The organism is Laceyella sediminis (assembly GCF_003003125.1).
Classification (GTDB): domain Bacteria; phylum Bacillota; class Bacilli; order Thermoactinomycetales; family Thermoactinomycetaceae; genus Laceyella; species Laceyella tengchongensis.
The window spans coordinates 1-57,671 of the sequence record NZ_PVTZ01000006.1; the positions used below are offsets into that span (position 1 = coordinate 1).

At 44.4% G+C, this 57,671-nt stretch carries 52 protein-coding genes; 10 read left to right on the forward strand and 42 right to left on the reverse strand.

Features of this window, described 5'->3' with window-relative positions; translation table 11 throughout:
- The 11 genes from CLV36_RS08385 to CLV36_RS08435 form a co-directional block, all read right to left on the reverse strand.
- Positions 1–591 (reverse strand): hypothetical protein (locus tag CLV36_RS08385; RefSeq protein ID WP_146130614.1); only part of this gene is annotated, 591 nt, incomplete at its 3' end.
- 1,090 nt (positions 592–1,681) lie between these two features.
- A complete protein-coding gene (cas6, locus tag CLV36_RS08390; protein WP_106342367.1) occupies positions 1,682–2,446 on the reverse strand; it encodes a CRISPR system precrRNA processing endoribonuclease RAMP protein Cas6 in 765 nt (254 codons plus the stop codon).
- Between the two features lie 11 nt (positions 2,447–2,457).
- On the reverse strand, positions 2,458–2,736 hold the full coding sequence (gene cas2, locus CLV36_RS08395) for a CRISPR-associated endonuclease Cas2 (protein ID WP_106342368.1): 279 nt from the start codon (positions 2,734–2,736) through the stop codon (positions 2,458–2,460).
- 10 nt (positions 2,737–2,746) lie between these two features.
- Positions 2,747–3,739, reverse strand: a complete 993-nt coding sequence (gene cas1, locus CLV36_RS08400) for a CRISPR-associated endonuclease Cas1 (RefSeq protein ID WP_181352921.1) — start codon at positions 3,737–3,739, stop codon at positions 2,747–2,749.
- A complete protein-coding gene (cas4, locus tag CLV36_RS08405; protein WP_181352923.1) occupies positions 3,721–4,323 on the reverse strand; it encodes a CRISPR-associated protein Cas4 in 603 nt (200 codons plus the stop codon). The genes cas1 and cas4 overlap by 19 nt, the downstream gene beginning before the upstream one ends.
- The gene (cas3, locus tag CLV36_RS08410) at positions 4,323–6,437 is read right to left on the reverse strand and encodes a type I-D CRISPR-associated helicase Cas3' (protein ID WP_106342371.1); all 2,115 of its coding nucleotides are present in this window, start codon (positions 6,435–6,437) and stop codon (positions 4,323–4,325) included. Before cas3 ends, cas4 begins: the two co-directional genes overlap by 1 nt.
- Entirely contained in the window at positions 6,434–7,165 is a 732-nt protein-coding gene (cas5d, locus tag CLV36_RS08415) for a type I-D CRISPR-associated protein Cas5/Csc1 (RefSeq protein WP_106342372.1), read from the reverse strand. The genes cas3 and cas5d overlap by 4 nt, the downstream gene beginning before the upstream one ends.
- Positions 7,108–8,091 (reverse strand): type I-D CRISPR-associated protein Cas7/Csc2, encoded by a 984-nt coding sequence (cas7d, locus tag CLV36_RS08420; protein ID WP_022738936.1) that lies wholly within the window; start codon positions 8,089–8,091, stop codon positions 7,108–7,110. Before cas7d ends, cas5d begins: the two co-directional genes overlap by 58 nt.
- Before the next feature lie 15 nt (positions 8,092–8,106).
- The gene (gene cas10d / locus CLV36_RS08425; protein ID WP_181352925.1) at positions 8,107–11,070 is read right to left on the reverse strand and encodes a type I-D CRISPR-associated protein Cas10d/Csc3; all 2,964 of its coding nucleotides are present in this window, start codon (positions 11,068–11,070) and stop codon (positions 8,107–8,109) included.
- 155 nt (positions 11,071–11,225) lie between these two features.
- Positions 11,226–12,293, reverse strand: a complete 1,068-nt coding sequence (locus CLV36_RS08430) for a helix-turn-helix transcriptional regulator (protein WP_106342375.1) — start codon at positions 12,291–12,293, stop codon at positions 11,226–11,228.
- A 1,557-nt stretch (positions 12,294–13,850) separates the two neighbouring features.
- Positions 13,851–14,156: a hypothetical protein gene (locus CLV36_RS08435; RefSeq protein WP_102992366.1), complete on the reverse strand. Its 306-nt coding sequence runs from the start codon at positions 14,154–14,156 to the stop codon at positions 13,851–13,853.
- A 170-nt stretch (positions 14,157–14,326) separates the two neighbouring features.
- Between CLV36_RS08435 and CLV36_RS08440 the strand changes: the two genes are divergently transcribed.
- Both CLV36_RS08440 and CLV36_RS08445 read left to right on the forward strand, forming a co-directional pair.
- Positions 14,327–15,172 carry a helix-turn-helix domain-containing protein gene (locus tag CLV36_RS08440; protein WP_106342376.1) on the forward strand — a complete coding sequence of 282 codons (846 nt, stop codon included), beginning with the start codon at positions 14,327–14,329 and terminating at the stop codon, positions 15,170–15,172.
- A 3-nt stretch (positions 15,173–15,175) separates the two neighbouring features.
- Positions 15,176–15,724, forward strand: coding sequence for an NUDIX hydrolase (locus CLV36_RS08445; protein WP_022738929.1), 549 nt, complete (start codon positions 15,176–15,178; stop codon positions 15,722–15,724).
- 202 nt (positions 15,725–15,926) lie between these two features.
- Here CLV36_RS08445 and CLV36_RS08450 read toward each other — a convergent pair whose 3' ends face one another.
- The 3 genes from CLV36_RS08450 to CLV36_RS08460 form a co-directional block, all read right to left on the reverse strand.
- Complete coding sequence (locus tag CLV36_RS08450) at positions 15,927–16,721, reverse strand: SDR family NAD(P)-dependent oxidoreductase (RefSeq protein ID WP_106342377.1); 795 nt, start codon at positions 16,719–16,721, stop codon at positions 15,927–15,929.
- A gap of 161 nt (positions 16,722–16,882) precedes the next feature.
- A complete protein-coding gene (locus tag CLV36_RS08455; RefSeq protein ID WP_106342378.1) occupies positions 16,883–17,728 on the reverse strand; it encodes an aldo/keto reductase in 846 nt (281 codons plus the stop codon).
- A gap of 108 nt (positions 17,729–17,836) precedes the next feature.
- Positions 17,837–19,048: an MFS transporter gene (locus tag CLV36_RS08460; protein ID WP_106342379.1), complete on the reverse strand. Its 1,212-nt coding sequence runs from the start codon at positions 19,046–19,048 to the stop codon at positions 17,837–17,839.
- Between the two features lie 199 nt (positions 19,049–19,247).
- Here CLV36_RS08460 and CLV36_RS08465 point away from each other — a divergent pair, with 199 nt between their 5' ends.
- Positions 19,248–19,619 carry a winged helix-turn-helix transcriptional regulator gene (locus CLV36_RS08465; RefSeq protein ID WP_022738045.1) on the forward strand — a complete coding sequence of 124 codons (372 nt, stop codon included), beginning with the start codon at positions 19,248–19,250 and terminating at the stop codon, positions 19,617–19,619.
- Positions 19,620–19,985: 366 nt separating this feature from the next.
- On the opposite strand, the gene CLV36_RS08470 is transcribed toward CLV36_RS08465, so the two are convergent.
- From CLV36_RS08470 to CLV36_RS08540, 15 genes are all read right to left on the reverse strand, one after another.
- Positions 19,986–20,252, reverse strand: coding sequence for a metal-sensitive transcriptional regulator (locus CLV36_RS08470; protein WP_029072062.1), 267 nt, complete (start codon positions 20,250–20,252; stop codon positions 19,986–19,988).
- Positions 20,253–20,492: 240 nt separating this feature from the next.
- Positions 20,493–21,269, reverse strand: coding sequence for a sulfite exporter TauE/SafE family protein (locus tag CLV36_RS08475; RefSeq protein WP_106342380.1), 777 nt, complete (start codon positions 21,267–21,269; stop codon positions 20,493–20,495).
- A gap of 17 nt (positions 21,270–21,286) precedes the next feature.
- Positions 21,287–21,763, reverse strand: a complete 477-nt coding sequence (locus tag CLV36_RS08480) for a DsrE/DsrF/DrsH-like family protein (RefSeq protein WP_022738049.1) — start codon at positions 21,761–21,763, stop codon at positions 21,287–21,289.
- 94 nt (positions 21,764–21,857) lie between these two features.
- Positions 21,858–22,085, reverse strand: coding sequence for a sulfurtransferase TusA family protein (locus CLV36_RS08485; protein WP_022738050.1), 228 nt, complete (start codon positions 22,083–22,085; stop codon positions 21,858–21,860).
- A 22-nt stretch (positions 22,086–22,107) separates the two neighbouring features.
- A complete protein-coding gene (locus CLV36_RS08490; RefSeq protein WP_022738051.1) occupies positions 22,108–23,238 on the reverse strand; it encodes an MBL fold metallo-hydrolase in 1,131 nt (376 codons plus the stop codon).
- Positions 23,239–23,329: 91 nt separating this feature from the next.
- The gene (locus CLV36_RS08495; protein WP_054096569.1) at positions 23,330–23,902 is read right to left on the reverse strand and encodes a sulfurtransferase TusA family protein; all 573 of its coding nucleotides are present in this window, start codon (positions 23,900–23,902) and stop codon (positions 23,330–23,332) included.
- Positions 23,903–24,223: 321 nt separating this feature from the next.
- Entirely contained in the window at positions 24,224–25,753 is a 1,530-nt protein-coding gene (gene ahpF / locus CLV36_RS08500; protein ID WP_022738054.1) for an alkyl hydroperoxide reductase subunit F, read from the reverse strand.
- Between the two features lie 12 nt (positions 25,754–25,765).
- On the reverse strand, positions 25,766–26,335 hold the full coding sequence (gene ahpC, locus CLV36_RS08505) for an alkyl hydroperoxide reductase subunit C (protein ID WP_106342381.1): 570 nt from the start codon (positions 26,333–26,335) through the stop codon (positions 25,766–25,768).
- A 247-nt stretch (positions 26,336–26,582) separates the two neighbouring features.
- Entirely contained in the window at positions 26,583–28,271 is a 1,689-nt protein-coding gene (locus tag CLV36_RS08510; protein WP_106342382.1) for a glycoside hydrolase family 13 protein, read from the reverse strand.
- 298 nt (positions 28,272–28,569) lie between these two features.
- The gene (gene gnd, locus CLV36_RS08515; protein ID WP_106342383.1) at positions 28,570–29,976 is read right to left on the reverse strand and encodes a decarboxylating NADP(+)-dependent phosphogluconate dehydrogenase; all 1,407 of its coding nucleotides are present in this window, start codon (positions 29,974–29,976) and stop codon (positions 28,570–28,572) included.
- Between the two features lie 70 nt (positions 29,977–30,046).
- Positions 30,047–31,393, reverse strand: a complete 1,347-nt coding sequence (locus CLV36_RS08520) for a GntP family permease (protein ID WP_106342384.1) — start codon at positions 31,391–31,393, stop codon at positions 30,047–30,049.
- A gap of 13 nt (positions 31,394–31,406) precedes the next feature.
- Entirely contained in the window at positions 31,407–32,948 is a 1,542-nt protein-coding gene (gene gntK / locus CLV36_RS08525; protein ID WP_106342385.1) for a gluconokinase, read from the reverse strand.
- The gene (locus tag CLV36_RS08530) at positions 32,941–33,672 is read right to left on the reverse strand and encodes a GntR family transcriptional regulator (RefSeq protein WP_106342386.1); all 732 of its coding nucleotides are present in this window, start codon (positions 33,670–33,672) and stop codon (positions 32,941–32,943) included. The genes gntK and CLV36_RS08530 overlap by 8 nt, the downstream gene beginning before the upstream one ends.
- 851 nt (positions 33,673–34,523) lie before the next feature.
- Positions 34,524–35,768 (reverse strand): multidrug effflux MFS transporter, encoded by a 1,245-nt coding sequence (locus CLV36_RS08535; protein ID WP_219904897.1) that lies wholly within the window; start codon positions 35,766–35,768, stop codon positions 34,524–34,526.
- Between the two features lie 87 nt (positions 35,769–35,855).
- On the reverse strand, positions 35,856–36,302 hold the full coding sequence (locus tag CLV36_RS08540; protein WP_106342387.1) for a MarR family winged helix-turn-helix transcriptional regulator: 447 nt from the start codon (positions 36,300–36,302) through the stop codon (positions 35,856–35,858).
- 181 nt (positions 36,303–36,483) lie between these two features.
- Here CLV36_RS08540 and CLV36_RS08545 point away from each other — a divergent pair, with 181 nt between their 5' ends.
- On the forward strand, positions 36,484–37,173 hold the full coding sequence (locus tag CLV36_RS08545; protein WP_106342388.1) for an aspartate/glutamate racemase family protein: 690 nt from the start codon (positions 36,484–36,486) through the stop codon (positions 37,171–37,173).
- Between the two features lie 102 nt (positions 37,174–37,275).
- Here CLV36_RS08545 and CLV36_RS08550 read toward each other — a convergent pair whose 3' ends face one another.
- Entirely contained in the window at positions 37,276–38,595 is a 1,320-nt protein-coding gene (locus tag CLV36_RS08550) for a hemolysin family protein (RefSeq protein WP_245888327.1), read from the reverse strand.
- A 363-nt stretch (positions 38,596–38,958) separates the two neighbouring features.
- Between CLV36_RS08550 and CLV36_RS08555 the strand changes: the two genes are divergently transcribed.
- Positions 38,959–39,888, forward strand: coding sequence for a sporulation protein (locus CLV36_RS08555; RefSeq protein WP_106342389.1), 930 nt, complete (start codon positions 38,959–38,961; stop codon positions 39,886–39,888).
- Positions 39,889–39,982: 94 nt separating this feature from the next.
- Here the strand turns inward: CLV36_RS08555 and CLV36_RS08560 are convergent, their stop codons facing one another.
- The gene (locus tag CLV36_RS08560) at positions 39,983–41,275 is read right to left on the reverse strand and encodes an erythromycin esterase family protein (RefSeq protein WP_181352927.1); all 1,293 of its coding nucleotides are present in this window, start codon (positions 41,273–41,275) and stop codon (positions 39,983–39,985) included.
- Positions 41,276–41,471: 196 nt separating this feature from the next.
- Between CLV36_RS08560 and CLV36_RS17855 the strand changes: the two genes are divergently transcribed.
- On the forward strand, positions 41,472–41,594 hold the full coding sequence (locus CLV36_RS17855; RefSeq protein WP_281257247.1) for a hypothetical protein: 123 nt from the start codon (positions 41,472–41,474) through the stop codon (positions 41,592–41,594).
- A gap of 341 nt (positions 41,595–41,935) precedes the next feature.
- On the opposite strand, the gene CLV36_RS08565 is transcribed toward CLV36_RS17855, so the two are convergent.
- The 5 genes from CLV36_RS08565 to CLV36_RS08585 form a co-directional block, all read right to left on the reverse strand.
- A complete protein-coding gene (locus tag CLV36_RS08565; RefSeq protein ID WP_102992349.1) occupies positions 41,936–42,115 on the reverse strand; it encodes a YggL 50S ribosome-binding family protein in 180 nt (59 codons plus the stop codon).
- A gap of 235 nt (positions 42,116–42,350) precedes the next feature.
- The gene (locus CLV36_RS08570) at positions 42,351–43,253 is read right to left on the reverse strand and encodes a macrolide 2'-phosphotransferase (protein WP_106342391.1); all 903 of its coding nucleotides are present in this window, start codon (positions 43,251–43,253) and stop codon (positions 42,351–42,353) included.
- 475 nt (positions 43,254–43,728) lie between these two features.
- A complete protein-coding gene (locus CLV36_RS08575; protein ID WP_106342392.1) occupies positions 43,729–44,742 on the reverse strand; it encodes a S66 family peptidase in 1,014 nt (337 codons plus the stop codon).
- Between the two features lie 149 nt (positions 44,743–44,891).
- A complete protein-coding gene (locus CLV36_RS08580; protein ID WP_106342393.1) occupies positions 44,892–45,860 on the reverse strand; it encodes a phosphotransferase in 969 nt (322 codons plus the stop codon).
- Positions 45,841–46,452, reverse strand: a complete 612-nt coding sequence (locus tag CLV36_RS08585) for a helix-turn-helix transcriptional regulator (protein WP_106342394.1) — start codon at positions 46,450–46,452, stop codon at positions 45,841–45,843. The genes CLV36_RS08580 and CLV36_RS08585 overlap by 20 nt, the downstream gene beginning before the upstream one ends.
- 139 nt (positions 46,453–46,591) lie before the next feature.
- On the opposite strand from CLV36_RS08585, the gene CLV36_RS08590 reads away from it, so the two are divergent.
- Positions 46,592–47,014 carry a VOC family protein gene (locus tag CLV36_RS08590; protein ID WP_106342395.1) on the forward strand — a complete coding sequence of 141 codons (423 nt, stop codon included), beginning with the start codon at positions 46,592–46,594 and terminating at the stop codon, positions 47,012–47,014.
- Positions 47,015–47,143: 129 nt separating this feature from the next.
- Here CLV36_RS08590 and CLV36_RS08595 read toward each other — a convergent pair whose 3' ends face one another.
- Positions 47,144–47,689: a DUF6022 family protein gene (locus CLV36_RS08595; protein WP_106342396.1), complete on the reverse strand. Its 546-nt coding sequence runs from the start codon at positions 47,687–47,689 to the stop codon at positions 47,144–47,146.
- Between the two features lie 167 nt (positions 47,690–47,856).
- On the reverse strand, positions 47,857–48,264 hold the full coding sequence (locus CLV36_RS08600) for a VOC family protein (protein ID WP_102993818.1): 408 nt from the start codon (positions 48,262–48,264) through the stop codon (positions 47,857–47,859).
- A gap of 355 nt (positions 48,265–48,619) precedes the next feature.
- On the opposite strand from CLV36_RS08600, the gene CLV36_RS08605 reads away from it, so the two are divergent.
- On the forward strand, positions 48,620–49,030 hold the full coding sequence (locus tag CLV36_RS08605) for a hypothetical protein (protein WP_106342397.1): 411 nt from the start codon (positions 48,620–48,622) through the stop codon (positions 49,028–49,030).
- A gap of 211 nt (positions 49,031–49,241) precedes the next feature.
- On the opposite strand, the gene CLV36_RS08610 is transcribed toward CLV36_RS08605, so the two are convergent.
- A complete protein-coding gene (locus tag CLV36_RS08610) occupies positions 49,242–49,643 on the reverse strand; it encodes a DUF2606 family protein (RefSeq protein WP_106342398.1) in 402 nt (133 codons plus the stop codon).
- A 101-nt stretch (positions 49,644–49,744) separates the two neighbouring features.
- Between CLV36_RS08610 and CLV36_RS08615 the strand changes: the two genes are divergently transcribed.
- Entirely contained in the window at positions 49,745–50,998 is a 1,254-nt protein-coding gene (locus CLV36_RS08615; RefSeq protein ID WP_181352931.1) for a GNAT family N-acetyltransferase, read from the forward strand.
- An 88-nt stretch (positions 50,999–51,086) separates the two neighbouring features.
- On the opposite strand, the gene CLV36_RS08620 is transcribed toward CLV36_RS08615, so the two are convergent.
- Positions 51,087–51,380, reverse strand: coding sequence for an MTH1187 family thiamine-binding protein (locus tag CLV36_RS08620; protein WP_106342400.1), 294 nt, complete (start codon positions 51,378–51,380; stop codon positions 51,087–51,089).
- Positions 51,381–51,584: 204 nt separating this feature from the next.
- On the opposite strand from CLV36_RS08620, the gene CLV36_RS08625 reads away from it, so the two are divergent.
- Positions 51,585–54,257 (forward strand): phosphoenolpyruvate synthase, encoded by a 2,673-nt coding sequence (locus CLV36_RS08625; protein ID WP_106342401.1) that lies wholly within the window; start codon positions 51,585–51,587, stop codon positions 54,255–54,257.
- Between the two features lie 76 nt (positions 54,258–54,333).
- Here the strand turns inward: CLV36_RS08625 and CLV36_RS08630 are convergent, their stop codons facing one another.
- Together CLV36_RS08630 and CLV36_RS08635 are read right to left on the reverse strand one after the other, a co-directional pair.
- Positions 54,334–54,912, reverse strand: a complete 579-nt coding sequence (locus CLV36_RS08630; RefSeq protein WP_022738091.1) for a thermonuclease family protein — start codon at positions 54,910–54,912, stop codon at positions 54,334–54,336.
- Positions 54,913–55,196: 284 nt separating this feature from the next.
- The gene (locus CLV36_RS08635; RefSeq protein ID WP_106342403.1) at positions 55,197–57,176 is read right to left on the reverse strand and encodes an acetate--CoA ligase; all 1,980 of its coding nucleotides are present in this window, start codon (positions 57,174–57,176) and stop codon (positions 55,197–55,199) included.
- Positions 57,177–57,671 lie beyond the last annotated feature (495 nt).

The following is a 57,671-nucleotide window of genomic DNA, read 5'->3' on the forward strand; positions in this document are numbered from 1 at the left end:
CCATTTTCCTAGCCACGGAGGAGCCAGTGTTGCAATTCTCCCCCCGATCAATCGAAATGCGAGCGCTCCGGCCCCCAATCCGACCAAACCAGCTATTGCACCAATCAACGCCTCTTGCGCAATACCGGAAACATCCTTATCAGCCATCCAAGCTCCAAATCCACCAACCGCCATTCCCATCACGATCGAAATACCCACAAGGGGGTTGGAACTTAGAAAAAACAGACCCAGCCCCAGACACAGCAGCGCCAAAATCAAGGATAACTGCTGTTGCAACCATTTTAGCAGTTGATCAATAAAGCCGGTCGATTCTTGCACCGGGGCTTTAGGAATCTCCGCCTTCGGTACCTCAATCTTATTTTCCGGTATCTTCACTTTCGGTATTTCAATCGGGTCACTCGGTATCTCCACTTTCGGTATCTCAATCGGGTCATTACTCGGAATGCTTGGTATTTCAATGCCTTCTGCAAGCAATATCTTCTCTGATTTTGTGCCCAACCATGTATGAGTCTGTGCTAATGCTAAATGGGGGATATTCAAATGCATGATTAATAATATTAATAGAATAGTAGGTATCTTCCACTTTCCCATAAACAATAATATTCCTCCTTCATCTTAAACTACCTTCACTTCTGGAAAAATCATTATCTGGTTTAACAAGATGACAAGACCCAATCCACAGGCAAATACAATGATATATACCCTCATTGCTAAACCTTAACTACTTACTGATGCGTAACACTAAATCGTGCATACAAATCAATATTTACAACATTATGAGAGTTAGATGCTCGCTATCCTACCTAAATAAATTTTAAAAGGGCTTATAGTCTGATACCAAGAGCCCTTTTTTGTGTTGATGCCCTATTTTCGAATCCTTTCTCAGCTAATTGATCATGTTGACCACTTAACTTTTTCCTCTCCCTTTGTATGGTTTGCTTCAAAACATCAATTATTTACCCTTCAGCCGTCGCCACAGATAGCGCCATTGCACTTGTGGAAGATGAGATGTATTTCTTTGATTCTATTATTTGCGGATGTCCATTTTGCCGGGTCAAACGTTTCAATTCTCTCGATGAGATGTATTTCTTTGATTCCAACTATTCGGAGGATGAATGGAACGCTTTCTATGAATCGTTTCAATTCTCTCGATGAGATGTATTTCTTTGATTCCAACTATTCGGAGGATGAATGGAACGCTTTCTATGAATCGTTTCAATTCTCTCGATGAGATGTATTTCTTTGATTCCAACTATTCGGAGGATGAATGGAACGCTTTCTATGAATCGTTTCAATTCTCTCGATGAGATGTATTTCTTTGATTCCTATCGTTGAAAACCCTTGGTATTTCTCGTAAGGTTTCAATTCTCTCGATGAGATGTATTTCTTTGATTCCGCAGTTCCCCCTTCCCCTCAAATTCCCATTCTTCACGTGTTTCAATTCTCTCGATGAGATGTATTTCTTTGATTCATGCGTAGGGTATTCGGTATGGATTTGTCGCTGAATGTTTCAATTCTCTCGATGAGATGTATTTCTTTGATTCGGCGTACGTCGAAACGCTTGTCTTCAAGCATTTATCACCCCCTTTTGCGAACACCTCCCTAAAAAAGGATAGAATTGCCCAATCACCTGTCGTATAAATACGACTCTAAATCCCCAAAGCCCTTTATTCATAAGGCATTAAGGATTGCCGACGACCCCCTGGCTTTTTTCCGAAGCATTGGGTGTTCGCAAAATGGCTTTATCATGCGGAATTAATTTGACTTGCCCCATCCCCCAGGCTGTTTTATAGCCAAACCCCATTATCGAACCATAGAATGCTAACTTCCAAAGCCACTTCTGATCCTCAAGAGGCAATTTATTTGTATTTAAAGTCATTTTCCCCAAAAACCCGATAGCTTGAAATTTTTCAAAGTCAACGACCACGGTTTTGAAAGAAGCATAATTAATTTTAATGGTACGAATCATGGAGTATGGAAAGTCAATGTTGCCTGTATGCGTAATTTTTAAAGCGCTCAGAAACAGAAGGGATGGATCTGGCAGAGGGTAGTAATTGCCGGATTGATAAAAAGTGGTTGGAGAAATAAAATGCAACGTAAATTTCGTCGCAAAACTTCGCATGATTTCTTCATCCGAATAACTGATCAACTGAACCTCCTGAACCACGCCTTTCCAATCGATCAAATCAATCTGTTCTTGAACCAAAAAATGCTGTTGCATACATTGAATAAATGCTTTACTTGGGCTTTGAATATGCAATTCATCATTCTCAATCAATAGATGAGCAGAAAATATTTGACGTTCTTTCCGATCATGAATCATCTGGGAAAGCACCGGATCGGTGTTTTGAATCGCTTTTAAAATATAGCCATGCAATCTTCGACCCAAAACACCTCGATCCAATTTCTTCCTATATGGCTTCAAAAAGATGCGCAACCGATACATGCCCTATCTCCTTACAAAATATGATCACTTTCATTGACACCTTCTCCAGAGGATACTCCTTTGTAACATGTTTTCCCCTGGCAAGAATGACACAAATGATATATACATAGAGAATCTTCTTCTTTGTCCAACAAAGCAAACAATCGATGCTTGAGTTCAATCCAACGCTTTTCATCGCACTCTATCTCAAACAACGAATACTGAACCCATCTGCCATAATCTTTCAACATCTTAAATATACGATTTCTCCGTCTATCATTCATGATATCATAACTAATTACTCGTTTCATGATACTCCCCCTATTTAGCCAAGAACGGGTAATATTCCTCCAGCTCTCCCTTTACACACTTAGCTAGTAAAATGGCTTGTTTATGTAATATTTCACGATAGGTATATTTTTTCTCTAAAAACGAATGATACACGCTATCTTTTCTTCGTTTATCGAACTCTTGTAAAAATCTTTTACGGGCGGCTTTTTTCAAGCGCGGTTCACCTTGATCAAGTTGAAAATCATTCACCTGAATAATTCCTTGGTTTATCAGTTTCACAACCAAATTATCTACAAGCAAGCACCGAAATTCCTCCATCATGTCTAATGCCAACGACTCTCGGCCATACCGCTCCCGATGCAAAAAACCAATATAAGGATCTAATCCCGCCGCGCGGAGGGCTCCACTTATTTCGGCTCTTAAAAGCGCATAACCATAATTAAGCATCGCATTGATAGGATCCTTGGCCGGTCGACGGCTTCTACCGTGAAACGGAAAGTACTCTTTCTGAATAAGAAGAGGAAAAGCCTCAAAATACTGCCGAGCAGCCATGCCTTCAATTCCACGGAGATGATTTAAATCGCTTGCTGTTAAGCATTGTTTCATAGCTATTTTTAGGCTTTGGATCGGTTGGTCTAAATGAAGCTTTCTTCGTCTGGCAAAGCGTTGCAAGCTTGTCCGCGTATTTTTTAGCTTAGCCATCACCATATTTCTTGCGATGTGCAAGCTTCTTTCTTCTGAAAGATGCATTTCTACCTGTGCAATTCGCAAGCGAACATTTTTATTGTCTGGGCCAATAAATCTCCCCGCCACGTCATATCCATCAAAATAAACAACATCAATCCCCTTCTCAGCCAACATCATTAACGCGTCTGTAGTCAATGTGGACGAAGAATGGATGAAAAACCGTGTAAAATCTTGCACCCTTAACTCTTTTAGAAGCACCTGATTTTTAAAGACTTTCAGACGCTCGGATTCTTTTCGTACAAAGCAATATGGCTCTGTTAAATAAAACGTTCCCACCGAATTTTCCCCCTTAATTGCCTCCGTTCACGAGGTAAGCAATAATCGACTAAGCTACATTTGCAACATTTTTTGCAATCGTCTATACCAGCAGGAGGATTGTCAGATAAGTATAATTCTCGGATGATTCCAATAACCTCTATGGTACGTCTTCTGATCTCCTCATCGAAAATCACTTTCTTGCGTTGATTTGACCCATAAAAGAAGAGATAACCAACATCAACCGGCTTTCGCAAATACTCCTCTAAGGCTAATGCTTGAGCACATACTTGAAGCACATTGTTCTCCCAGTCGGCAGCTTTTCCCCTTTTATACTCCACCGGATAAATTTGCCCCTGTTCTTCTTCTATGAGATCGCACCGAATAGACAATCCATATTTCTCAGAATAGAGGAAAACGGACCGATAACATTCTCGTTCTCCCCTTGCTTCCCTGCCGACTTGATCTACATGTTCATGCAATAACTTTCCATGCATTGTGTAAACATTATGGTAAAAAGTCTTCTCAACATATTCGTAATAACACCGCCGTGGACAAAATACATATGCATTGATCGCATGCCCTTCTACCGTCGGACTTTCCATCATAGCACCTCACTTCGCACACGTTCCATGATACTCCATAACTGAAACGCCTCCGAATTAAAAGCGATACTCCAGTCTGCATTTTGTTTCTTTGCAGGATATATACGAAACATCGGTGGTAAACGAAGTAGATCACTTAATTCCCATATAGAATGATTCACCATATATGCAACCCAAGACTTTTTTTCAGTGAAATGGAACAGTTGCTTTAATTCTTGATTTAACCAAGGATCTTCTGGTGCTTCTAAACTCAACCGATCAATCCGAACCACCTGGCCTTTGTGCTTGGATACAGAAGATCGCAATTTCCAATATAATCTTGCAGGTTTTTCCCGGATGCCCATCGCGACCGCATATCCTAAAACGTAATCATTTTGAAGAGCTGCCAGATAATCCTCTCTCTCTGCTCCCCTAAATCGCTCTTTCACTTTCGCAATCATTTCCTCTTTGGTAATAAATCGAACCACTCGTCTTCGGAGTACAAACCAAAAATCATATTTCCTTAACGGAGCTTCAGGTATTGATTCATCCCAAAACCAAACGTCTGGATAAAATGTTTCAAGATGCTCTGGATTGATACCCCGGCTTCTCAACCTGAACAAATGACTCTCCAATGTATTTTGCCCACGAAAACTTATGACCGGTTCCAAAATTTTTTCTTGTTTCAACTGTTCATAACGATTGCATTGGCTTTCAAATCCTTCTCCATAAAGTAGTTCAATGGTTTGCTTTATATTAGCCAATATTGGATTCTCATTCTTTTCAAGCTGGTGCTTAGCTATTAGATGATAGTGGTGCACTAAGTTCATGCCGCCCACTTTATGGATATAAGGTAGAAAATCTTGATAATATTGATACGATTGCATGATTAAATCTTTTAACTCACTACGGGTTACCTGTGCGGAAATTTGGTTGTTTATCCTTTCAGCGACATATGGGGGAACATAAGCCCAAACATGCAATGGCGGATTGGGTTTAGAACAACTACCGCGACCAATTCTTCCTAACCGTTGCATAAAGCTCCCCGCACTCCTCGATTCAAAAATAAGAAAATCCTTATGCATGTCTCCTTGGAAATCAACCCCTACCTCTACCGTGGCTGTAGCCACTGTGATTTGTTTACCTAATTCAATCTCGCTCTTTTGGCGGTCAGACAATCCGTGAACCTCTCCTACCTCATATCCTTTCTCCCTCAATTGACTTGCCAGCATTTGTGCTTCATGAATTGAATCAAGAATCACAAGGCCCTTGGCCTTTGGGTATTGGAATAAATATTCTTCTACTTCGCCCCAATTCTCCAATATCTTCTCAGCCGTTTGCCATTGGCGAAGATTACTTGACTTCACTTGCAATTGCAACGGCTCCAAATACGTTCTTTTAGAGAAAAGAGGGGGCTTGGTTGCGTCCAACCATTCCTTTACTTTATCCTGTACCCTCCAAATCTCGATTCCCAAATTTCTCGCTAAAGCAAAAAACTCATTTCGCGGTGTCGCCGAGGAGAGCAAAAAGGCAAAGGGTTTATATGGAGCAACAGAAACTAGCAGAGCCATCCATTGCAACAAAAAATTCATCTGAGCCACATGATACAGATGAAACTCATCAAAAATTTGCAATTGAAACTCAAGTAATTGATAAAAAAGAGCTGGCTGCTCCCCTTTTTTATATGAATGAAAACGCTCCTGAGTAATCAACATCAAATAATCTGGATTGGACAAAATCAACCGAAAAGCAGGATTCATTGATTCTGCAAGTTGCTCAATTGTCGTCTGACCTGGTTCGCGTCTCTTCTTTAATTCGTCTGCCGTCCAGATACCAATATCTTCCCAATCCTTTAAAGGGAGATTTTTTTGAACTGAGCGATATTGATCTTTAATCAGTTCATTGACTGGGTAAATACCTAACGCCTTAATGTGTGGGTCATAGAGTAAAGAACTGTAGTTAGCCAGTGTCTTACCTGCACCTGTCATAGCCTCATTCCAAATGATCACTTTCTTGTTTTGATCAATTACTTCTTTAATCAACTGTTGTTGAACAATTTGATGTGCATAGGGCTTCAACGCACCGACAAATGGGACATCATACGTATTTGCTGTTTCTTCTTTCACAAAAATCATTTATCCCACCACCAAAAAGCTGATTCAGGTACCCATACATTTTGATGATCGCCATAAGAAATCTGATAACCATCTAGTTGCTCGTCCCATTCAACCCCTTGTACCAGACGGGTTGGCAAAACGTTGTACATAGCTGAGAAATACACCGGCAGGCAAGCTATATCTTGAATATTAACCATATGGGGACAAGCATTTCCTTTCTTTTTAGTCAACGACACTTCTTGCATGGTAATAGACGCCAGACTCATCCACTTTCCTAACCTTATTTTGGACGGAATCTGAATCGGATCATGACTTAAAATATAGGTTTCAAATGTTGATCCGGGCCGAATGCACTTAATGAACCCCCAGTTTGGGTATCCCATACTTTGTGTTCGTTTCATCAAAAACGCTTCATCGGTAGTGTTATACTGCATCATTCGGTGGGAAATATGAACCGGCACAGCAGGATAAACATACACCCCTTGTTCATTCAGCGGTTGAAGTTGTTGTTCGTATTGAGGAGATTGCATTTCATTGAAATACAGGGAATCTACCCACCCCATCGCATAAGCTAAGGCGTAGTTGTGGAGAAGGGAAGCGGTCTCCGCGACCTTTCCCTTTTCCATGCTGGCAAAAAACAAGTAATCCTCCAATTCAATGCCGATACGATAGGCATATTTTTTCTCCTTTACTTGGACCGTTTTTTCAGGTACGCTTGATGATCTTCTGCCAGATTTTTTAGCCATTCGCGATTCCCCTCCTCACTCTTCCATAGTTGACGCAAGCCAGAAAAAACAGATTCCAACTCTTCACCTACATACAATTGGATGGGTAAGTAAGAGTCTGCAACCACTTCATTCAGTGCATGTAACATCGCCTGCCGCACTTCCTCTTGTTCCAAAGGCCCTTCGTGGATTTTCTCTCCTTTTTCCTGAATCAAGTAATCGAATACCCTTTGTGTCAACTCCAAGTTCGACATTATTTCGGTGTTTGTAAACAACAAACCAATGATATGATTCTTCACATACCCTTGCCGGTTGCTTTCAGCACCATAACGAGTAGTAGACAAAATATTACGCAAAATATAAACCAACTCACTCGATGTCACGTCAATCGCTGTTTCGATCGTGGGGAAGAACACTTGAGGCCGGATATGCTCTCGCTCAGCAAATGCACTGCCTGCTATGCCTCCTTGCGTTGTATCTTGAATCGCATTCAGTGTGATGGAGCGCTGTATAGCTTCATATTGACGAATAGAAAATCCTGAGTCTGTCAAAACGCGTGAACGCTGTGCTCCATCCCCACTGGTCGCAGCAAAGCCATACAACAAACAATCCGGACATTCTCCACACATTTTTTTCATGTAGTCACAGGTTTCTCCCCACCCCATTTGTCGGTTGAAGGCACGACCCGTACGCCGTTCAGGAGCTACTTGCTTCCTTTTTTGCAATACAACTCGAGAAAGCAACTGATTCTTTGTCCGTCCTGCACGAACCATTTCAACATCCAGGTGTTGTCCCTCCGTAGTTAGGACGGCAGTTGAATGAAATTCGCGGAGAATCACCATGCTGACATACACCCGTTGGGGAGATTTGGGAATCTCCTCTAACAAATGCTGATCCAACAATTTTTTCACAACGCAATCTTTCCAAGTTACATTAGATCCTTTCATATACATCCTCCTCAATTAATCTTGATTCTCATCTTTTCCCATAAACTCTTTTTGCCTTTCCAGGTGTATCGCAAAATAGATGCCATCTGCCAATTGATTTTCTTTTTGATTTAACTTCATAATACTTTCATTACAAACTCCAGAGAAAAATTCATCATATACAAGATTGACTAACTCCATCACCTTATCCGTATCAATGGGGGAGGGAACATACCCCAACTGTTGCCCCTTTAATCGTTCCAGCCTCTTATGCACGGCTCCGCAGAGGCTCTCCTTATCCCTCCTGCCTTCTTTGATTCCCTTGATAATGATTCGATACAGATTTTCATACCGGTGAGCCCGTCCATCTTGTTTCGTGCTTGGCTTATACAAAGCCAGAGTAGCCAAAGCAATTTTTTGTGCCAACGACACCATTGTTCCCCCTTTATATTCGTCGATTTGTTTACATGAGCGAATAAAACTTGGACTGGTAAAATTCTTCTCCATGCTACATCGTTTGAAAAAATAGGCTCCTGAAAGCGGATGTACTTCGAGTTGATGCAGGATCGTTGAAATATTTTTATCAGTAGGCTTACTGTAATCAAGTGGATGTACCGTTTGGTGGATTTCCCATAAATATGCCAAACGGTAGATCAATTCTTTGGCATTTTCCACAGGAACGATAAAATCTGTGTCCCCTCTTTCTTCCACAGTCCCCAATAACTTTGCCACTTTATAAGGGGGCGCATCCAAATGAACGGCATAACGAATATCCTTTATTTCTGACAGCGGCAAAAACGCTTTCTCTGTAACCACGATTCGGAAGCCATAGATGGTATGAAGTGATAGGGCTACTGTTAAAGCCTTCATCCACGCTTCTTCTCTTGTTCGAACCAATGTGGCACTATTGCTATAACAATGAAAAGTGAATAACATGATATTCCCCGGAAGACCTGCATTCATTACGTCACCAGTGTCGGGAAGCTTTCCGCGCTCAGCTAAAACCATTTGTAAATACTCATGGTATCTGCGAAAATGCGTTTTAAGATGCTCCCGTAAAACCTCTACATTTTCTTCTATAAATGGCATTTGCCAAGTCGGAAGATTTTTGCTTTTATGCAGATTAAGCGAAGTGAAGTCATCATCCAAGTCTTCATACAACTCGACAAGCGATTGGTCTGTTAATTGATATGATGGTACTGCAAACAAGTGAATTTGGCGGGAAACATCATACTCTCCTGGACTTCCCATTTTATAAATTTTGCGCAACGAATATTCGAATGCACAAACCCCACACCAATGAAGCGCAGACACACTTTTTTCTTTAGGCAACAAACGATTACTGAAAACCTGAACATCGTCTTGGATCATGGGCGCCTTTATGACTAAATCAACACCGGATAGTATTTGGCGATTACAAATATTGCACACTTTCTTCTGGCTGCGTTTTTTTGGCTTTAACAACTCTTTTACTTGAAGCAAATTTAAACTCCGTTTTCTTTCCCAAGACAGTGTCACTTCTTCAGCAAAGTAGTTGTGTAACTCCTCGTGCAGTTTCATTTCTGACTCAGCAATTTCTATGCAGCGCTCTGCTGTCACTTTGTCCTGAAGAAATTCTGTTGCCATTTGCCTAACATGAAGATAAAAATCTTCAATAGGGACCTGCAATACTTCATATCCATCAACGCGAGTCGACATGAGATATCGATAAGATAACCAAATCGCCACATCAAAACGTCGACTGTTGCTTTGCATGTTCTCTGGAACGACGTCCAAAATATCTGTCACCGTTAACCCTAAGTATTCTGCAATCTTTTGCATGGCTTCGCCTGAACTGATTTTGTACAACCGTTGCAACAACCGTTGCAAAGCGGCAAAATACTTTGCCGTAAACGCCCATTTTTCTCTGAAATCTTCACTTGGAGACGAATTCATTCCTAATTTTGCGTATAACTCGGCCAAGTGATCTACTTTATACGCCTTTAATCTCTTTGCATCAAAACGGTCTTTTTTATCCTCAGGAAATTGCTTACTCCCTAAGGATTGTTTGCGAAATATTCGGTAAAACAATGCAGAAAAATCTTCAGGATGAGAATATAAGGCAAAGGCGAGGGTTTGACATCGAAACGTAGCGCGATCAAATAAATCTTCTTCATTTACCTCATCTACTCTACTACCCATGGTCTGTTGAAACATCTGGATCAAATGTTCGATTACAACCTCTTTTGCAGGAAGTTCCTGACTTTTAAATGTTATATACAGTGTCCCATCTCCAAACCGTAACCATGGATAGTATCCCCATTCCTTCATGATCGTTGCTAAGCCATTGTGCAACAGGGTGGTGATCATGCCGCGAATCTCTTGCGTCTGGTGAAATTCGATTCTCATCGCTTGCGTTAATTTTGGAGGCAACAGTTGCTTCAAAAGGTGACCCAAATTATACAATGTCCGACCCTTTTGACATTCAGCGATACTCGTAATAGATGCTAACTTGTCCATCAATTTGACCCAAAAATAGATATGGGTCCAACGGTACTCGCCCGAGAGCAAACTAAAATCCCCAAGTTTATTAGATAACGAAGACACAGCAGCTACTCGCAAAAACGCAGCAGGTGGCGTCTCAATATCCAATCCTTTGCAAAGCTCTTTCCCCAACCCCTCCAACTCTTCCAAGGCCCGGTCATACTCACTTCCCACTTTCTTGTGTAATTCCTGAACCTTATGAAGATCATGCAGGACATATGCAACCAAGGCGATTTTTAGTTCCACAACACGAAAAGGAAGGCGATAAGTCTCAAGTTGTGCATAAAGAGAAAGAAACGCCTCGATGCCGGATCGTATATGCTGCCACATCGTCTGATCAACCAAGTTTCTGTCTACTGCATAGTGTTCTTTATTGTATTTATAGGACTTTGCTATGGCATCAGCAAACAGCGTACCCTGGTATTTCAATGTTGCAAAATTCGTTAGTAGCTGTTCGGCAAATTTCGATATATCCATTTTTCTCACCCCCTGCTTTCGATTATCAATACTGCAACTAGTATTTTCAACCATAGCAACTGTGTAGAAAATACCATTTGGAAGTAATATATACTTCCAAATCGGAAATTAGCGACAAAAAAATTGCTCTAGCGGTCGCAAGCTAGAGCAATTTTTTATCGATTAAATACGCTTAGTCGATAAACTTGATCGAATAAAATTTTGATTTCTTTCTGAATTTCTTCTTTAAAATGACGGGGTGCAACCACTTCCAATGCACTTCCCCACCCTAAGACCCACTTTTTCAACTCCATGGGACTCGCTACATTGGGAAACTTAATCTGGCCAACAACATATTTTCCCTGGATCATTTGTCCTATTAATTTTATCTCTTGCCTTGGATGCCACTCCTTTTCACCAATCCGTTGGAATGCATTTTGCTCCAAAATATTGATAATATAGTCTTCCCGTTGATTGTTGTTATTCTCCGCTTCAAACATTTGGTCAATATAAGCGTCAGCATATGATTCTTTATAATTTAAAACCTCTTTTGCCTTTACCTTGTTTGCTATTGGAGAACGGATCCATACCTTTTTCACCTCTAATAATCGATCCAAACGATAATGTTTGATTCTCTGCTTTTTAATCTCCTCTCCAGAAGGTGTCGTTGCTTTTCCAATAATATAAAAATTATTTTTGCAATAATATACCATATACGGATCAAAGTATCTTATCGCTTTTTTATAACGAAATCGTATAATTTGATTGTACAAAATCGCATCAAAAACCTCATTTAATGCTTGATAAAAATGAATTCGCTCCTTTGGGTAACCAAATTGTTTAATTCGATAAAACTTAGACCAACTTTTCATCCTCTCAATATCCTGCTTAGGCAACACAGAACAGGCATGTTGAAACAGCAACTTATACGCTTCTTGTCCTTCATTCAACAACAATGGTTCAACCTGCTTGAGTGCTAAGAAAAGATATAACCTAACCTTCGGACTCAGGTTCACAATGCCTCTTGAAAAGTTACCCTCGTATTTCCCGTGATATCTGGAGATATACTCCCTTTGATTTGGTGTATTTAGCTTTTCTCTCAAATAATCGATATCGTTGCGGACTTGTTTATCACTGACTCCATAACGCAATGCCGTCTCCTTAATTTTATATGGTCCAGGATCAAGTAATAATTCTGCAAGCATAGCAAATAGCCGCTCTCGATATTTAACATGTTTTTTCAATTGATCATTCACCTCAACTAAAACAAAAAATCTCTCTTGTGAGAGATCCAGTTACGTTTCCATTCTCTCGATGAGATGTTTTTCTTTGATTCGCCGTCTTGACCAGGTTGGAATTTGAGAGCATCGAAGTTTCAATTCTCTTGATGAGATGTATTTCTTTGATTCTTCTGCAGATCATCTAATGACTCGTGCAACATACCGTTTCAATTCTCTCGATGAGATGTATTTCTTTGATTCGTGTGGTGCCCGTAACCATCCCATTGCCCCTGCCTGTTTCAATTCTCTTGATGAGATGTATTTCTTTGATTCATTTAGACCGTATTACAGAGCGTCAAGCCGAAATGTTTCAATTCTCTTGATGAGATGTATTTCTTTGATTCTATTCTTGTATCCGGTCAGAATGATAAGCGCATCGTTTCAATTCTCTTGATGAGATGTATTTCTTTGATTCGTTGATCGGTTTGAGAATTACCATCGATTGATTAAGGTTTCAATTCTCTTGATGAGATGTATTTCTTTGATTCCGATCTGATTATGTTGCGATTTGAAAAGAAAGAGGTTTCAATTCTCTTGATGAGATGTATTTCTTTGATTCGGCGTTTGCCGAAGCGCTTGTCCTTCAGCCATGATTATTCCCTTTTGCGAACACCTCCCTAAAAAAGAATATAAATGCTCCTAACATGTCCGATAAAATACGTCTCAAAATCCCCAAACCCCTTTATTCATAAAGTATTAAGGATTTCCGACGACCCCCTGGCTTTTTTCCGAAGCATGGGGTGTTCGCAAAATTTGGTCGCGCCATCTATTATTTATAATAGCATAATTAATCGCTTGTTTCATGATATTGACCTTATTCGGTGAAATTACATTCTAAAATAATAAAACGCTAGATTTGTACTAGGGCTTGTCTGATGAATAAGCCAGCGACACACCCTAATCAAAATGAACAAGGTTGGAGCTTAAATGTATGAAGACAACATTACAATAAATCCCCTTATCTGGTTAATTTGTAGAATAACTTAGCTTATGCGCTAGATGTCTAAGTTCTCAATATAATGGAGGAAAATATAAGTGATAAGGTGTTGAAGAGGGCAAAAAACGCCCTCTTTCAAATATCTGACAACAACTCTTCCATTTCGGACGCCCCCCTAATACCGCTCTTCTTAAAATGAGGAATAGCACTAGAAAGATCACGTGGTAAGCACACCTCTTTTATTTCAGGAGGGCATGATATAGCAAAAAAGCATTATTATTGCGCGAATGGGAAATTAGTTATGAAGTAGACAGGTATCTTGCCTTTGCTACTACGCTACGGGGCGTAATGGGAGGCTTGAGGGGCGCAGATCAAATACGAGCTGGGGGCACGTTCACCATTTGACGTTTTGAATGGTTTCTGAAGTTTCTCACGGATGAAGAATGCATGGAGCTTAAAGTAACACATTTACTATCACATCTATTAATTAACTAATACGTATCGATATCAATGTATATTACACTCTGTCAGATTCTTCACGATGGGTATCACTCCGGACAACATGCTTTGGTAGAATACATGATCTATCTCACACCAAAAATATCAAAACTTCTTCCAGCAATGATCTTTTTCCCATCGTCAAGCTCCAGTTCAAGCACATCCCACATAGGAATGACGATTTCCTTACCATTGGTTGCCAACAAGGATACCCTTTGTATATTGGTCTCTGGAAAAAGACGCACATAGCATGTCACTTCAACATCTTTCCTCCCGTACATCCCCTTCCACTGTTTTTCATGGCAATCGACTTCTATTTCGGGACGTTGTTGTAATTTATTAATAAACGACGTAACTTGATTTGCCTGCCCTTTAATTTGAACTTTTAGCAAAATCTCCACCACCCTTTATCTAAATTACTTGACTATTTGGACAAGAAGATTTAATATGCACGATGAACCTAGTAATAGTATGATTTAGATTTCGGAATATTAGAACAAACTGAATAGTTGTATTTTATCGTGGTACTCACACTAACTGGTTTGAATGAGAGGGTTGTAAGATGATGAAATACCATTACGGATTAACGATTCGTGAAGGTAGAGAGAAATTAAAAATGACACAGACACAGCTGGCTGAAAAATGGCCGCAAGCTGGTGGGGGAACTGGTGTGAGTGTAAATTATGTATCTGATGTGGAGCGAGGTATAAAGCATATCTCCGATCCCCAAACACTTCGCCGATTATGTCGTATATTGCAAATCCCACTTTGGAAAATGGGGCTTTCTGATTACGATCCATTCAATCCGAGTACAAAACATCCTAATAGTAATCAGGAGAACGCTAATCATAATGAAAACAACGGCATAGTTAAACTGACGGACTCGCCGTTTGACCGTATATTGGACTATAAAAATTGTCTTGTTGAAGCAAAAGGAGATTGCTTTATCTCAGGAACTTCGATGATCCACTTAACCGATGATTCAAGTGATATCTTGCAAGCGAAACTGGCGACCGGCAATATATACTTGCTAATCCTGAATCCCGATTGGATCGAAAGAAATGCTTCTATCCTCACTTTCATAGAAGATGATGAATACAGACAAGAATTCCACCACGAAATCCGCAATTCCATTCGCAAACTCAATCAACTTCGCAAATCTTTACCCCTGGATCTCATTTCTCGCTTAAAGATTAAAACCTATAGTACCGTTTTCCCATACATTGTCACAGGATTCGACGATGGCGAAACCGGAAAACTAGTCTTTGAGATAACCGATTATATTCCTGAAAAAAAACGACCCCGTTTTACACTGCACAAACTTAAAGGCAAGCACACATTATTCGAACAGGTAAAGAATAAATTTTTTTCCATTTGGAATAACCAATCTATTAGCAAGGAGATTTAAGCAATGAACAAAGAGCTTTACTTTAAGTATCAGTGGAGATATAAAAAAGAGGACTTAAAATTTTGTCCTCGATGTGGCAACCGCTTTTCCTTGGAAGACCTACACATTCCCAACCAACCTCAACTCCTTTGCCATCATTGTCAATTCGTCTTTTATTTAGATCCAAAGCTAGTTGTGGTGGCAGTGGTTTTAAACAAAGAAAGAAATAAAGTATTGCTTCTTCAAAGAAATGAAGAACCGGGTAAAGGCTTATGGGCATTTCCTGGAGGGCATGTTGAGCGAGGACAAGATCTGTTTGAAGCAATAGGAAATGAGGTAAAAGAAGAAACAGGCCTTACTGTAAAAATTGATGGAATCATCAACACCTGTTCTTCTGCCGAAGAAGGTCTTGTCCAATTAACCTACGAAGCGATTGCCTATCATGAAGAAGTGATTGTGAACATCGAAAGCAAAAAAGGTTATTTTTTCCGCTTTGATGAAATTCCTTGGAATCAGCTCGCTTTTCCCTCTACCGAAAAGCTTTTGCGCTTGTATACAGAAAAGTACGGGTAATTCGACTAGAAGCTTATTATCTCACCTTCAAAAATGTTAAAAGGGCCTTCAGTTTGATACCGAAAGCCCTTTTCGATGAATCTACAATGCGGTAATTCGTTCCGGGAGAACCACTATACCTACACCCATGAATCAAGCACCTTTTTGTGTAATTGATTGACTTTCACTCTGGAAACGCTTCCTGCCTTTGATGCTCCCCCTATTAAAACACACTACGTACTAATCCTCCATCTATTCGCAATGCAGACCCATTAATAGCTGAGGAAAGAGGACTGCTTAAAAAGGTGACGAAATGTGCAATTTCTTCTGGTCGAATAAGCCTTTGAATCAGGGAAGTTGGTCGATTCTCTTTCATAAATCGCTTTTCCGCTTCCTCCATCGTCAAGTTCTCATCAGGATAAAGGGTATTTAACATCGTTTCTACCCCTTCTGTTAACGTGGAACCCGGCATCACCGTATTAACCGTCACATTTGTTCCTTTCGTCAGCTCAGCCAAGCTGCGGGAGAGCGAGAGCTGCATCGTTTTGGTCGCACTATAGTGAGCCATTTCTTGAGAAGGCATGATCGCTGCTTCGCTAGCGATAAAAATGACTCTGCCTTCTTTTTTTTGAATCATTTGTTTTAGGTACCAACGAGAGAGTCGAACACCACTCATGATGTTGACTTCAAACAGCTTAAACCAATCTTCATCTGGGATATCAAAATATTCTACAGGCTCAAAGATTCCCAAGTTGTTAATTAGAATATCTACTTCTGAGTGCTTTTCAATCACCTGTTGGCATCCTTGTTCGGTTCCAAGATCAGCGACTACTGACTGAAGGGTGGCGTCAGGATACTTTGCTTGAATTTCTTTGATCGTTTGATCCACTTTTTCTTCACGTCGTCCATTAATTAGCACAGTGGCGCCTTCTGCTGCCAACGACATGGCAATTGCCTTTCCAATACCTGCTGTAGACCCAGTAACCAGTGCCGTTTTTCCTTCCAAATACAGATGCATGCAGAGCCCTCCCGATTTCAAGTTTTAGGCCATTAACCTATGTAGTGACGTTGATATTGTTATGAACCTGAATCGCCCCTTTTTAAACATATAGTATGAGGAGTGATTCATATCGCAAAAGGATATAGACGACACAGACGCCTATATCCTTTTGCAACTTATTAAAAGTCGAAGTTATCCGGATCTGGACCCACTCGTTTATTCTGATTCAAGCCATCAATTCGCTCCATCTCTTCTTCCGTTAACTCAAAATCAAACACCTGTGCGTTTTCAGCAATTCGATGTGCTTTGGTCGATTTGGGAATGGTCACGACGCCGTTTTGCAAGTCCCAACGCAAAATGACTTGCGCAGGTGACTTGCCATATTTGTTTGCGATTTCTTTTAAAACCTGATGATCTAGCAATTGGCCTTGCATCAATGGAGACCAAGCTTCCAGCTGAATCCCGTGTTCACGACAAAACGCCTTCAGGTCTTTTTGAGTCAAACGCGGATGATATTCCACTTGGTTCACCATCGGTTTGATTTCTGCATCTTCCATCAAGTCTTCGAGGTGATGGATGTGAAAATTGCTTACCCCAATCGCTTTGACTCGCCCTTCTTTGTAAAGCGTCTCCAACGCTCTCCATGCCTCTTTATATTTGCCTTCTACAGGCCAATGAATGAGGTATAAATCTAGATACTCTAAGCCAAGTTTATTTAAGCTCGCTTCATAAGCTTTTATGGTGGATTCATACCCTAAATCGGAATTCCAAACTTTTGATGTCACAAACAACGCTTCTCTAGAAATGCCAGTTTCTTTGATCCCTTCACGAATTCCTTGTCCGACTCCGGCTTCGTTTTCGTAAATGGCCGCCGTATCAATACTGCGATAACCATATTGAATCGCTGTTTTAACGGCATGAACCAACTCAGGGCCTTCTTCCACTTTAAACACCCCGATGCCAAACCAGGGCATTTTCACACCGTTATGCAAAGTGGTGGTATCTTGTAAGTTTTTCGCTGTCATATATTTTCCTCCCGTTGGTAAATTGATTGGTTCTATCTTAAATGTCAACGCAGTGTCCATCACCTCCTTTCATATCACTCGTGGATACAGGGTAGCCATTCTCCTTTTTTATTCGGAAAAAACCTGTCTACCTACCCTGGCTTGATCTTTTTGCTCCAACGCGCGACTCCACCCTGTCAGGATCACAGCACCTAGAACCATCAATGCCCCGATCCAGGCCGTATGAATCAGTCCAACAGAATCTGTGATGATGCCACCCAAGTATGAGCCTATGGCAATTCCGGCGTTAAATGCGGCAATATTGATAGCAGAAGCCACATCTACCGCACTTGGTACAAAGCGCTCAGCTAGCATCACGACATACACTTGCAGTCCTGGCACATTCATAAAAGCAAAAATCCCCATCAAGATGATCGTGATCAATCCAGCAACCTTATATGGCGCAGTAAAGGTTAAGATGAAAAGCACAATTGCTTGCATAGTAAACATATAGAATAACGCGGTAATTGGCTTGCGATTGGCCACTTTCCCGCCAATGATGTTGCCGATGGCAATGGCAACGCCATACATAAGCAGAATGGCGGCAACGGTTCCCTCTTCGAATCCTGTAATATCTTGGAGCAATGGAGATAAATAGGTAAATACTACAAACGTCCCTCCATACCCTAAAGCAGTAATGACAAATGAGAGTAATAAGCGACCATTTGTAACCAGTTTGAACTGATCACGGAATGTTGTGCGCGCGCCTTTTGGCAAGTCAGATGGAACAAGGGTACTGTTGGCTATAAAGGCAATCACACCAACTGCCACAATCGCTATAAAGGCAAACCTCCAGCCAAATTGCTGTCCAAGAAATGTACCAAAAGGTACGCCGGTAACGGTTGCCACGGTGAGTCCAGAAAACATAATGGAAATCGCACTAGCTCTACGATCTTCTGGCACTAAATTAGCTGCGATCGTCGAGCCGATCGACATAAATACACCATGTGAAAACGCAGACAGGACACGCGCAACAAGTAATATGCCAATACTTGTCGCACTAGCAGCAATTGTATTACCAACAATAAAAACAGCCATAATAGAAAGCAATAACGATTTGCGCGACATACTCGATGTCACCGATGTTAGAATGGGCGCTCCAAATGTGACCCCTAATGCATATAAAGAAACGGTTAACCCAGCGGTTGTTACAGAAATTTGCAAATCTTGAGCGATAAGCGGTAATAATCCCACACTGATGAATTCTGTGGTGCCAATCGCAAATGCACTGACTGCCAATGCCAGCAGTGCCAATGTACTTCGTTTTTTATCTAAAGTCATTTTTTCTCCTCCTGACAATGGACTGATTGCATGGTTCATCTGCTAGCAGACGATATAAATGAAAAGCATGGTTAATATCAGCCGGCGAATGTTATTATGAGATATATGAATCATAATGAGAAGTACGCACTTATAAGTTCGATAGATACCTAGAAGTTTCGTAGGCACTTTTTTGTTCCTATGAATGAGGAGGAAGCATATGCAGAAAAAGAAATACAATATCTCGGTTGAAGCAACATTGGAAGTCATAGGGGGAAAATGGAAATGCGTTATCCTTTGCCATCTGACTCGCGGCAAAAAACGTACAAGTGAATTAAAACGTCTGATCCCCAACATCACGCAAAAAATGTTAACCCAACAGTTACGCGAATTAGAGAAAGATGGGGTTATTAATCGCATTGTTCATAATCAAGTACCGCCCAAAGTGGAATATGAGCTGAGCGAATATGGATGGAGTTTGAAAGGAATTTTAGACGCTTTGTGTGAGTGGGGGGAAAAACATATCACCAGAGTATACGGTGATAAATTTGCTGTATTAGAGGAGAACGTATTAAATGAAAAATTGAAGTAACATACAATAAACAGATTGAAGTATTTCATAAAACCCCTGTGTCCCCAGACAAAGGATAAAAACATTTATTTTTGTTTTTTTTACAGCAACTTTTGAAACGATGCTTAATTACGCCCAATCACTCCCAGCCAGGGGCAAAAGAAATAAACAGAAAATTGGGCGCCGGCAATATGGGCCGCTTTACACAAAAAAGCATGTGTTACACCGGTACACACATGCTTTTTTTGCACTTATCATCTATCTCTAATCCGATAAGCCTTATTCCATTTTTTTGTTTACTTTTCTACAAGCCCAATGAACAAAAAACTTTTTTCACTCCGCTAGTAAGCAATCGAGTATTAGATTACATCGTATTATCGGTTTTCATTATCTAGTTTTTATCAGGAGATTCATGGCTTCCTTCAGCAATTTTGTCGTATCTGCATTTTGACCTTTTTCCAATTCCTTGCGAAGGCACTGTTCCAAGTTATTAGTGAGAATATACGCAATCGATCGATCCACAGCTGAACGAATCGCGGATAATTGCGATACAACATCCTTACAATCTTTATCCTCATCCATCATGCGCAATACTCCTCGCACCTGTCCTTCAATCCGGCGTAAACGTACTTTCACATCGTCATCATATGTCATTAGTCTATCCCCCTTCTTTTCAGAACATGATTTCACCTTGGAGATGAATCACTTGCTAGCCCCTGAGTTTGCACAATTGTTTAATCCCGCGCATATGCCCTCATTGCATTTGTCTTTAACATCATACCCCGATTCATGAGGAAAAATAAAGAATCCTCTCCAATAATACGATATTGCCAATGAAAAACCTATTCATGATCATTCCCCCACATAGAAAAATCCCCCGAACGCTTGGGGGAATTAAAAGAGATCCAACCAAATTTTAATAGATGTCGTTACAATTAACACAGCCAAAATCACTTGTAACATTTTGGTGTTTACTTTTTTCCCAACCATTGCCCCGATTGGAGAAGCGATCACGCTAGCAACTACCATAATGATAGACGGCAAGAAAAGAACCTGACCTGTCAAGATTTTGCCCACAGTTGAACCAATGGAAGAAATGAATGTAATGGCGAGCGAGGTAGCTATGGTCATCCGAGTTGGGATTTTCAAAACGACAAGCATAATCGGAACCAAAATAAAGGCACCTGCTGCCCCTACGATCCCAGAAGCACCCCCTACGATAAAAGCTGCGACGGCAGCTAGTGCGGGATTAAAGGTTACTTGATTGAGTGGAATATCATCCAGTCCTTTATTGGGCACAAACATCAGGAGCGCGGCAATCGTAGCCAGTATCGCATAAACAAGGTTGATTATCTCTTCACTGAGCAACTTGGAACCATATCCACCGATAAAACTACCAATCAAAATACTAATTCCCATATATATAATGAGAGACCTGTTTAGATAGCCGCCTTTACGATAAGCGAAAACGCCACTAATCGTTGCGAAAAATACCTGTATGGCGCTAATCCCAGACACTTCATGGGTAGTAAAAGCAACAAACCCCAACAAAGGAGGGATGTATAGGAGCAACGGATATTTAATGATAGAGCCTCCAATTCCTACCATCCCCGATATGAAAGAACCAATAAAACCAATCATAAAAAGGAGCAAGATAAACTCTATATTCATATCTGAACACTACTTTCTTAGATAAACAAGTTAATGTTCGCCTCATTTGCCTCCGCAAGATATGACGCTACTCCGGCATACTCGAGTCCGTCAATCAACTCTTCTTTCTTAATTCCCAATACGTCCATGGACATGGTGCATGCGACCATTTTTATATCCAACTCTTTTGCCATTTCAATGAGCTCTTTTAAAGTCGTGATATTTTTCTTCTTCATGGTGTATTTCATCATTTTCGCGCCCAAGCCACCGAAGTTCATTTTAGAAATCCCAAGCTTTTCTGGACCTCGGGGAAGCATTTTAGCAAACATTTTGTCCATGAATGATTTTTGTAAAGGGACATACTGCTCTTTACGAAGAATGTTTAATCCCCAAAAGGTAAAAAACATGGTTACTTGGTTTCCCATCGCAGCAGATCCCGTTGCAATGATAAAACTGGCAATTGCCTTATCCAAATCGCCACTAAACACAACCAACGTCGATTTATTATTTTCCATATTCATCTCTCTCCCATTTCGATGATATGAATCGTGATGATCTCCTCCAATCTTTTCTTCATGAATATAATGAAGGAGATCATCTTTGAATCACTTATCCTTTTTGAATCCAGAATTTATAAACACCGTTCTCCTCGCTTTGTTCCTTTACTAGATGCCCAGCTGTTTTAGCCCATGCAGGAATATCATTTGTAGCTCCTGAATCGGTCGTATGAAGTTCCAGAACTTGTCCTGATTTTAATTCATCCATCGCCTTTTTGGCACGAACAACGGGCATCGGGCAAGAAAGCCCTTTTGCATCTAATACTTTATCTCCATTCATTGATAAATCACCTCCTTGGTAATCAACCGTGATGAACAGCACAACGGTTTGGACCAATTTCTAATTCTGTTGCTTTATCTGAAGTTACCTTAATCACACCTCGATTAATATCTACAATCTCCTCATAATTCGGTGGTGTTGCACCTACAGTCCCTGCCACTTTTTCAGTAAATTGTTCGCGATTTTCCGTACGCATGATTTCGTTACTTCTTCTGATCTCTCCTAAAGTAGCCCCCACAAAACCCTTCTCATTGATCTCTTGAATGTCGGCATAATGAGCGGGTAATACAATGATATCTTCTGGAAGGAGAGCAATTTTCTTAAAGACGGTCTCGTACAGGGATTGCGCCCACTCTTTCGCTTTTCCTCCAAGATCTGGTCTTCCCAACCCCCCCACAAAAAGGGTATCCCCCGAAAGCAAATACTTATCGTTAATCAGAAAAGACACGCTTCCTGGCGTATGGCCAGGGGTTGGGATAGTTAAAATTTTGACCCGTACAGCCCCAAAGCGAATTTCAGTATGCTCTTCCAAGGGCTCAAACGACATATCCGCACCTTGCATTTCACTCGAAGAAATGTAGTAACGGGCACCTGTTTGATTTGCCAATGCTTGACCGCCTGATATATGGTCTGCATGTAAATGGGTATCCATGATATGCACAATATTGGCGTTTTCCTTTTCCGCAAGACTTGTGTATTCTTCAACATGCCGGTTCGGATCTACAATCATTGCTTCACCTTCGGAAACAACCATATAAGATAGGCAACCTTTTGCCAAACGGTTGATTTGAAACAATTTCATATCTCCATCATCAGCGACCGTAACTGGATGATAAAATTGGCTCCACTCCAACATCCCTTTTTCCAAATAGCTCGCTTTGTACCCTTTCTCATCCAGAAGCTCAGCGACCATCAAAGCAGAGCCACCTTTCGCACATATGACGATGATCTCAGCATCCTTCGGAAGATCTTTGTAGGTGGTCTCATTTTCATCAAGAAATTCAAAGTAAGGGATATTGACGGATTGAATATTTTTCCCTTCGATTTTCCAATCGTTGTAATCGTCCTGGTTTCGAACATCAAGAAGCAATACGGGTTGTCCACTGTCAATTTTGTCATGTAACTGTTTGGCATTCATTTTAGTAACAGCCATCGTTCAAAATCCCCTTTCTTTTTTATTAGAATCTGAGAGTAACATCAGCGTCTTGGGCAAAGTGCAGGTTCTACTCATCAGACAGTCTCACTTATTTTTCATGATCAACTGGCCCTGACCATTTAGACATGCCAGGAACGACATTGACCACATTTGTAAATCCATGTTTGGTCAATTGTTGAGCAGCCATGTCGCTTCGTGTGCCAGAGCGACAAATCACATAAATGAATTGATCTTTTGGAATTTCATTCATACGCTCTTCTAACTGGCCAAATGGAATCGAATAAGCGCCTGGAATATGTCCGAATGCGTATTCTGCTGGTTCACGAACATCTAGTAAAAAAAATCCTTCGTTGCAATCCAGCTTTTTTAAAAACTCCTCGTTTTGAATTACATGCGGAAACTTCCGCTCTTCTTGCAATTCGGATTCACTTGCTTTTCGCAAATAATGCTTTAATACCTCTCCTTCTTGTTTCGTACCCAAGTACTGATGCCCTGTGCTTTTGGCCCAACCTTGAATATCTGCCAAAGATCCTGGGTCAGTAGCTTGTACCTCTATGACCTGACCCGGTTCCAGTTGATCCATCATTTTTTTGGTACGAACAATGGGCATCGGGCAGGAAAGTCGTTTACAATCAAGTTGAACGTCGACTTTGATGGACATCTTACATTCCTCCTTCGAAATGGATGTTTTAAAGCATTATATACATATACCACTATGGGTATATAATAAGGGTAAAAAAAAGCATACCTGAGCATTAAAGATCTACTCCTACATACCAATACCCCTATGGGTATGATGATAATTGATGCTGCACTTTTTGTCAACATCAATGGGTTCTTCTTTTTTCAGCGAAGAATCGGTTTAAACAAAATGAAAGCTCACTTCTTATCTCCGCTTTCTCATGAACTGAGGCAACGATTTTCTTGCCATAAGGGTTCAAATACAAAAAGGCTGGGTGTTTTCCCCAGCCTTTTTGCTTTATTAATTTCGAATGAGGTAATCAAAGGCACCCAAGCCAGCTGTAGCACCTGATCCCATCGAAATAATAATCTGCTTGTAAGCACTGTCGGTGCAATCCCCAGCCGCAAATACGCCAGGGACGCTCGTGGCACCATGCTTATCCACGATGATCTCTCCGAAGCGATTGCATTCGACTGTATCCCGCAACCAGTCGGTATTGGGTACCAGGCCGATCTGAACAAATACGCCCTGCAATTCAATGTGGTGCTCTTCCTCAGTCGCCCGATCGATGTAAGTAATCCCGTTCACTTTGTCAGTGCCGGTGATTTCTTTCGTTTGCACGTTCTTTAGAACGGTTACGTTAGGGAGACTGTAAAGACGCTCCTGCAGAACGGCATCAGCTTTCAACTCAGGCATAAATTCAAGCACCGTGACGTGCTTCACAATGCCTGCCAGATCGATCGCCGCCTCAACCCCTGAATTGCCGCCGCCGATCACCGCTACATGCTTCCCTTCAAACAAAGGTCCGTCACAATGGGGGCAATAGGCTACGCCTTTGTTTTTAAACTCAGCTTCACCTGGCACACCCAGGTTGCGCCAGCGCGCCCCTGTTGAAATGATCACGGCTTTGCTCTTTAATACGGCGCCATTTTCAAGTTCAACCTCGATCAGGTCTTTCTTTTCTAGGCGCTTAGCGCGTTGCGGGGTCATCACATCAATGCCGTACTCTTTGACATGTTCTTCAAGGCTAGCCACGAGTTTGGGGCCTTCTGTGTATTTCACACTGATAAAGTTCTCAATGCCCAACGTGTCCATCACTTGACCGCCAAAGCGTTCAGCAACGATGCCTGTGCGAATGCCTTTGCGCGCCGCATAGATTGCCGCACTCGCTCCAGACGGACCACCACCGACAACAAGCACATCAAATGGGTCTTTATTAGAAAGCTCCGATGCATCTGGGCCACTCCCCAGCTTGGCGAGGATTTCCTCAAGAGTCATGCGGCCGCTGCCAAAAAACTCACCGTTTAGGAAAACGGTTGGCACGGCCATGATTTCTTTGCTTTCAACCTCATCCTTGAAAGCCGCGCCGTCAATCATGGTGTGAGAGATGCCAGGATTGAGAACACTCATCACATTCAGAGCTTGCACGACATCCGGACAGTTGTGGCAACTCAAGCTGATGTAGGATTCAAAGTGGTATTCGCCCTTGATGTTTTTAATTTGATCGATGACCTGCTGATCAACCTTCGGAGCTCTTCCGCTTACTTGCAACAAAGCCAATACCAATGAGGTAAATTCGTGCCCCAGAGGAATGCCGGCAAAAGTAACTCCAGTGTCTTCGCCAATTCGGTTCACACTAAAGCTCGGCGTTCTCTCTAATGATGTCTTCTCCACCTTAATATGGGATGACATGGCAGCCAATTCATCCACTAAAGCAAGCATGTCGCGGGATACGTCATCCGATCCCGCGCTTACTTTCAGAAGCACATCGCCTTCCATCAATTGAAGATATTGGGCAAGTTGTGCTTTAATATCTGCATCCAGCATCATTGGTCACACCTCTTAAATTTTGCCTACAAGATCAAGGCTTGGTTTGAGTGTTTTGGCACCTTCTTGCCATTTAGCTGGGCACACTTCACCTGGGTTGTTGCGAACATATTGAGCCGCTTTGATCTTGTTAACAACGGTGATTGCATCACGGCCGATGCCGCCTGCATTGATTTCAACCGCTTGCACGACGCCATCTGGATCGATGATGAACGTACCGCGATCAGCCAAGCCTTCTTCTTCGTTCAGCACGTCGAAGTTACGCGAGAGCTGTTGAGAAGGATCGCCGATCATAATGTATTCAATCTTGCTGATTGCTTCAGAGTGGTCATGCCATGCCTTATGTGTAAAATGCGTATCGGTCGAAACCGAGTACACTTCAACACCCAGCTCTTTCAGAGTGGCGTATTGATTTTGCAGGTCTTCCAATTCCGTTGGGCAGACGAAGGTGAAGTCTGCTGGATAGAAGCAAACCACGCTCCACTTGCCTTTCAGGTCAGCCTCGGTCACCTCGATAAACTTGTTGTTTTTTGGGTCGTAAGCTTGTGCTTTGAATGGTTTTACTTCTTTACCGATTAAAGACATGTCAAAATCCTCCTTGTTAGTAGTTAGCAGTTTATAACCTTTATCTAACTACAATAATTATAATCTAGGTATAATTATTACTTAGGAAACATTCCTTTGTCAATAGCAAATGGCAAATTCGCAGAGATTAATTATCATTTTCAATGTATGCATTGCTAGCATAGCAGACATCTATGGCCACCAGCACACCCTTGAAACACAGGCGTCATCAAATCCCGCATTTCTCCAGTATGGTTCACCCACACCTTTAATAAACCAATCGATACACTCTCGCTTCATATGGTCTTAACACCATGTTTTCGATGTCACCCGACCCATCGCCTTCATAATTGGCTACAATCAACTCACATTTTTTATATGAACGCAGGTGGGTAGGCAACTCAAAACAAGGGGTACCATTAAAAAAGTTGCAAATGACCACCAACTTCTCATCGCCTAACGTTCGCGTATATGCATAAATTTGCTCATGATTTTCCAATATCAAATCATACGTTCCATAAACGATGATCTCATGCTGTCTCCGTAATTGGATCAACTTCTTGTAATAATGGTAGACGGAGTTTGGATTTAATAAGGCCTGCTTGACATTCACTTCTTTGTAATTTGGATTGACGGAGATCCAGGGTGTTCCCGTAGTAAACCCTGCATGATTGGTATCATCCCATTGAACAGGCGTGCGTGCGTTATCCCTGCCTTTCATATGGATGGCGCGCATCACTTTCTGCATGTCCTCTCCGTTTTCCACCGCTTTCTCTCGCACCATGTTTAAGGTTTCGATGTCTTTGTAATCTTCGATGGAAGCGAAGCGGACATTGGTCATGCCGATCTCTTCCCCCTGATAAATGAAGGGAGTTCCCTGCATCAGATGGAGAAAGGTGGCCAACATCTTCGCCGACTCTTCCCGATATTTAGTATCGTCACCAAAGCGAGAAACCATTCGGGGCTGATCGTGATTGTTCAAATATAAGCTGTTCCAACCCTTGTTCTCCAATGCCTTTTGCCATTTTGTCATGACAGCTTTCAGATCTTTGAGTTGCCAAGGCTTCACATCCCATTTTCCGCCAGGGCCGGAGTCCAGCTCCATATGCTCAAACTGGAACACCATGTTTAACTCACCGCGGTCTTCAGCAGTGTACAAGATGGCTTCTTCGGGTGTGACACCCGGCATCTCACCCACGGTCATGACATCGTACTTTGAGAGAACCTCTTTGTGCATCTCTTGCAGAAATTCATGAATGCGGGGTCCGTTCATGAAATATTGACCGCCAAAAACATATCTTTTCCCTTCTGGATTAGGCACGTCCGGCAAATCGGGGTCCTTGGAAATAAAATTAATAACATCCATTCGAAACCCGTCAATCCCCTTGTCCAACCACCAAGTCATGATGTCATACACTGCCTGGCGGAGTTTCGGGTTTTCCCAGTTTAAATCGGGTTGTTTTTTTGAAAATAAGTGAAGATAATATTCACCCGTTGCCTCATCGTACTCCCATGCTGATCCGCTAAAACACGATTCCCAATTATTCGGTTCTGCGCCGTCCTTCCCTGGGCGCCAAATATAAAAATCGCGATAAGGGTTATCCTTCGACCGGCGCGCTTCCACAAACCACGGATGTTCATCAGAGCTGTGGTTAACAACCAAGTCCATGATTAATTTCATTCCTCGCTGATGAACTTCTGCGAGCAATTCTTCCCAATCTTGCATCGTGCCGAATTCATCCATGATCGCTTGATAATCACTGATGTCATACCCGTTGTCGTCATTGGGCGACCGATAAACGGGAGAAAGCCAAATCACATCAACCCCCAGCTCTTTTAAGTAATCCAATTTTGAGATAATCCCGCGCAAGTCGCCGATCCCATCTCCATTGCTGTCCATGAAACTGCGGGGGTAGATTTGGTACACAACGCTTTCCTTCCACCATTTTCTCGCCATCGTATCCGACTCCTTCGAAATCTCATCACTGTTGCAGTAGGGCATGTCTGGCGCCTCAAATTCCACATGACTAAATTTTTCGTATACTTATTACTATATCACAAGATGCATACATCTTCCGCTTTTACCCAAATGGAAAACCTGTTTTTTGTTTTTGCAAGCTGAAAAAGAGATCGCGATTACAAAGAACGTATGGACAAGGAACAAAGTCAAGCTAATTATACGAAGAAAAAGAAGCTGAAACATACATATGCCATGTATATCTCAGCTTGCATCGATCAAGATTTTTTGTCACTTTTTATGCTTGCCAGTTTGTATGAAATACGCCTTCTAAGTCATTTCGCTCATAGGTATGCGCACCAAAATAATCACGTTGTGCTTGTAGCAAGTTGGCATTGGATGTTCCAGTCCGATAACTGTCGTAGTATGTAAGGGATGCACTTAAGCATGGAAAAGAGATCCCTGATTGAATCCCCTCACAAACGACTTTTCGCAATCCAGTTTGATAGACTTTCACCTTTTCCGCAAAATATGGAGAGATTAATAAGTTTGCTAGATTGGGTTGCTCTTGATAAGCTTCGCTGATGACATTTAAAAAGTTGGCGCGAATGATGCAACCACCCCGGAAGATCAATGCAATATCTTTTAACGGCAAATTCCAGTCATACAGCTCGGACGTCATTTTATATTGTGTGAATCCCTGGGCGTAGGCACAAACTTTGCCCATGTACAATGCTTGTCTGACATATTCAACCCATGCTTGTTTATCTAAGCTCTGCTGATCTTCATCAGGCCCTGCCAAGATGGTTTCTGCCGCCATCCGCTCTTCTTTTAATGAAGAAATATACCGAGCGAACAAAGCCTCTGTGATGATGGATGTCGGGATTCCATTATCGATGGCTTGTATGCTTGTCCATTTGCCTGTTCCTTTTTGTCCTGCTTTGTCCAGAATCACGTCGATCAGCGGCAATCCGGTGATGTCATCTCGTTTCCTTAAAATCTCTGCCGTGATTTCAATTAAATAACTTTTTAACTCTCCTTGATTCCACTCGTCAAAGATGTCCGCAATTTCATCGACCGACAATCCCAGCTTTATTCTTAAAAACGTATAGGCTTCTGCAATTAATTGCATATCTGCATATTCAATCCCGTTATGCACCATCTTCACAAAGTGACCAGCGCCTTTGGGGCCAATATATACACAGCAGGGGTCGCCTTCCACTTGCGCCGCAATTTTGGTAAGAATGGGAGCAACGCGTTCATAGACATCCGGGTCCCCGCCAGGCATGATAGAAGGCCCTGTTAAAGCGCCGATTTCACCGCCTGAGATACCAATCCCCAAGTAACCGATTCCTTTCGCTTTCAGTTCATCGTATCTGCGTTCCGTATCTTTATAATGGGAATTGCCGCCATCCATGAGCAAATCCCCTTCCTCAAGCAAAGGAAGCAAAGAGTGAATGACGGAATCAATGGCTTTGCCTGCTGTAACCATAATAAAGATTTTTCTCGGCTTGGCTAAGGATTGAACAAAAGCTTCCAAATCGTAGTACGGTGTAATCGTTTGCCCTTCCAGTCTTTGTACCAGTTTATCAGTCAAATCTCGTGTGTAATTATATACAGCAACTCGCTCGCCTTTGCTGGCCATGTTTAACGCGATATTGCTGCCCATCACTCCCAAACCATAAACTCCGATTGTATTTAACATGTTGTCTGCCCCTTTCTTGACTAAATGGCAGCAAGCCCTCACCGAAGCGGGGCTTTACTGCTTGGAATGATTATACAAATAAGCTAAGCAATAAAATGAATCCTAACCCAAACACAGAAATCAATGTTTCGAGTAAGGTCCATGTGGCAAAGGTTTCTTTCATGCTTAATCCAAAGTATTCTTTGAACATCCAGAAACCCGCATCGTTCACATGTGAGGCAATTAAGCTACCTGCTCCCGTTGCCAGAACCACTAATGCCAGATTCACGTCGGTTTGCCCTAACATCGGCATAACTAACCCCGTCGTTGTCAAAGCGGCCACCGTTGCCGACCCCAATGAGATACGCAAGATGGCGGCAATGATCCAGGCAAGCAAGATAGGCGATAAGGTAGTTCCTTTGAACATGGTAGCTACATAGTCGCCAACACCGCCATCAATCAACACTTGTTTGAAGGCACCGCCTCCACCAATAATCAACAGCATCATACCAATATGTGAAATCGCTGTTGAGCAAGATTCCATTACGTCCTTGATTGGAATTTTTCTAGCCAATCCCATTGTATAGACTGCAACCAACAAGGAGATCAACATCGAAGTGCCGGCATCGCCGATAAAACGGATTGCGGCTAGCAAATGGTTGTCTGCAACTCCCATGGTTTTTTGTAACAAAGAAATGATGGTGGCAATAGACATTAAAATAACAGGTAATAATGCCGTAAACACGCTAATTCCAAAACTGGGAGTCTCTTCGAGTTTAAACGTTTTTTGTTCGCCTAAAGAGGCAATGCTGCCGGTTTTTGTAAATGATTCAGGCACGATCTTTTTAGCGATTTTCGCAAATACTGGCCCAGCCAAAATAACGGTTGGAATCGCGATGATGAAACCGTAAAGCAATACTTCGCCAATGTTTGCGCCCAACTCACCTGCGATCACTGTAGGCCCTGGATGAGGTGGCAGGAAGCCGTGCGTTACAGACAGCGCAGCGGTCATCGGAATGCCGAGATGCAGAATCGACACCTTTAATTCTCTGGAAATAGCAAATACGATGGGAATGAGCAACACCAGGCCTACTTCAAAAAATAATGCCACACCAATAATAAATGATGCCACAACAACAGCCCATTGAATATTCTTTTCGCCAAATTTATTGACCAACGTCATCGCAATGCGCTGGGCGCCGCCAGCATCAGCGATTAACTTACCTAGCATGGCACCAAGCCCAAATATTAACGCCAAGTGTCCAAGTGTACCGCCCAACCCGGTCTCAATGGTTTTGACAATATCGCCGACTGGGATGCCAAGCAAGAGAGCAACGCCGAATGAAACAATGATCAATGAAACAAATGTGTTTAATTTAAAGCCCATGATTAAAATCAATAAGGCTATAATCCCTATCCCAACGATAACCAATGGCACCCTCGTTTCCCCCTCATTTACGGTTGATTAAGCTTTGTTGGTACTTTGCAATCGATACATATTCTTCTTCTAATTTTCGGGATATATCAATGAATATCGGTAATAATTTTCTATATTCTTGGACAGCCTCTGCTTTTGGTGTGTGCTTATAGGTATCGCCCACCATTTCAGACACGACCTCAAATGTATCGATCTTTCCAGTAGCATACAATCCTAAAATGCACGCACCGAGGCATGAGCTCTCATGATTTTCCGGTACCACCACTTCCGATTCAAAGATGTCGGCCATCATTTGCCGCCAAATCTCAGACCTTGCGAAACCTCCTGTGGCTTGAATGCGGGTCACCGGGCCTTCCATGCATTCGATTAAGGCCAAGAACACGGTGTACAAATTATAAATGACCCCTTCCAATGCAGCGCGAATCATATGTTCCTTTTTATGTGACATCGTTAAGCCAAAAAATGAGCCACGAACGTCTGGATTCCAGAGCGGAGCGCGTTCGCCTGCCAAGTAGGGATGAAACAGCAAACCATCAGCCCCAGGTCTTACACGCTCTGCAATTTTTGTCAAAACATCATAAGGGTCAATTCCCAATCTTTTGGCTGTTTCGATCTCCGACGAGGCAAACTCATCCCGAATCCAACGTAGGACCATTCCGCCGTTGTTTACCGGACCACCAATCACCCAATGTTTATCTGTCAAGGCATAACAAAAGATTCTTCCTTTGCTATCTGTGTGCGGCTTATCGATAATGGTGCGAATGGCACCGCTTGTCCCAATAGTAACGGCAATCTCGCCTTGCCTGATCGCATTTACGCCTAGATTTGACAGCACGCCATCACTGGCACCGATGACAAAAGGCGTCTGTGGATCAATTCCAATTTGTTTTGCCAATTGAGGATTGCAATTGCGAAAAATCTTGGTTGTGGGCACGATCTCTGATAGTTGCGAGCGGGTGATACCAGCAATGGCTAATGCTTCCTCGTCCCAGTCCAATGCTTGAAGATTCATCATCCCCATACATGATGCCAGTGAATAGTCGACAACATAGCCGTCAAAGAATTTTTTAAAGACATATTCTTTGATTCCAATATATTTCTTTGTTTTGGTAGCGATTTCAGGATGTTCATGCACAAGCCACGCGATTTTGCTCAATGGTGACATGGGGTGAATCGGTGTTCCCGTTCGCTTATACACTTCATGACCGTTCAGCTCATTTTTGATTTTTTGCGCCCATGCTTCACTGCGATTGTCTGCCCATGTGATTAAAGGCGTAAGCGGTTGGTCATGTTCATCCATAGCAATCACGCTGTGCATGGCGCTACTGAATGATACAAACGACAGCTTCTTGTCAGAATGCGGTTTCAAAACATTCGTCATGGCTTGCACCACAGCCTGAAAAATCTGGTCTGGATCTTGTTCAGCCGTAAAAATATCAGGCGTGTACAGCGGATACCCGATATTTTCCTGCTTGATCACTTCGCCTTGTTCACTGAATAACACGGCTTTTGTACTGGTGGTGCCAATGTCAACCCCTAACATATAGCTACTCATTCTGCTGCCCTACTCCTTTAGCTAACATTTGTTGCGACCTCCATAAGTCTTCTACGCCTCCTTGAACATCATCAAAATTTAGGTGCAAAGACTTAAGCATGAGGTTTCTATCTTTTGTTTTTATAGCCTCAACATACAGCTCATGATTGTTAATAATCCGTGCAAAGTCTTCGTATTTTTCCTGGAAGCGCACCCGCATCGACAGCAGAATAAAACTCTCCATCACGGGCTTTAAATTGTTCCAGATCATCAAGACGTAAGAATGTCCGATGGACCGAATAATGGTCTCGTGGAACAAGACATCTTGATAAGAGAATTCATCCGCATCGCGATATTTAACCGCAACTTTCATCATTTCTAGTATTTTGCTAAGTTCCATCACTAATGCATCTGTGTCCATTTTCACGAGACGCTCAAACACAAATGATTCAATCAATAGACGGACATCATAGATCTCTTCTATTTCTTTTTCTGTTAAACCAACGACAACAGCTCCCATCCGTTCCAAGCGAATGATATTTTCAGCTGATAGCGTTCTGAGCGCTTCGCGAATGGGTGATCGGCTCACAGCAAAATCTGCGGCCAATTTATTTTCCGACAGAACCGTGCCCCTTTTGATCATGCCCGAGATAATGCGCATTCTAAGTTCGCAGGCTACACGGTCTCCAGTTGAAGCCTTGGAAAGCCATTTTTCTGGATAGAGAAGCCCATTAGGCATGTGCATGAAATCACCCTCTCAAAGGATACAAGTGTACTTGTATACAAGTATTATAAACGAAATGACTGTCTATGCAAGCGCTTTAATTTGAATTAGACAGAAATTAATTCGTATATTTTCCATTATTTGTTTGATCGAACAAGAAGACGCCGCCAAAAATCAGGCGAAACGTGATCGATCCATGCCCACGAAAACAGCGGTGAGATCCTATCACCGCTGTAGGTCAAAAGATATATTTTGGTATAATGAGGAAAATCTCGAAAATCCTCACCGAGTTCTTTTTTAGCCTCCTGGTGGATCACCAGCTCCATGACGTTTTACTAAGAAATGACCCGAATAACATGACCAAGCCAAAATAAAGCATCTATTTCTCGACTCACATCATTTGTTTTTCTACTATACTTGATCGCTTGCTGAAACTCTCGTTCAGCCCTGTTCCTTTACTTTCTTATATCGTATAATTTTCAGATTTACGTGTAAACTTTTACTCATCATAAAAACCCCCCTTGGTTGCCTTTCCTGGTACCAAGGGGGAAAATGATTCTCGAAATGTTTGTGCAACAAACAAGTTTACCTAATTGGCTTTTCTTACATGATATGGTGTTAGTCTAAATCCACCAATGCCGCAAGATCAAGCGATTTCTCCATTTCGGCCTGGCAAAGCCGGCGTCATCTATTTGCTGGAGGGGATAATGTTTCTTTATGAATGGTCTTAACAAAAGAATAAATGTCCATAAAACTTCGCGAATGACATACGACTCACACGTCTCAATAAAAATGAGATCGCGTGCCTGATGCTTCCCTCCTTCCCCATGGCATTCGGGGAAAGAGGGAAAGGACAAGCTGATACGGCCATTCTATTTTTCATTGGATATTGATGAACGGTTGCGGCGGATGAGGAAGAAATAGCAGAGGACGGAACCGATGTCCGCGATCGCGATAACCACCCCCATCGGGATAGCAGAATCGCCCCCGCCGAGGCCGACCAGAGGAGCCACGAGGCCGCCGGAGATGAACGACAACACCCCAAGCAATGCTGAGGCACTTCCCGCTGCTTGCCCTTGGTTTTGCATGGCGAGGGCAAAGCCGGTGGTGGTGACGATCCCCACGCTGGATACGACGATAAACAAGGGCGGCAAAATGGCGTACAATCCGGCTTTCATCAAAATCATGAGCAACAGGGTGACACCGCCCATCGCGGCGAGGATGAGGCCGCTGACAAATAGTTTGACTTCAGCAATCCGACCCGCCAATCTGCCGGTAACCTGGCTAGCGATAATGATGCCCAGACCATTGATGGCGAAAAATAAACTAAACATTTGCGGAGAAACGCCGTAAATGCCTTGTAGAACAAACGGCGAACCGGAAATATAAGCGAACATGGCCGCAACCACCAGCCCTTGGGCCAACGCATATCCTATAAACGACCGGTCTTTGATGAGATGGTGAAAAGTGGACAGGGTGTTTCGGATACCGCCTTTGGAACGACGCTCAGTTGGTAGCGTTTCAGGTAGCCCAGCCAAGACAGCGACAAACATGATCGCTCCGATCAAACTGAGGGCGCTGAACACTCCCGGCCACGAGGTCACCCGCATCAGCTGACCACCAAAAATGGGGGCCATGATCGGGGCCACCCCATTGACCAGCATCAAAAGGGAGTAAAACTTAGTCAATTCTGATCCAGAATACAGATCCTTGACGATAGCTCGGGAGATAACGATACCGAAAGAGCCAGCCAATCCTTGGACAAATCGCAATAGAATGAGTGCTTCTATGGTGGGGGCCACTGCGCACAACAACGATGAGATAGCATAAGTAATTAATCCGGCAAGGAGGGGCAATCGGCGTCCTCGTACGTCACTGAGCGGCCCCGCCAACAGCTGACCCAACGAAAGCCCAAGGAGACAAGCTGTCAGACTGAGTTGGCCCATCGACGCACTGGTGTGCAAGTCAGTAGACAATGCAGGCAATGCAGGCAAATACATATCTAACGACAAGGGACCAAACGCGGACAGCGAACCCAATATGAGAGCCATCCATAATATGCGCGACCGTTCTTGTCGCTGTGGCGTAGAATCTAATCCATGGCTGAGTTTGTTCATTACCGCTTCCATCCTTTCTTCAAATGAGAGAATCGACCATCGGATGAGCATGGATGTGGACAATCACCCGCCCATTTGATAAGTCGGCTAAGTATTTTCACGCTTGAACGCTTGCAAGTTCTCATGCATTTGCCACAACAATCGCCGGAACAACAATTTCTCTTCCAAGCTGAAATTCTCCAAGCATTTGCACTCGATTTGTTGGAGCGCCTCTTTCACCGCATCGATCGCCTGGCGTCCCTTAGCGGTAAGAAAAACCCGGGACACCCTTTGATCGACAGGATCAGGCTTTCGTATCACCAACCCCGTTCGTTGCATGCGGTTAACCATCACCGTCAGCGTCGCCGGCGTCACTTGCAATTTGTTCGCTAGTTCCTTTTGCGACTGCCCATCCTGTTCCGCTAGTCTCAACAAAAGTGGAGGTTGGCCAGGATACACATCATGTTCTTGGATCAGCAGATCGACGCTTTGTCGGTGAAGCTTTATCACATGCCCCATCAAATGGGTCAAAGTGTCGGAGTAATTGAAGTCCATCGTGTAGCCTCCTATTAGTTAGACGACTAATTATTAGTGATTCTATGATATGTACCCATCGGTGTCAATCATCCATTCCATTGATAAATACAACTCCCAATGCACAGTGCATGTTGGCTACCTTCGCGCATACCCATTTGGTATACTAATATTAATTTTCTAACAAGGGAGGAGACATGCCATGAAACGAATTGGAATATTAGGAGGGCTTACTGCTGAATCGACTACATTATTTTACAATTCGTTAACTAGGCTATACATTGAGCAACATGGCGATAACGGGTATCCCGAGATAGTTATATTTAGTGTAAGATTTCAGCATTTCTTCAACGCCTTCAAACAAGGGGATTGGGAATATTGCGCCCAATATCTCGCCTCCGGAATCAACCAATTGGAAAAAGCCGGGGCCGATTTTGCCGTGATTTCGGCAAACATGCCACATGTCTTATTTGATGATATTGTCAAAAGAGTCTCCTTGCCTCTAATTCACATCGCGGATACGGTTGCTGAAGCAGCGCAAGCAAAAGGATATAAGAAAGTTTCTTTGCTTGGAACAATGGCAACGATGAACGCAAGCTTTTACCCAGATCGCCTGTCTAAATATCAGATTGAATGTATTGTTCCAGATGAGCCTCAAAAAGAAATGGTTCATCAGGTGTTGGAGAATGAACTGTTTAAAGGAGTCATAAAGGAAGAATCCAAAACAGCCTATCTGAAACTAATCCATGAACTTAAAGAAAGAGGCGCCGAAGCCGTCATTTTGGGTTGCACAGAAATTCCCATGCTCATCAACTCAGAAAACAGCCCTCTCCCATTGTTGGATTCCTCTCTCATTCTTGCGCAAACAGCTTTAGATAAAGCGTTAAATTAGGATCACATCAAAAACAACCAACATGCCTTCAAAAATGGATAAACAATCTTCGCGATATAAGCCACAAGAAAACCGGAAGCTATATAGCTCCCGGTTGTTGGGTCAATCTTCTTGTTCTGTCGCCGGCAATGACAACGGTTCCTTCTTCTTCACGAGAATGCGCGAAATTCTCAACTCATCCATTTCAAGCACGGTGAACTCCCAGTCTCCAAATGTCACTTGATCGCCGATCTGTGGCACTTTTTGCAATTGGGAAAAAAGCCAGCCACCGATGGTATCGTTATCTTCGTCATCGATGTCCAAAGCGAAATGATCATTGACATCTTCAATCAACAATCCCGAGTCAATCGATGTCCCCTCGGCCTCTTCTTGGATCGCTGGTTTCTCGTCGTCAAACTCATCTTGAATTTCCCCGAAAATCTCTTCAATGATGTCTTCGGTGGTCACCAAACCAGACGTTCCGCCGAATTCATCGACGACAATCGCCATCTCCATTTTTCCTTTTTGCAGGTTTTTCAGGATATCTTTCACTTCCATCGATTCCGGCACGACAATGAAGGGTCTGACCATGCTCGCCAAATCAGGCGTGCCCCCTTCAGTCATCACTTGGTAGACGTCCCGGATGTGGATGATCCCTTTGATGTCATCCTTATCACGTCCACACAGCGGGAACCGGGTGTGATTGGTGTTTTTGATGATGTGGAAATTCTCTTCAAACGGCCGATCTTCATACAGACAAGTCATTTTTACCCGGGGCACCATCACTTCCCGCGCTACCCGTTCGGTAAAATCAAACACATTGTCGAACAGAGTCAATTCCACTTGGTCGATCATGCCGCTCTTATGGCTTTGGGCGATGAGCATGCGGATCTCTTCCTCCGTGTGGGCCTGGTGCGATTCATTCAATTCCACCCCGAAAAGCTTCAAAGTGAGATTAGCCGCACCATTTAGCACATAAATAAACGGCCGAAACAAGACATAAAACCAGTTGAGGGGCGCGGCGGTCCATAGAGTCGTTTCTTCCGCCTTCCGAATGGCCAACGATTTAGGAGCCATCTCCCCCAAGACGATGTGCAAAAAGGTGATCACTGAAAAGCCGATGGCAAATGCAATGGTATGGATCGCCCAATGGGGCAAACCGAAATAAGCGAGAGCGGGTTCAATCATTTTGGCGATCGCCGGCTCCCCTACCCAACCCAGCCCGAGTGACGCCAAGGTGATCCCCAATTGTGTCGCTGACAAGTAAGCATCCAGCTCCCCCAGCACCTTGCGGGCGACTTTCCCTCTGCGCCCTTCAATCTGTGCAATCCGCGTCGCCCTAACTTTCACAATCGCAAATTCCGCGGCGACAAAAAATCCATTCAATAACACCAAAAAGATCACTAGTAAAATGTTAAAGGCATGACCTATGACACCTTCCAACACAAATTCCCCCTGTTAACGCAAATTAGGTTATCTCAATATATCAAAAAACGGAAAAACCTTTCATCTCACAGGAAACGCCTCTCTCCTATCAAAGATGACTTTCTTTACCTTATCAAATAAAAGTCATCATCTCAAAGAGCAAAAACCATAAATAATCATTCAAAACAGGGATATAACTATGTGTTTACTTTTGCTAGAACTTCATATCATTCATTTTTGTTTACCGAATGTGATTGCTTCACCTACCCGTTTTCACAAAGAAATGATACCACTTTTACAATTTGGACATATTTGCCATCCGTTTTAAATTTATAATAGTAAGGAACAGCACATGAAGTTTAAGGAGGCTTTTTTAGTCACATGGTATTTAAAAAATTTATGGCTAAGTTGGGCAAAGGTTCAGCCCAAGTCGATCTAATCCTTGATCAACACCAGTACAAACTGGGAGAGCAAATCAATGGACAATTAGTCATTACAGGCGGCACCATCGAACAGGAAATCAACAAAATCGATATTGATTTCATGATGAGTGTGCGCTTGGGAGAACACATACAAACCGTGTTAATCAACCGGTTTCCGTTCCCTGAATCGTTTAAAATCCAGCCATCAGAGAAAAAATCCTACTCTTTCTCTTATAAATTGCCGCAAAATCTACTGCTGTCCTGCAATTCGGTATCTTATTATTTCATCACGCATTTAGACATCGCCGCCGGGGTGGATTCGACTGATCGCGATCCGATTGACATCTTGCCTCCTGACCGCTTCCAAAACATCCTGTATGCGTTCGATCGCCTTGGTTTCCGCGAAAAATACGGTTCCCGTTCGTTTGATGGGCACTTGCAGGAGTTTGAGCTGGCTCCCACCTCGATGCTCCGAAACGAAGTAGAAGAAGTGGAATTTGTGGCAGCGATGGAAGAGACGGGCATTCATCTGTTCTTAGAGGTGGACTTGCGCACGTTCGCTGGAGAAAAAGAAGTTAAACGAGAACTCTGGTTGGACAATCAACTGCTCGATGATCAAAACGCCCTGATTGACTATCTGCAACAGGTTCTGTTTGAAATGGTGAATAATCCGAATCAATACCACGCTGATAAGGCCCAATTCCACCATAAGACCGCGGGCTTGCCGGGTGCGATCGGGGGCTTCGCGATTGGGCTTATCGCCATGGAATTGCTGGAAGAAGTCGTAGAGGATATCGTTGAGGAAATCTTTGAAGAAGATGAAGATGATGATGATGAAGATGATGAGGACGGCTTCTTTGATTTCTTTGACGATGAAGAAGAAGATTGATCGAACAAGAAGGCTTGGGCGTCGATGCGATGCCCAAGCCTTTATGCATAAACAAAACCTTGCCAGTTGACCACATCGCTTGAAAGCGGAAAAGTTATCCATCCTTCTCGTCAAGATAATCCGGGATATGCACTTCATCAATGAACAAAATGCCATCATACTGGGAACGGGGAATGAGTCGTTCTTCCCAAGTCCCCCAATCCAATGCTTGACGTTCCGTGAACATCCAAGATGTTGCTCTCTCGCACTTTTGGCCAGCCAGATCAACAAATATGTTCGCCGCTCCCGCTTTGCCCAAGATCCATTCCATACTGCCTTCTGGGTGCGGATAGCGCACCGGAGCAGGTTGATGATCAACAAACGCGGATACCCCGCGATTCATATATAGGCCAATAACATAACTTTCTTGCTTTAAGGAGTTAGGCAATAACCCACCCATTGTCGGCAATGGCGAACGCGCATTTTTAACGGCCTCATTCTCTTTCCGTATATGATAATTATGCGACCAAACTATGATTTTTTTATCGGGATACAATGTTTCAGCAACCCATGCAAGATCTTCAGCCATTTGCTGATCGCGCATGGTGGTAATTTCATCATAGTATTTTTTAGCCTGATCATGGTTGTTTTCCGCTGCGTATTTATTGCCGAGCACTGCTTTTTCTAAAAAATGCTCAACGGTTTGGATGCGTCCGTTTAACACATGCAACGTGACAGAAATCAGATTCGGATCTTCTGGATGTATAGCAGCTAGTGCTGACCGGTTCGTTTCTACAAACTGAATTAATGCTTCATATCCGGCACGCATTTGGACTTTTTCCTTCTGGTATGCTTCGATATCCTTTAGGTAGAAACTTGCGGCAAATTGCTGTTCTAACTGCTCCGCTTGTTCCACCACGTTTGGGTTCACCTGCTCAAACCAACGCCGTAAGAAATGGTGATAACTCCCCGTAGGTTGCATGTCAATGCCAGACAATCTTAACGGAGCCTTGTTCTGTTTTGAATGCCGTACAAATTCAAACAAGGGAATCATTTCTTGCGTATGCCACACACTGATCACTGCACTTCTCATGGTATCTTCAGGAAGGCGCTCACTGGCTTGAAGGTCGGCGCCATGGGTTTCTCCCAAGCCCGATTCAAAGACGATTACTTCATAGCCGAGTTCTTCATACAAATATTGAACCAGTCTCACTCTGGAAGAAATAAATTCACTGGCACCATGCGAACTTTCCCCCAGCATGACAATCCGTTTCTCTTTTAAAACATCTTTCAAAAAGATGAGATCCGAATAATCGTCTTCGTCACTAGGCTCTAATTGTTTCACAGGGTTTGCATGGGCTCTCAGCCACGTTTCCCAATGCTCGTACAAGCTTTGTTCATTCTTCATCGCCATAACTCCTTTGGCTGTTTGCAACTCTGACACAAACGACATAGAAGAGACCGACAGAATTTTGTATCAACTGCGATCATTTTTATTTTATAAGAGTTGCCATTCCCATGAAAAGCATGCGACAACATGGTTTCACTTAATCATAAAAGGATATAAAAGAAATAACAGACGGAATTAAAGGGAGAGGATCGTTATGTTTGATTTTATTGCCGAGATGTGGGATGTCATGGTATCCATCTTTTCTTCCACACAGGCAGAAAAGTATAAAAATGAAGCTGAGGAATGTAAAAAGAAAATAGCTACTGTGAGCGATTAGAAAAGGACAAAAAGCGAAGAATCTACAAAAACACTTAGGAATCCTCAATAAAATAAATCAAACCAAAGGGAGCTGCACCATGCGTTCCCGTTTTTTTATTTAACACCTTGAAAACCTAATATTTCTACTGGATCATTGTCCCTCTTTTCATATTTAAACAAATAGACTTGGCCTACATTGATTTGTTCCCAGTCTTCTTTATACATATGAAACCTCTCTTTTTTCCCTTCCCCTATGATCCTAAGGGCCTTTTTTATTATACCTGAAATAGGAAAACAAAGTGTTCAACTAAACAAAAAAAAGAGGAGCTTTCATCCCTCCTCTACATAACATCGGTTTAATTATTTCACTGCCTCCCCATCCTCATCTACTTGATATGTTCCGCCACCAAACATCCACCCATTTGCCTCTACAAAGTCAATAAACTTATCTAAAAATTCATCATGATCAATGTCAACATGTTCATCCACAGCATAAATACTACCCTCAATATGTATGCCAAGCCGTTTTTTCTTCCCCATGTTCTACCTCCAATGTAGGGCCTAGGCGCAGAAAACTTGTCTGACTTTTGTTCTGACGAGTGACAAAAAATCTCCTCTGATCAATTGCTGTTTATCTACACTCATTTACATGAATATCGTGATCAACAGACAAATTTATTTTAGTTTTGAGTTTTCCCATTTTGCATTATCATTTTATTTTGCAAAGGCTTGGGCATCAAGTACCCAAGCCTTCGTTCACACATCACACAGGCCTCTATTTATCCACGCCGAGTGTTTGCTTAGCCATGGTTTTATACTCTGCCAAACCGGATTTCATTGCGAATTCAGCAATGGCGACAGGATAGGCCGCTTGCAATTCGATAATATGCTCAACCATCGTTGGCCAAACCACTCCACCTGCTCTTTGATACGCATCGATCAACTTTTGCAGCCCGCCCTCTCCGAAGAGAGCGAGGTGGACGACAAAATCATTGGCCGGATCGTCAACGCGAGCTTCTGTCCAATCGATGATTCCCGTAACGCGGGCTTCTCCGTCAACCAGGATGTGTCCGACATGCAAATCTCCATGGATCAATGCAGTCTGTTTCGGCCAAAGCGCATCATTGGCCAACCATTTCTGCCAACGGGCCCAAAGGGGTTGACTCACACCGAAATGCGCCTTGACTTTCTCCATCCTCTCTCGCATCGCCTCTCTCAGTTCCTCCGCCGCATGCACGATCAAACCGGCTTGTCTGGCCTGGTCATGGTTGATACGGTGCAAGGCAGCCATGGCCTGGCCCAGGGTTTCATGAAAGATGTCTGGCACATTATGCTCATCGATCTTCAACACATATGCTTTTGCTTCTGGATCAATCGTTGCGGCAGGTACGCCTACGAGGCGCTTGTAAGCGATCAATTCATCAGAAAAAACCGTCCATTTTGGTGTTTGTACCGGGATCTTCCCATCCAAGAAATCGAGAATCGCCTTTTCTTTCTTGGCGGTCGGAACCACATCAGGGCGCCTCGGCAGACGCAAAACCCACTGCTCTCCTTGCTCGTCCACGGCAAACACGACGGAAAAATCAAGGCCGGACTCATTACGTGTCAATGAGTCTTCTCTCACCATCAGGCCATGCCGCCGAGTCACTTCCATCACTTGTATATCGCTCAATGTCATCGTTTTTCCCTTCCTTTTCTTATACGTGGTCATATTTCCCGGTCGCATTGTCCGGGCCATGGTTGTCCCCGGTGAAAATAGGGCAACAAAAAAACCACAGGTTATCTGCCTGTGGTTAGGTAATCGTAAAAATGGTTAAGCATTCCGCACATACTCGTCTACAATGATCCAAAGCAAAGGCCTTCCCCATCCCTATCATGGTGGCCGTAACACATACCTTTCCCCACCAATCGGAGGCTGGCATGCGCAATATCGTTGTATGGTATAGCGGGTTACCTTACAAGTAGGCGAACCAATTCCGATTCCCTGCGCACAAGCAGAACCTTTGAACACAATATCATTTGTGATTGCAAAGGGTAGAATCGGAATTGGAATGCCATAGATGACCCTCCGTTCAGTGTGAATTAAACACATACTAACACGAATAATTAAACAATGCAATTATTGTACTTTTTCATGATGATCAGAAATACGATCATCTAAAATGCTGCTTGACTATACCCTTGCCTTGATCCACTTCCACTTCGGCATAGGCGCCATTGATAAACGTGATTTGCGGCGGAACATGTCCACAATCAATATCGTAAATGACGGGTACCTGAAGCTCAGCCGCCAGTTCCTGATAAACATCTTCCACCGTATAACCTTGGACGGGTTGATTGGCGAGGCTACGGCCAAACAGGATGCCTGAACACCCTTCAAACCACCCGGCCAACTTCATTTGCACCAATGATCTGCGCAAATCGGTGGTCACCAGTTCGCAATTCTCGAAATACCAAAGTATGGGTTCCCCATCAATAAAAGCCTTTCTAAATTTCCTCACGTCACCATACGGCGTGCCAATCAAATGCCTGATCACATCGACGCATCCGCCGAGCAACCGCCCTTGTACCTTAGCTTTGCTATGGGATGCCACTTTCCAGTATGTCGGTTCTGTCAAATGAAAGAGACAAGGGGTTGGATTCTCATGTTGCCATTTTTCTTGATATTTGGCGGAGGAGTGCTGAAGGATGGAGGCACCCCGCTCTGTGGACAAGACATCGAGCCATGCGCTGGTGGTCTCATCCCAGTATTCCCCGCGCAGATCAACGAGATTGGGGCCATGAGCCGTAGCGATCCCCGTTGTCAAGGTAATGGCTAGCAACAGCACGCTGGTATCGGAGTAACCCAACACCCACTTGTTCTTCATTTTTTCAAAATCGACATGCTCCAAGATCTCGATGAGGAGTTCGCCACCCCAAGGGGGAATGATCGCCTGGATCTGATCATCGCCCATCATGCGATTGAATTCATCTGCGCGTTTCTTCGCTGATGCCGACTTCGCTTTTTCTTGCGTAAAGGCGGTTTCTCCGCAAACAATATGAAAGCCCCTCTCCTCCAGTCGCCTAGTCGAGCTGTCCAGCAACGCATGCAGTTCTGTCGGCACCCCGGAGGAAGGGGCGGTGATCCCAATGGTCATACCTGTTTTAAAAGATGGATAGTTAATCATGCACAGCCTCCTAGTCTTTTCAAAAAAGTGTATCAAACCCCTATTATTTGAACAATCCTTTTCTTTTTATCTTCTGTGCATGACTTTTATTTAAAGGTTCCCCATGTGCGGCACATGAGGCGGTAAAAAAACTTGGCAGATGGCAACTCTCATTCACCCAAGAAGTCATCCAACTCATGCCAATGTTGCTGCAACCACTCTATCTCCACCAAGAACCGCCGCGGGTTTGCGCTTCGCTCCTCAATGTCCGCCGTGATCCACCAGCCTGATTCTTTCGTCCACAAAAGACGCAACGCCCGCGCCGCCTTCTCCGCCGAGTACCCGGGCACAACTTCCCGATATCCGCCGAGGAAGGCGGCCGCTTTCGCTCGCACCAATCCTCGCTGACCGTCCACACTACCTGACAACAAGGCTCTCGCTGCATCAAGGTCAGGGTAGACATAACGCATGCGGTCAAAGTCCAAAATAGCGGCAACTCGCTTATTCTCAAACAAAAAGTTGTCAAAATGGCAATCCCAATGAGTCCATCCTAGGCGACATCGGTCAAATTGGGAAAAGTCCAGCCTGTCCAAAATTTGCTTTTGTCTGTGGAGCAACCGCATCACACGCTCGGACGGTTGCCGAACTTGCGCGAGAGCCATCTGTTTATTCCATTTTTGCAACAAGCGCGACCGATCTGGCTTCCAAGCGAGCTCGGCTGGTGGAATCTGTTTCAACGCCTGATGCAATTTCCCCATCTCCTTCCCAAGGGAATGCATCTGTTCCACCGTCGCTTGTCCCGGCGCCACGACCTCCCCATCCATTTTCTCCTGTACTGCGAACACTTCCCCTTTGCTTGATGTCTGCAACCGCTTCCCGCCAAACGAATAAACCATTGGGCATCGGATTCCTTGTTTCTGCATAGCTTCTTGGAAAGACAAGGCCATGTTGATAAAGGGCAGTTTTTGTCCATGCCGGCGTTGGTTGTATTGCTTGATAAAGACGGACGCACCATCAGCAAAGCGCACAATCCATTTCAAATTGAGCAAACCACGGTGAATGGGTTCATAATCCACAATTCTTTTTGAAAAAAGCGCTTCTACCCGCTCAAATATGTCCTTACGGATCGCTTGGCTCATCACTTGCCCCCTCACCGATCTTGCTCTCTTCGCCGGCTGGCACCACAGCGTATTTGGCCATGAGCCGAGAAAGGATTACCCTCATACCATGCACCAATTCCGGGGGTTGCCGCACCGTCGCATCTTCTCCCAACCCCATGAAAAATTTGGCCAGAAAGGGAAGATCCCGCTTTGGAAAATGACCGTCCACCCATCCCCCGCCATCCTCTTGGTGATGCAGATGGTTTGCCAGCCACCATTCAGTTTCACACTTGCGCACGCCCTCTTCGTTCAATTCCACCCGCACATGAACCATCGGCTCCGCCTGGGTCACAGGTTGGACAGTGCCGAGGTGGACATGTCGTAAGTCCCGTGGTTTTACGTCTGAAGACGCCTGTGCAACCGACTTGATCCGATCACATCGGAACACGTGATAACCTCCGTGCGGGCCCACTTCAGAATACAAGGGCACCCCCAACTCACTTAACTCCTGCAAATCCCTCAATATGGTTCTCGTTGAGACACCGAATTCCTCCGCCAATTCCTTGACTGTAAACTTCCGTTTGCGGTTGACCGTCATCATCAATTCCAACAACCGTTTCGCTTTGGGCATCACGATCCTCCATTCGATCGATTTATGACAATAGCTGTCACCATTATAAGCTACAATGGGCACCAAGCCGAAACCTGCTCGCATCTTTATCAGAGGGCGGGCTCGGCATCAAACCATTAAACCCGAGGAGTTGGTATATATGACATTGCAATTAACCCCTTATGTTTTTTTTGAAGGAAATGCGCGAGAAGCGATACGCTTTTATGAAAAGGTGCTTGATGCGGAGATTCTTTTCTGCCAGACCCTGGGGGAAGGGCCGGAAAATCCGGATCACCCTCTTACTGCAGAGATGAAAGAAAAGATCGCACACGCTGTGTTAAAAGTGGGCGACACGGAGTTGATGATCGCCGACGCCTTTCCCGGGCAACCCCTGCACGAAGGAAATCAAGTTAATATCTGCATCACCGTCAACATGACAGAGAAAGCGCAACAGCTTTACGATGCGTTAAAGCAAAACGGTCATGTGGGCATCCCGTTAGAAGAAACGTACTTCAGTCCCGCATATGCCTTGGTGACAGACCGATTCGGCGTCACCTTTCAGATCTTCACCAGAAAAAAATAACGCCGCATTCTCAAGCCGATTCATTTTCTCCCTTTGCTGGCTGGCCCGCGTTCGCGTTACTGCGGGGGTGTCACAAAAAAATCATCGCTCTTTAGCGATGATTCATGCCGGGCCGATCTTGACTTCTGGTCAAGCGTCCCGGTTTTTCATATATTCCTCAGCTTCGATTCTGAACTCGCGCGCATCTCTAAATGCAGCGGATCGTTGCGACAGGGCAGCAACGATATCGGCCTGATCAGTTTCTGTCAAGGCGAAAACTTCTGGAGGACGGGGAACACGCAGTTGCGTATGATCATGATAAACTTTCGTAACAATGGTACCTAGCTCGACTCCATTTTCTTCTTCAATCACACTCCACATCCACCGCTCTTGGTCAGTGAAGTCGTTGGTGTTTCCCCATTCGCGAGAAATATTCAAGTCACCAGGCAGACGAGGGAGCGGTTTCAGCCCGCTCTCTTTCAATTGCTCGTGAATCGGTAAAAACAAGAAGTTCAAATATGTTCCGTAAGCGGGGTCACCCACTTTCTTATACGCATCCATCAACTGCGAGTATTTTTCTTCAAATATCGCTTGCCAGTTTTTAGTGATGTGCTCATTGATATACTGGGCAATGACATCGATGCGATTTCCTTCGCTTTCGGCGAGGATTTGCGGAAGTGGCTTCATTGCGCTCATCTTTAGCCCCTTTCAAAATGCCGATTTCCAATAGCAACAAAACTGCCTTTTCCTATTTCATTATACAACATAGCAAATGAACAATAAAAACATTCCTTAATTTTTAAAACAATTCATCGCCAGCACATCTCATCCGCTTACTCCAAGCCGGAAAGCTCAACGCCCGCTCAACCACCCCAGCTTAATTGCCAAGAAACACCGTATCGATCGGCAACCCAAGCGAATTTTTTGCTAAACGGATACGAATCTAACGGCATGAGCACTCCTCCGCCTTGGGATAGTTTCACAAACAGCTCGTCAATTTCACTTTCTGTCTCACAGGTGACAAACAATGAAATCGCGGGCGTAAAGGTAAATTCATGTTTGATAGGACTGTCCATGCACATGAACCGTTGTCCATTGAGTGAGAAAACTGCTTGCGCCACTTTCCCACTCGCCTCGCTCCCATCGTCTTCATGACGGGACAAGGTGAGAATTTCTGCCTGCTTGAACAAAGAAACATAAAAATTCATCGCTTCTTCGGCCTTGCCTTCGAACATTAAAAAGGTCGTGATTTTCTGATTCGCATTCTCCATCATTGGCAATCAACCCCTTTGATCGGAAAGGATAAAACGCTCTTTCTTCCAGTGTCGACAAAAGCGCCCATTCCCATTCTCTTCCCATCCATAACATGGATCATCGAGATGACGGAATGATCAAAATTGGAATATAATAATCTATGAAAGCTATGTTTCCCTAGGGGGTGTCTGGCAAATCAAGTTGGTAGGGAATAAACGGCGGAAAAACCTTTTCTCGAGGAGCGCCTCCGCCACGCGTGAAGCGAATGAGAAAATGGTTTTGGAGCCGCTGGCCTATTCATCAGACACGCTCTAGACAGCAACATGGCTCATTTTTTAAACCCTTTTCATTTCGAAAGAAAGGATCAGTCCAATGAAAAAACCCTTCGCCATTTTGTGTGCGGCGACCATCGCCGCGGCCGCACTGCTCCCGTTCACCGCAAACTCGGTTTTCGCAAGTGTTCCGCGATATGCTTTTGAAACGGAAGATGGAAAGTGGGACGGCCATGTCTATAATCCCGAAGTAGTGGGCGATGTGGAAATCGTCCTTGTCCAACCGCTGTACGCCAAATATACTAACGGCAAAACCGTGAAGCTTAAGGACACGTCCAAACTGTGGGTACGCCTTTGCGAAGCCAACACCCGTGCCTGCACCGCCTATTACAACCTGGCTAGCGGCAAAGCGCAGTTTGACAATGTGCAAGTTGGACACTTTTATGTCGATGTGAAGGACGAACTCCCCAACGCACATGTGTCCGGGCAGTTAGATGTTGTGTTTAAATGATCTCTCTCAAAGTAACCCTGAGGGTTTTCACCATCACCTTGGGTACCGATGCTTTTCCATCTTTTTACATCACACAGGTAGAAACAATGCAACCATTCAGGGAACAAGTTGCCGCAATAGAATAGGACCGAAAATACTTATTTAGCGGGAAGAGCCGGATGCGTAGCTGGCTATTTCCGCTTTTTTGCGCAATCTGGCCAATCCGTATCCTTTACTTCGTAAGTTCAACGACCATCGGCTTATCAGTAATAACCACTTCCTTTTTCATGCTTCCTATCTGTATGATATATTTTCGTCCTGGTACTAGCTGATCTTTTATCTCCCCATTTTCATTGGTATATACTGCTACAGGTATTGCACCTACACGCTCCTTTTCTTCTTCAGGAATAACCACTGTAATGCCGACTGCTACTCTAGAAACGGGCTTCCCTTCTTGATCCAGAACGCGAATAGTAACAGGACTTAACTTAGGTTGCTTACTTTCTTCATGGGCACAACCCGCTAATATGAAGCAAGCAAGGATACCAGCTAAGATTCGCAATTTCGATCTCCTTTCTATAAAACACCTGTATTTTAATTTTATAAATATATATAATCTTACTATAGCATGCATTTCTTACATTTTTATGTTGATGCGACGGACAAACTCCCCAACGCATGTGTCTTTACTTTTGAAATCCGACTGTACGACGGACTTGAGAGAGGATGAACATAATGGGCGTGATCCGCGCCATTAAACAAAACGAAATCGACCGATTGATCACCTTGGTTGCCAATGCTTATCCATCTTTTGACGCTACAAGGGAAGAAGTTGTGCAACCGTTCAGGGAACAAGTTGCCGCCACCTTCAAAGAGCCGGGAAACTCCCATTTTTACGGCTATTACCGCGATGAACAAATGTTGGGGATTATGCGTTTGTACGACTATACCGTTCATTGGCACGGTTCCAACCTATTGGCCGGAGGTGTAGGCAGCGTAGCGGTGGACTTGCTTCACAAAAAGGAGAAAATCGCCAAAGAATTTATCACTTACTTCCTGCGGCACTATCGCAATCAAGGCGCTCACATTGCCTTCCTCTATTCGTTCCGCCCAGACTTTTACAAACGCATGGGCTTCGGCTTCGGCACCGAGTGGCACGAATACCGCGTAACCCCCAGCACCATCCCCAACGGTCAAGGCAAAGAGCGGCTCACTTTTCTGACAGAAGCAGACATTCCGGACATGTTGGCTTTGCATCGGCGGGTGACAGAACGAACGCATGGGATGATTGCCGCAACAGACCAAGATCTTAAGCGCTTATTCAGCGTGAAACAAAACCGCATAGTCGGGTATGTCAACGGACATGGCCTTCAGGGATACATGGGGTTCCAGTACCGCAACAATCATTCCAAAAACGATTTTCATAACGACTTGCATGTCAACCAATGGATTGCGGAAGAGCCGGCTGCACATCAAGCTTTTTTCGCCTTTTTACGTAGCCAGGCCGACCAATTTCAGCGGATTGTGTTCTATGTGCAGGACCCTGAATTTCATCATTTGTTCGATGATCCACGTAATGACACAAACAATATGATCCCTCCGTTGTCGCACGAGGTTCGCACGACGGGAATCGGCCTCATGGTTCGTATCCTGGATGCCAAACGTGCCCTCTCGACATCGACCATCTATCCCTTTGGCAATGTGGACGCCACCTTCACCTTCGAGATCAGAGACACTTTTTTGGCGGAAAACGAACAGCGATTCACCATTACGTTCACAAATGGGAAGCCCGCGTTGCGCGACTTTGTCGACGAAGCACCCGTCGTTCGCATGGACATCAGCGATTTGTCTGCGCTTCTGTACGGAGCAGTCTCCCTCAACACCTTGCTCAACTACGGCAAAGCGACCATTTCGGATGCACAATGGACGCAAACATTGCGTGCCTTATTTCCCAAAGCGGCCTTCCCTGTTTGCGACACCTTTTTTTAAAAAAACCCATCCCCCTCATTTTGCCGGGGGATGGGTTTTCGATCACATCGCAAATCAGCATCGAAGACAAGCCATCTGAATTCTGAAACTACTCATCTCGAACCGCTTGCACTTGGTTGAGCATATCCATCTGTTTGTCGGTTCGGTCATCAATACAGATGTTGGTGATGATCCGACTGGCTCCATTGGACATGGCGTTTTGGTGAATCTGCATGGCAAGCTCCATCAGCCGGGGCACATCTCCCTCGATCACCGTCGCTGTGGGCGTGACCTGATAATTCAATCCGTTTTTTTCAATCAGTTTGACAGCATCATCCACATAAGAGCTGAAGCTCGCTGTGCCGGTGCCAACAGGAACCACACTAATTTCAAGCAAAGCCATCTTTGCCCCTCCTCGGTCTAACAATTCACTACATAAGGTGCACCAACACCGGCTGGGCTATTCAGGCCATGGCCCTTGCCCACTCCGCGGTGTTATCCTTGGTGATCCATCCCTTTTGCAACCCCTTATTGACCATATGGTCAAAGCGCGATAAGATGATATTGACCGTATGGTCAATACCCTGCGCGTTTAAGGAGTAGAGACATGGAAACCTATGTTATGCATTTCCATGAGATTGATCAGACGCATGTGAGCGAAGTCGGCGGCAAAGGGGCCAACCTCGGTGAGTTATGCAAGGCCGGATTTCCTGTACCCCCCGGTTTTTGCATCACGACATCTGCTTACCGTGATTTTGTCGGGTCCAGCGGCGAGTTTGATGAGTGGTTGAATGAGCTTGCGAAGTTAAAACCGGAACAGCTGGATCAGATTAGCTTTTGGGGACAACGGATTCGCAATCATCTGCTCTTCCTATCCCCTTCTGAGCAATTCACATCTGCCCTGTTCGACGCATGGAAAAAGGAAGGGACAGAACGGGCTTATGCTGTTCGCTCTAGCGCGACAGCCGAAGACTTACCTACCGCTTCCTTTGCCGGACAACAGGAAACTTATCTGAACGTAAAAGGGTTTGACCCTCTCTTAGAAGCCGTTAAAAAGTGTTGGGCTTCCCTGTTTACTGACCGCGCGATTGTCTATCGCATCAAAAATGGATTTGACCACCGTTCCGTCCGCTTATCCGTAGTCGTACAACAGATGGTAATCCCTGATGTCTCAGGGATCATGTTCACTGCCGACCCTATCACCGGGCACCGGAACACGGTATCCATCGATGCCGGATTCGGCTTGGGTGAAGCTTTTGTTTCCGGATTGGTCACCGCTGATCTGTATAAGGTGCGCGGCAACCAAATCAGCGACAAGCAAATCGCCACAAAAGAAAAAGGCATCTTTGCCATGCCGCAAGGTGGCACGGAAACGAGAGACCTCCCTCCCGAACAACGACAAAAACAAGCATTGCCGGACGAGAAAATCTTGGAACTGGCCGAGCTTGGTCGGCGCATAAAAAAGCATTATGGCACGGAGCAAGACATCGAGTGGTGTCTGGAAGGCGACCGGTTTTTCATTTTGCAAAGCCGGCCCATCACCTCCCTTTACCCACTCCCACCCGCAAAGGAGACATCGCTCCGAATCTATCTTTCGTTCGGCCACAAACAGATGATGACCGACTATATGAAGCCGCTTGGGATTTCGGTTTTACGCACCCTCGTCCCAATCAACAAGCAGTCCGTCCATTCTGAAAGCAACAGTCTGGTTGAAGCAGGCGGCAGATTGTTCTTAGATTGCACGCCTGCCTTGCATCTCACATCCATACGAAACAAAATTTGCGCAAACGCCGAACTGGATGATGATCTCCTTGCTCTGTCCAAGGCTATCCAGACGGAAGAGTTTCAGCAAAGCCTTCCCCGCCGAGGGGTGAGACGTCAATTTTTCCGCACCTTCAAACGCATTTTTACTGTCTATGGCCGAGCGATTTCCCTGTGGATCAAGCTGTTCTATTTCGGTGACCCACAGAAGGCAGCCAAACAGGCTCACATCACCTATGAACAAAATTTAGCTCGTTGCAGACAAAAGCTCTTAGGCCTGTCCGGCTCCGAACGGATGAAGGCGCTGCAGGACAGTGTGGCGCGAGACGTATTGAAGGCGTTGGCAGATTCATTAGCTTGCACCCTGGCGGGATTGATGGCAGGAGTCATCCTGGAACGGCGCGTGAAGAAATGGTTGGGAGAAGAAGTGCCTCCCGCCCTGCACAAATCTCCGCCAGGCAATGTCACGAGTGAAATGGGCTTGATGATCGGCGATTTGGCAGATGCGGCAAGAGACTGCCCTGCATTGCTCCAATATCTTGAAACAGCGCAAGACGAAACGTTTTATGAGGGATTGCGCAACATCGAAGGCGGAGAAGCCTTTCAAGCTAAACTTTCTGCATTTATGGAAAAGTACGGCATGCGCGCCCCCGGAGAGATTGATATTACGCGGGTTCGATACCGAGAGAAACCGACGTTGCTCGTTCCGTCCATTCTAAGCCATATCCGAAGCAATAAAGTGAATGAGCATCGCGAAAATTTCAGTCGCGGGGAACAGGAAGCGCATGAAGCGATTCAATCTTTGCTTTCCCGGATCAGAAAGACGCGGGGCGGAGCGAGAAAAGCCAAACGGTTGGCGCGGTTGATCTCCATTTACCGCCATAACGTAGGCATCCGCGAACTGCCCAAGTACATCATCATCCGGCATTTTGCCCTCTTCAGGGAAGCGATCTTGGAAGAAGCAGAGCAACTATGCGAGCAAGGTGTGTTGAAACAAAAGGAAGATATCTTTTATTTCACATTGGATGAATTGGTCGCTTTGGTGGAACACCGCTTACCTGACGCCCAATCGCTGATCGACTCCCGTAAGTTGCAAGAAGCGCACTACAGCAAACTTTCACCCCCACTCGTTATGACTAGCGACGGCGAAATATTTACAGCCGCTCGGCGCAACGAAAAAGCCCCTCCCGGTGCATTGATCGGCATTCCCGCATCGGCAGGGATTGTAGAAGGATATGTCAAAGTCGTCCGTAGCCTGGAGGAAGGACGATTGAACAAAGGGGATATTTTGGTCGCTCCCCACACGGATCCTGGGTGGACACCATTATTCCACTCAGCCAAAGCGCTCGTGACAGAGGTCGGCGGCTTGATGACCCACGGCTCTGTCGTAGCCAGAGAATACGGCATCCCTGCTGTGGTCGGAGTGGAAAAGGCCACCACGCGCTTGAAAGATGGTCAATACATCCGCGTGGACGGCACAAACGGCTATGTGGAAATTTTGGCTGACTCCGCTGATTAAACCAACGCAAAAAGGCAGGCACTGATCATGTGCCTGCCTTTCTTCTCTATTTCCTGCCGATTCTGGCTTTTGCGCATTAAACGAAAGAATCTAAAACGACACGCAACACCTTGCCTCTTAACAGCTTGTATGTCCGCTCAATCCAATTCATCTTCTCAGGATGATAACCGGAACGACCGACATACGTTTTATTGGACCAGATCCCCTTGCCCTTGGACTTGGCAATCTGTTCTGCCTCTTTCATCTTTCTGACCATGTCAGGATTGCGGTTTCTGGTATAGCTCACCCGGGCCAAGCCCTTTTTGGCCAACTCTTCCTGCAACAGCTTGCGGTCGACATAGACATAAGCTAGCAATCGACCATAATGATCTCTTTTTTCCGCATCATATCCCAGTTCAACAACGCGGCTCTGATTAATCATATATCTGGTGAACAACTTGGCCTCTTCCCCATAAGGTTCAACCCCTTTGCGCGGATGACTCGTCTCGGGGGTGTCCACCAATAAAAATCTCACCCGTTCCTCTTTGTCGTTCTTAAACCGTACCCGAATGGTATCCCCGTCATACACTTTCACAACCTGTACAGCGTCAATCTCGCCGGCACTGTACAAACTCTTCTTATTCGGCAATCGTTTTCGTTTCTTTTTAAAAAACACTATGTCTTCTCCCTTGATGTAAATTATCTCTTTAAACAGAAACTTATAAGTTCTCATTGATTATTCTACTATTAATAACAAATAAAAATCTATAACCTAAGGAAAGGCGTTTCCATCACTCTGCCATGTGTTTTTAGCCCAATTATGACCGCCCTTCATAGGTGAGTATCGCAGACAGACCCAATGAATGTTCCCTATGGAACCTTGATTCGAAAAAAGACCGCCAGCCTCATCAAGGCCAGCGGTCCCGCTCCCACCGTGTACCACGGGGGAATGTTTCATGGTTAGCTACCTGTTTTGATCTTGGCGATGCTCGCCTTCACCCCTTCCAACACCTGCGGATCTTCCAAACCGGTCACATCCCCGGCCACTTCGCCATGAACCCACAATTCTTTTAATAGGCGACGCATAATTTTACCGCTGACGGTTTTTGGCATTTCATCGAGGAACACCACCTGGCCAGGCTTGGCGATCTCCCCAATTTTGTCAATGATCCGTTGGCTTATTTCCTGTCTCAATCGGTCTTCCTCCGCAGGGATGTCCTGGTTTGCTTTGGCAAACACGATCGGGATCTCCCCTTTGATTTTATCGGGTACGCCGATGACGGCTGCCTCGGAAACATCCGCGCAGGCCAATACTGCACTCTCCATTTCCATGGTGCTGAGGCGGTGACCAGCGACGTTGAAGGCATCATCAGAGCGGCCCACCACCCAGAAATGCCCATCCTCATCTTTTAACGCGATGTCGCTGGCGAAATAACAGCCTTGCACTTGGCTGAAATAAGCCTCTTTGTAGCGCTCAGGCTGTTTCCAAAGCGTCCGGCACAGCATAGGCATCGGCCGGCGCATAACTAAGTTTCCCAGCACCCCTGCAGGCACCGGCTGGCCATTGTCATCAACCACATCCATGGCCGCGCCCAAAAATTGAATTCCAGCCGAACCTGGCTTCATGGGGGTCAACCAAGCGGCCCCGGCGATAGGGCATCCGGCCACTTCTGTCTGTCCCCATGTGTTATTGACATAAACGTTGTTTCTCCCCAAAACCTCGCGCGTCCAATGCCATGTCTCTGGATCGAACGGCTCCCCGACCAACGCGATAACATCGAGACACGACAAGTCATAAGGCGCCAACGCTTCATTTCCAAGGCTTTTTAGCATACGCAATGCCGTCGGCGCAGTGAACAGCTTATTGATGCGATAGCGATCAATAATCTGATAAAAACGGTCCGCTTCGGGATAGTTTGGCGCCCCTTCATACACCACAGTTGTGACCCCATTAGCCAACGCACCGACAATTCCCCAAATGTGCATCGTCAACCAGCCGATGTCCGCAGTGCACCAGAAGACATCATCTTGGCGATGATCCATATGATATTTGGCGTAAATGTAATTTTGCACTACAAAGGCCATGCCAGCGTGAACCACCCCTTTGGGGTTTCCCGTCGTCCCGCTGGTGTAAAAAACAATGCCCGGCTCATTGGCTTCTACCCCTGTCGGTTCACATTGATTGCTTGCTCCTTTCACAAGCTCGTGCCACCAGTAATCCCGTCCTGCTTGCATGTGCACGGGCTGGTTCAACCGATTGACGACAATCACCGCCTGAACGCCGTTGACCGCTGGAACCACTTGATCCATCTTGTCTTTCAACGGAATGCGTTTTCCCCTGCGTAAAGAAGCGTCAGCGGTAATGATCAACTTCGGTTCAAAATGGATGAGTCGGTCTTTGAGCGCCTCGGTAGAAAATCCGGAAAAAACGGCGTTATACACCGCCCCCAAACGGAAACAGGCTAACACAGCAATCACGGCTTCCGGCAGGTTAGGCAGATAAATGGCCACCGGATCCCCTTTTTTCACGCCAAACTCCTTCAACACATTAGCAAAACGGTTCACTTCAGCCAAAAGCATCTGATAAGTATAAAAACGGACCGGTCCGTCTTCCCCTTCCCAAATCAAGGCTGTCCTATTTCCGGCTCCCGCTTGGACATGCCTGTCCAATAAGTTGTAACAGGGGTTGCTGACCCCACCGGTAAAAAAACGAAAATCGGCAAAGTCTCCCGACATGGTGTCAGTCCACGGCTCAAACCAATGCAATTCACGTGCCACTTGATCCCAAAAAGCGGCGGGATTCTCCCATGAACTCTCCAACAGCTCGCGGAAAGCGTCCATACTTCCCAGCTGCGTCGCTCGTACTTTTTCCGGGTTGGGTTGAACTAAACGGCTATTTTGCACAACATCCCGCATGCCTTTGATGTCACGATTCACCATTCCATCCCTCCAATGAATGCATTGATTCTTTTTGGATTGCCGCCCCATCCGATGACCGGCGAAAACCTTCTTGAAAGCCCTTACATCAAAGTCCGTGCTTCCCAACCGCAGCCATCCGGTGCGAAGGAGGAATACAGCTAGAATAATAATTGATAGAACCTTCAGATTTCTATTGCCGAGTAACTCCCCGATCACCGAATGAGGATAGGGTACGCAGCAAGCCTCAAACTGACACCTTCCATGTCCAGTGGTCTTTTTGCCCAATTACAACAAGCTCACTCAAAACTAGTTGACTAACATCCAGGGAACCTAATCATTCATGATCGATTTAGGTTCCACAACCTTATTTTATTACAAATGGAACCCGAAGAGCCATCCTGACATCGTGCCTTACCTCCATCCAGGGCCACTTATTGCCGACGCAACAGTCGGCAAAAAAGAGGCCGGGTGCACAACAGGTACCTCCGGCCGGATACTGAGAGAGGATTCAGATAA

Coding starts and splice junctions, on each gene's coding strand:
- CLV36_RS08510 (WP_106342382.1), bottom strand. CDS start 28,271: ATGGCGAGAAAATGGTGGAAGGAAAGCGTTGTGTACCAAATCTACCCC.
- CLV36_RS08470 (WP_029072062.1), bottom strand. CDS start 20,252: ATGACATATGATGACGATGTGAAAGTACGTTTACGCCGGATTGAAGGA.
- CLV36_RS08635 (WP_106342403.1), bottom strand. CDS start 57,176: ATGGTGAATCGTGACATCAAAGGCATGCGGGATGTTGTGCAAAATAGC.
- CLV36_RS08580 (WP_106342393.1), bottom strand. CDS start 45,860: ATGAGCCAAGCGATCCGTAAGGACATATTTGAGCGGGTAGAAGCGCTT.
- CLV36_RS08620 (WP_106342400.1), bottom strand. CDS start 51,380: ATGGCTTTGCTTGAAATTAGTGTGGTTCCTGTTGGCACCGGCACAGCG.
- CLV36_RS08485 (WP_022738050.1), bottom strand. CDS start 22,085: ATGAATGGAGATAAAGTATTAGATGCAAAAGGGCTTTCTTGCCCGATG.
- CLV36_RS08545 (WP_106342388.1), top strand. CDS start 36,484: ATGAAACGAATTGGAATATTAGGAGGGCTTACTGCTGAATCGACTACA.
- cas3 (WP_106342371.1), bottom strand. CDS start 6,437: ATGATTTTTGTGAAAGAAGAAACAGCAAATACGTATGATGTCCCATTT.
- CLV36_RS08570 (WP_106342391.1), bottom strand. CDS start 43,253: ATGACATTGAGCGATATACAAGTGATGGAAGTGACTCGGCGGCATGGC.
- CLV36_RS08475 (WP_106342380.1), bottom strand. CDS start 21,269: ATGAATATAGAGTTTATCTTGCTCCTTTTTATGATTGGTTTTATTGGT.
- CLV36_RS08530 (WP_106342386.1), bottom strand. CDS start 33,672: ATGCACATGCCTAATGGGCTTCTCTATCCAGAAAAATGGCTTTCCAAG.
- CLV36_RS08450 (WP_106342377.1), bottom strand. CDS start 16,721: ATGCATCTGTATTTGGAAGGAAAAACGGCACTGGTTACTGGGTCTACA.
- CLV36_RS08625 (WP_106342401.1), top strand. CDS start 51,585: ATGGAAACCTATGTTATGCATTTCCATGAGATTGATCAGACGCATGTG.
- cas5d (WP_106342372.1), bottom strand. CDS start 7,165: ATGGCTAAAAAATCTGGCAGAAGATCATCAAGCGTACCTGAAAAAACG.
- cas10d (WP_181352925.1), bottom strand. CDS start 11,070: ATGGATATATCGAAATTTGCCGAACAGCTACTAACGAATTTTGCAACA.
- CLV36_RS08595 (WP_106342396.1), bottom strand. CDS start 47,689: ATGAGCGCAATGAAGCCACTTCCGCAAATCCTCGCCGAAAGCGAAGGA.
- gntK (WP_106342385.1), bottom strand. CDS start 32,948: ATGAGTAGCTATATGTTAGGGGTTGACATTGGCACCACCAGTACAAAA.
- CLV36_RS08535 (WP_219904897.1), bottom strand. CDS start 35,768: ATGAACAAACTCAGCCATGGATTAGATTCTACGCCACAGCGACAAGAA.
- CLV36_RS08605 (WP_106342397.1), top strand. CDS start 48,620: ATGAAAAAACCCTTCGCCATTTTGTGTGCGGCGACCATCGCCGCGGCC.
- ahpC (WP_106342381.1), bottom strand. CDS start 26,335: ATGTCTTTAATCGGTAAAGAAGTAAAACCATTCAAAGCACAAGCTTAC.
- CLV36_RS08540 (WP_106342387.1), bottom strand. CDS start 36,302: ATGGACTTCAATTACTCCGACACTTTGACCCATTTGATGGGGCATGTG.
- CLV36_RS08480 (WP_022738049.1), bottom strand. CDS start 21,763: ATGGAAAATAATAAATCGACGTTGGTTGTGTTTAGTGGCGATTTGGAT.
- cas2 (WP_106342368.1), bottom strand. CDS start 2,736: ATGAAACGAGTAATTAGTTATGATATCATGAATGATAGACGGAGAAAT.
- CLV36_RS17855 (WP_281257247.1), top strand. CDS start 41,472: ATGTTTGATTTTATTGCCGAGATGTGGGATGTCATGGTATCCATCTTT.
- cas6 (WP_106342367.1), bottom strand. CDS start 2,446: ATGTATCGGTTGCGCATCTTTTTGAAGCCATATAGGAAGAAATTGGAT.
- CLV36_RS08590 (WP_106342395.1), top strand. CDS start 46,592: ATGACATTGCAATTAACCCCTTATGTTTTTTTTGAAGGAAATGCGCGA.
- CLV36_RS08600 (WP_102993818.1), bottom strand. CDS start 48,264: ATGGAGAATGCGAATCAGAAAATCACGACCTTTTTAATGTTCGAAGGC.
- cas7d (WP_022738936.1), bottom strand. CDS start 8,091: ATGAAAGGATCTAATGTAACTTGGAAAGATTGCGTTGTGAAAAAATTG.
- cas4 (WP_181352923.1), bottom strand. CDS start 4,323: ATGGAAAGTCCGACGGTAGAAGGGCATGCGATCAATGCATATGTATTT.
- gnd (WP_106342383.1), bottom strand. CDS start 29,976: ATGTTAAATACAATCGGAGTTTATGGTTTGGGAGTGATGGGCAGCAAT.
- ahpF (WP_022738054.1), bottom strand. CDS start 25,753: ATGATGCTGGATGCAGATATTAAAGCACAACTTGCCCAATATCTTCAA.
- CLV36_RS08575 (WP_106342392.1), bottom strand. CDS start 44,742: ATGATTAACTATCCATCTTTTAAAACAGGTATGACCATTGGGATCACC.
- CLV36_RS08445 (WP_022738929.1), top strand. CDS start 15,176: ATGAACAAAGAGCTTTACTTTAAGTATCAGTGGAGATATAAAAAAGAG.
- CLV36_RS08440 (WP_106342376.1), top strand. CDS start 14,327: ATGATGAAATACCATTACGGATTAACGATTCGTGAAGGTAGAGAGAAA.
- CLV36_RS08615 (WP_181352931.1), top strand. CDS start 49,745: ATGGGCGTGATCCGCGCCATTAAACAAAACGAAATCGACCGATTGATC.
- CLV36_RS08455 (WP_106342378.1), bottom strand. CDS start 17,728: ATGACAGCGAAAAACTTACAAGATACCACCACTTTGCATAACGGTGTG.
- CLV36_RS08465 (WP_022738045.1), top strand. CDS start 19,248: ATGCAGAAAAAGAAATACAATATCTCGGTTGAAGCAACATTGGAAGTC.
- CLV36_RS08585 (WP_106342394.1), bottom strand. CDS start 46,452: ATGCCCAAAGCGAAACGGTTGTTGGAATTGATGATGACGGTCAACCGC.
- CLV36_RS08560 (WP_181352927.1), bottom strand. CDS start 41,275: ATGAAGAATGAACAAAGCTTGTACGAGCATTGGGAAACGTGGCTGAGA.
- CLV36_RS08460 (WP_106342379.1), bottom strand. CDS start 19,048: ATGACTTTAGATAAAAAACGAAGTACATTGGCACTGCTGGCATTGGCA.
- CLV36_RS08495 (WP_054096569.1), bottom strand. CDS start 23,902: ATGTCCATCAAAGTCGACGTTCAACTTGATTGTAAACGACTTTCCTGC.
- CLV36_RS08555 (WP_106342389.1), top strand. CDS start 38,959: ATGGTATTTAAAAAATTTATGGCTAAGTTGGGCAAAGGTTCAGCCCAA.
- CLV36_RS08610 (WP_106342398.1), bottom strand. CDS start 49,643: ATGCATGCTATAGTAAGATTATATATATTTATAAAATTAAAATACAGG.
- CLV36_RS08490 (WP_022738051.1), bottom strand. CDS start 23,238: ATGGCTGTTACTAAAATGAATGCCAAACAGTTACATGACAAAATTGAC.
- CLV36_RS08565 (WP_102992349.1), bottom strand. CDS start 42,115: ATGGGGAAGAAAAAACGGCTTGGCATACATATTGAGGGTAGTATTTAT.